The organism is Cohnella nanjingensis (assembly GCF_014212125.1).
Classification (GTDB): domain Bacteria; phylum Bacillota; class Bacilli; order Paenibacillales; family Paenibacillaceae; genus Cohnella; species Cohnella nanjingensis.
Map to the genome: position 1 here is coordinate 144,571 of NZ_JACJVP010000032.1, position 57,240 is coordinate 201,810.

A 57,240-nucleotide genomic window follows, 5' to 3' on the forward strand; every position below is an offset into this window, starting at 1 on the left:
CCGCGATCGACCATATCGCGCTTCAATTCTTCGGTTGCTACATAGTATTGGTCCGCGTCGGTGAGGAGCCAACGGTTGTGCAGGCTGAAGTCCGTTACGACCGTGAACAGCGGAATGTCGGCTTCCATCTTGGAGAGCTGATCGGAGACGCCGCCGAAGGGGAACGTGCTCAACACGGCTTGCGGCTGCTCTTCCTCGATGATTCGAACCAGCCGCCTCATCCCCAGAAACTTGAACCCTCTGGCCCATGCGCCGCGCCGATCCATATTTTTCGTCCGATCATAACTCCAGCCGTAGTAGTTAAAGCCATAGTTCGAGAAGGCGGAGCTGCGCGAATACAGATACCGCGAGATTCGATTCAGACCGGGATGCGCTTCCTGGAACAGGTCGATAATCTTGACGTTGTCGATGCCCTGCCGATAGAAAGATTGCTTGAGGGTCTCGGATACCTGGATGTGTCCGTTTCCGTAACCGGCGGTAAGGATGAGGATCTTGAATGGATGCTGCACCGTCATTCACCTTCTCAATATGATCTAGATATATAATATTTCGATCTAATTACGGCATATTTCCGCACCATGTCTCCGGCACGTCACTCTCTTCTCATTGTAATAAGTTGGGAGGGCGGGCATCATCGTCGGACGGCGGGTTCGGCACCCGCAAGAGGTCGGACCTTGCGCCCGACCCAAGTCGAGTCTGGCGCCTCCTTCACGCGTAGCACTTGGAAAGATCTAAGCGGGGGTGCGCGTGCGGAACCGTCATGAATAAACCGCGGCTGCGAAAGAGCCGTATGCCTGACGATCGACACTGTCGGGTAATACGCGGATTTTGCAAGTTGTCCGTTTCTTGTTATTGAACGCAGCCCCCATTGACAGAACAATTCCGCCAATCTAAGATGGGATATATGAAGTGTAACATGTTACAAACAAAAACGAGGGATCGATTCAGATGATCAAGTTCGCCCAAATCGAGAATATGCTGACGACGGATCGGGTGTACAAAGAACTGAAGAACGCCATTTTCAAGCGTACGCTGGCACCGGGCCAGAAGCTGGACATTTTCGAGCTGGCGGAACAATTCAACGTCAGCAGAACGCCGGTCAAGGAAGCGTTCAACCGTCTGCAACTGGAAGGCCTGATCGTCATCAAGCCGCGCAAAGGAACGTATGTGGCGGAAATCGACATCGACCGGATCATGGAAGTGTTCGACGCGCGGCTCCTCTTCGAGACGCGGTCGGCGAAGATCGGGGCGGCGCAAGGGACGCAGGAAGATTTTCGCGCGCTTCGGCAACTGATCCATGAAATGGACAAATTTTACGAGGCGAAGCCGTTCGATTCGATGAACTACAATGAATTGGACATCCAGTTTCATATTCAGATCGTGAAGATGGGCCGGAACCAAGTCATATTGGAGTTGTATAAAGGCCTTAACGCACACCGGGTCACGGAACGTGCCTTCTTCGACAGAGCTTCCGAAAAGGTAGAATCGAGTCACTATCAACATCTTGAAATCGTCGAGGCGTTCGAGAAGAGGGATGAGGCGCTTGCCGTGTCGCTGGTCGCCAATCATATCGAGAAAGGGAAAGAGGTGCTGAATCAATCTCAGAAATAAGGAAAGGATGCGCGCGCAACTTCATTTCAACAAATATAACATGTTACATGTCAGAACAAGGAGAAAGGATGGATACGAATGAAAATCAATGAAAAGGTATTCGCGGCCAAGACGATGCTTTCCGACACGACGCCGCTGCACACCTTCCTCGTCAAAGGAAAAGACTTTTCCGTATTGATCGATTCGGGCGTAGCGACTATGTTCGGCGATATCGTCGGCGTCGTGGAACAATCCAAATCGTCCGACATTCGTTTTCTCTTCAATACCCATCCGCACGCGGACCATATCGGAAGCAACAGGCAACTGAAAGAAAAGTACGGTCTTCTCGTTGCGGCGCCCGTCGGCTCCGAACGCTGGATCGAAGACATGGAATATCATTACGAGCAGTTCTGCCTGCCGTTCCCGGAAATTCTGCCTCATTCGGATGAAACCAAAAGGGACATTCTCGGACTGATGGACGGCGGATCGAAAGTCGATCTCTCGGTAACGGAAGGCATGACGGTCCGATTGGACGGCGAAACGCAGCTGACTACGCTTGCGTTATCGGGGCACATGATGTACGAGATCGGGTTCATCGAACACAGCACGAATACGCTCATCTTGGGAGATGCCATCACACTCTATGAAGGAGATTTGTTTCCCGGGCATTTCAGCCCGAAGCAATACCGCGCCACGGTCAAGAAACTTGGCGAGCTCAATCGCAAGCATCGATTCAACCAAGTGCTAACGGCTCATTTCGAACCGACGGATTCGGAAGGGCTGAACAAACATCTGCTTGGGGTTCATCATATGATCGATCAGGTCGATTGGACGATTCATCAAATTTTGTCGGAAGCTGCCGAACCGCTTTCGCTGGAACCGATCTGGAGGGCGGTATGCGAGCGGATGGGCCGCATTTTCGAATTCCGCGGGCTCGCCATGGTACACGGGCATTTAAGCGAAGCCGTTCAAGACGGAAGAATTTTGCAAGTCGACGGGTTATATACGGTTCGATAATTTTCCATGAGGAGGAAGGGGGTGCGCGCAATGGAGTTTCTCGCCGAAAAGCAAGTGGAACAATACGTCGCAAGAATTGGCGAGCTTGTTCAATCGAATAGGGTGTCCGTTCAACGTTTTAGCGGAGGGGTTTCCGGCTTGGTATGGAAAGTAACGGCCGGCGGAGAGAAATGGGTGCTTAAGCAAGCGCTCGGCAAGCTGGACGTGGCGGAAGACTGGTTCGCGGACGTCGGGCGGATCGAGCGGGAGCAGCAAGCGATGCGGTTCCTGGAACCGATGATGCCGGATGGAAGCGTGCCGCGGGTCGTGCATTCCGATGCGATCAACCATGTGTTTATGATGACATGCGCGCCGGAAGAGGCCACGTCTTGGAAGAAACGATTGATGGAAGGCGAATTTCAACCGGACGTCGCGCGCAACGCCGGACTGTTGCTCCGCGCGATGCACGAGAACAGCAGACGGCTCGCCGGCCAAGCGCAGCAAGAGGCGTTCGGCGACATGACTTATTTTCGCGAACTCAGGATCGATCCCTTCCACAGGCATCTCATCGGCAAATATCAAGAGTTGGGACCGGAGCTGGAAGCGCTGATCGGCGATCTCGAAGAGAACCGAAATTGTTTGGTCCATGGCGATTTCTCGCCGAAAAATATGCTGGTCGACGATAATCAGCGAGTTATTCTGCTCGATTACGAGGTTGCGCATTGGGGAAATCCGGTATTCGATCTCGCGTTTCTGCTTGCCCATCTTCTGCTTAAAGGCTGGGTGCTGGGGAAGCAGGCCGATGCGCTACGATTAATGGAACGATTTCTGGAGGCCTACGACTTCAACCAAGAAACGGATGCCCGCTTGATCGGACATACGGGAGCGTTGCTCCTCTCCAGAATCGACGGCAAATCTACGGTCGGCTATGTCAAGGAACAGAAGCTGAAGGAGCTTGTCAGACGGACGGCCATGGATTGGATTCGGCATCCTGCCGACGAGGCTGTAGCGAATTTAAGAGAGGCAATGAAAGGATGACGACGACCCGATGAGTACGATCGCGCGCGTTCAAGGACGCGAAATTTTGGATTCCAGAGGCAATCCGACGGTAGAAGTAGACGTGGAACTGTCGAGCGGCCATACCGGACGAATGATGGTGCCTTCCGGCGCATCGACCGGACGGTTCGAGGCTTGGGAGCTCCGAGACGGGGACATGAACCGGTATCGGGGCAAAGGCGTAAGCAAGGCGGTCGCGCATGTCAATTCGGAGCTCGCCGAAGCGATCGTCGGACAGAACGCGTTCGATCAGGAGCTTATCGATCGCATGATGATCTCCCTTGACGGAACCTCCAATAAATCGAGATTGGGCGCGAACGCCATTCTCGGCATATCGTTCGCCGTCGCTCGCGCGGCGGCGAACGCCGAGGAGAAGCCGCTGTACCGCTATTTGGCGAATCGTTATTTGACTGGCGGGGCTTCGCTGAATATTCCGCTTCCGATGGTAAACATCATTAGCGGAGGGCTTCACGCGGGGAAGAAGCTCGACGTGCAAGATTTCCTGGCTGTTCCGGTCGGTGCGGATACGTACCCGCGAGCGCTGGAGATGCTATCGTCGGTCTATTGGAAAACGCAAGAGATCATCAATGAACGCGGCTACGTGGGATGGCTTCTCGCTGACGAGGGAGGATTCGGCCCGTCGCTTCAATCCAACGAAGAGGCGCTCGAACTGCTCGTATCCGCCATTGAGCGCGCAGGGCTGCGTCCGGGCGAAGATATGGCGATCGCGCTGGATATCGCATCGAGTCATTTTTATGATCCGGGCAAAGACACGTACGAGCTGCAATCCGAAGGCCGAACGTTGCATGCGGGCGATATGATCGATGTGCTTGAACGCTGGTGCGGCCTATACCCGATCGTGTCCATCGAAGATGGCTTAGCGGAGGACGATTGGAATGGCTGGCGGGAACTCACGCTCCGACTTGGCGGCAAGCTGCAATTGGTCGGCGACGATCTGTTTACGACCAACCCGGATCGCATTCGCAAAGGCATTGATGGGAAGGCTGCCAATTCGGTGCTCGTTAAGATGAACCAGATCGGCACGCTGACGGAGACGGTCGAGGCCGTCAATCTCGCCAAATCGGCAGGATTCAGCACGGTCATCTCCGCCCGTTCCGGCGAAACGGAAGATGCGACGTTAGCCGATTTGGCGGTCGGCCTTGCGGGAGGGCAGATCAAGATCGGTTCTCTGGCGCGTTCGTCGAGATTATCGAAGTACAATCAACTATTGCGCATCGGAGAACAGCTTGGCGGCGCTTACATCGGCCGAGCGGCGCTAAGACGCTAATCAAATTGGGGATGGAGGAACAAACGATGAGATTGCTTCATAAAACCGCGCTTATTACCGGAGCAGGCTCCGGGATCGGCCGGGTAACGGCGCTGCGCTTCGCCTCGGAAGGGGCTCAGGTGATCGTGAACGATCTGAAGGCAGCCGACGGAGAAGAGACGGTCCGTTTGATTCGGGAGCAGGGCGGAGAAGCAACGTTCTTGCAAGCGGACGTGACGAAAGCAAGCGACGTAGAGCAGATGGTCGAGCGGGCGCTTCAAACCTACGGAGCTATCGACATTTTGTTCAACAACGCCGGCATTTCCGGAATCGGGGCGATTCACGAGCTGTCCGAGGAGCTGTGGGACCGCGTCGTGAACGTCAATATGAAAGGCGTCTTCCTGCCTTGCAAATACGTCGTTCCGCACATGATCGAGCGCGGGTCCGGCAACATCATCAATATGTCCTCGGCGATCGCCGAGATCGGGCTCATGAAGCGGGCGGTTTATGCCGCGACCAAGGGAGCGGTGTTGACGTTGACCAAGTGCATGCAGGTCGATTACGCCTCGCACAACATTAGGGTCAACGCGCTGCTGCCAGGAACGATTCTGACGCCGTTCGTGGAGAAATATTTGAAGGAGTCGTATGCCGATGCGGAAGAGGGATTGAACACGATCCGCAGACGCCAGCTGACGGGCGACCTCGGCAGACCGGAGGACGTGGCGAACGCCGCGCTGTTCCTCGCATCCGACGAGTCGAAATTCATGATGGGATCGCCTCTCTATATCGACGGGGGCTGTACGTTTGGCAAGATGGCATGACGGCAAGATGGCATGATGACGCGGACAATTCAGACGATCGGGAGATGAGGGGAATAAATGAAGCTGCTTGTCGTAAACAAAGACGGGAAATCCCGCGTCGGCATCAAGCTAGATGACGGGATCCGATTGGTGGATGCTTCGCTGCAGGATATTCTGAATCGCGGGCTTGACGGATTGGCCGGATTGGAACCGACCGGCGGCGAGTTGCTGAACGAGGAACGGCTCGAATATGCGCCATGCGTTCCGCCGGATCGCAAAGTGATCTGCGTCGGACTGAACTACCGCAATCATGCGAAGGAAGCGGGGCTGCCGGTTCCCTCCACCCCCGTATTATTCAATAAATTTTCGAACGCCTTGACGGGACATGGGCATAAGGTAAAGCTGCCGGATGTGACCTCGCAAGTCGACTATGAAGCGGAGCTGGGCATCGTCATCGGGAAGAGAGCGAAAGACGTCGCTCGCGAAGAGGCGCTCGACTACGTTTTCGGGTATTGCTGCATTAACGACTTGTCCGCCCGAGACTTGCAAAATCGCACGAGCCAATGGCTGCTCGGCAAAAGCTTGGACGGCTTCTGCCCGACCGGCCCTTATCTCGTTACGGCCGACGAGACCGGCAATCCGAACGAGCTAGGCATCCGTTGTTACGTGAACGGGGAGCTGCGCCAGAACTCGAATACGAAGGATATGATCTTCTACGTCGACGAGATCGTCAGCTATATTTCCCGCCATATCTCGTTGGAACCGGGCGACTTGATCTTGACGGGAACGCCGGAGGGCGTCATGTTCGGTTATCCTGACGATCAGAAAGATTGGTTGAAGCCGGGTGATACGGTGACGGTGGAAGTAGATAAGCTCGGACGATTAAGCAACGAACTCGTATAAGGAGGCGTAGCCGATGGATTTCCAAGGGAAAGTCGCGATCGTCACGGGAGGCTCCAAAGGGATCGGGTTCGGAGCCGCGCTCAGATTCGCTCAAGGCGGGGCGTCGGTCGTAGTCGTAGCGAGGGGAGCCGCTCAAGCTGCGGCCGAGCAGATTCGCCGGGAAACGGGGAACGACAGCGTAATCGGGATCGAGGCGGACGTATCCAATCGGGTACAGATACAATCCGTCGTTCGGAATACGGTAGATGCTTTCGGCGGTGTCGATATTCTGGTGAACAGCGCGGGCGTCCAACGATACGGAACCGTTGTCGATACCGAGGAAGACGTGTGGGACGAAGTGCTTGGCATTAACGTCAAGGGCATGTATTTGACTTCCAAGTACGCGATACCGGAAATGCGCAAGCGCGGAGGAGGCGCCATCGTGAATGTCTCCTCCGTGCAGGCTTACGTCGCTTTGGCAGGGTCGGCCGCTTACGTCACTTCGAAAGGCGCGATCAATTCGCTCACCCGGGCCATGGCGCTCGACCACGCCCCCGAGGGGATCCGGGTCAACAGCGTTTGCCCGGGGTCGATCGATACGCCGATGCTGCGCTGGGCCGCCGATCTGTTCAAGGGCGATCAGACGCAGGATGCCGTGATCGAATCTTGGGGGCGGATGCATCCGATCGGGCGCGTCGGCACGATGGAGGAAGTAGCCGAGCTGATCGCGTTCCTGTGCGGAGACAAGGCTGGATTCATTACGGGCGGGGACTACAAAATCGACGGCGGGCTGCTCGCGTCTGCTGCCGTCGTATTGCCGAAATAGAGGAGGGGGAAGCGCTAGATGAAAATCGTCGATATCAGGGCCACCACCATCACCGTTCCGCTCGAAGCGACTTTGCGGCATGCGGTTGGCGCGCATTGGGGACGTTTCGTGCGCACGATCATTGAGATCGAGACGGACGAAGGCATTATCGGGTACGGGGAAATGGGAGGCGGCGGGGAAAGCGCGGAGCTCGCTTTTGCAGGCCTGAAAAGCTATTTGCTCGGTCACGATCCGTTCTTATTGGAAGAGCTGCGCTTTAAAATTTGCAATCCGACGGCGAGCCTCTATAATAATCGGATGCAGCTTTTTGCGGCAATCGAGTTTGCCTGTCTGGACATCGTCGGACAGAAGTTAGGCGTTCCCGTTCATCAGCTCCTGGGCGGCAAAATAAGGGATCATGTTCCGTTCGCCAGCTATTTGTTTTTCCGCTCGCCGAACGAACCGGGCGGTCCGGGAGAAGTCAGAACGCCGGTACAATTGGTTCAGCACTGCGCCGATTTGAAGCGGGAGCACGGTTTTACGGTTCATAAGCTGAAAGGCGGCGTGTTCCATCCGGATTACGAGCTGGAATGCTACAAGGCGTTAGCGGCCGCATTCCCGAACGACAAGCTGCGGTATGATCCGAACGCCGCGCTGAACGTGGAGGAAGCCATCCGCTTCGGACAGGCCATCGAGAACTTGAACAACGATTATTTCGAAGACCCGACATGGGGATTAAACGGCATGCGCAGAGTCCGTTCGATGGTACGCATTCCTACGGCCACCAATACGGTCGTCGTCAATTTCGAGCAGCTTGCGGCGAATATTCTCGATCTGGCCGTGGACGTCATTCTGCTCGATACGACCTTCTGGGGCGGGATCAGATCTTGTATCAAGGCAGCCGGCGTATGCGAAACGTTCCAGCTTGGCGTCGCCGTTCACTCCTCGGGCGAGCTCGGCATTCAATTGGCGACGATGCTACACATGGGGGCGGTCGTCCCGAATTTGTCCCATGCGGCGGATGCGCACTACCATCACTTGCAAGACGATATTCTGGTCGGCGGCAAAATGAAATACGTGGGCGGCGCCATTCAAGTGCCCGACGGTCCGGGTCTAGGCATCAAGGTCGACCGCGAAAAAGTGCGCCAATATGCGGAGTTATATCGCGAGCTTGGCGGATACGCGTACGATAAGGACCCGCTGAGGCCGGGATGGTATCCGATCGTACCGAACGAGCGCTGGGCGGATCCTGCGCTAGTCTAAGTCAGGGGAGGAAGCGCAATGGCTCGATATCGGCCCCAACGGAATTACGGGTGCAGGGTTCACGATCAGATCAGCTATTTTGGCTTGAAGACGATCGTACTGGAAAATGATTTGGTGCGCATATCCGTATTAGCGGACAAAGGCACGGAAATATTCGAGTACTTGTATAAACCAAAGGATCTCGACTTCATGTGGCTGACCGAGAATGGCGTGCAAAATCCGAACGAATATTTGCCGACGTCGCCCGATCCGGTCGCAACGTTCGTCGATTACTATTCCGGCGGTTGGCAGGAAGCGTTCCCGAACGGCGGGCCGACGAGCGTATATCTTGGCGCGCAATTCGGACAGCACGGCGAAGTCGCCCATATGCCTTGGGATTACGAAATCGTTCAGGATACGGAGCAACTCGTTTCCGTTCGTTTTCGCGTCAGGACGAAAAAAGTTCCGTTCCGGTTGACCAAAACGCTAACGCTGGAACTAGGCTCCTCCTCGCTTCTGATCGAAGAGCAACTGGACAATTTGAGCGAAATCCCGCTGCGTTACATGTGGGGGCAGCACATTGCGTTCGGCAAACCTTTCTTGGAGCCGGGTTGCAGCATTATTGTGCCGGATAACGTGAAAGTGTTGACGGAAGCCGTCGAATCTCCCGTTTCTCCGCCGGGAAGAACTAAGCGGGGCATCACATACGATTGGCCGTTCGGCGTCTCGGCAACGGGGGAACAGGTTGATCTCTCCGTACTCCCGGAGAAGGGAACGCCGTCGGAGATGATGTATCTGACGGGCTTCGGCGATCAGGCGTGGTACAAGGTCGAAAACGGCTCTCTGGGTATGGGTATGAAAGTAGATTGGGACGGATCCGCTATGCCGTATTTGTGGTACTGGCAGGAATACGGGGCAACCGAAGGTTATCCTTGGTATGGCCGGCATTACAATATCGGATTGGAGCCGTTCTCCAGCTACCCTACGCTTGGGCTGGAAGAGGCGATTCGCAATGGTAGCGCAGGAGCGATAGGGGGCGAAGAGAGCAAGGTCTTCCGCATACGGACTACGCCATATGAATTGAAATAAACCTTAAAGAGCCCTCTTCGCATAAGAGGGCTCTTTAAGGAATTTAAAAGGTACTGGCTTTATTCGTATCCGGACACCAACGGGAAGTCCGGTAATATCGGATCAGGACATCGACCGCTTCCTCCGTCCGAAGATAGGTGAGCGCTTCCGCTGCATAAGCTCTGACGTAACGATCTTTGCTATGCAAAGCTTGCGCCAAAGAACGGACGACTTGTTTTGCGTCGCCTTCCTTGCCGGTACGCAGCAATGACAGTGCTGCCGTATAGCCGATCTTATTTATAATATAGCTTTGATTGCTCGCGTACGTGTCATTCGATTTCTGAGTTTCGGTCTCGCCGAGAAGAGATTGTTCCAATATTTTCGTTAAGGAAGGAACGACTTGTCCCGATGCATTTCCGATCATGCCCAATGCTTCGATCGCATTCCGGCGAACCCATTCGCTCTCGTCCTGCAAGCTTGCGATTAATGATGGGACCGCCTCTCCCGCGGAAGGTCCGATCATGCCGAGCACGAATGCCGCGAGCGCCCGCCGTTTTTCATCCTTATGCTCCAGAACCTTGAGCAACCCCGGTACGGCCTCCGCGCCGGCTCCCTGCAGCCCGTAAGCAGCCCGTTCCGCGACCAAAGTTGTCCCACTCGCGATATGACCGATCAATTGTTCGACTCCCTTGGGTCCCACATGACCAAGCGCATAGGCGGCGTTCAAGGCCGTCGTTTCCACCGAATCGTTCAGAAGAAGCCCTAACGCGGAAGCGCTGGCTGCCGCAACCTCTCCAAGCAGTCCCAGTTCGTCCGCAGCCCGCCCCCGAGCGTCCGCATCCTCGGTTGTAAGATCTTGCCGTGCTTGCGACAATCGGGCCGCGTCCGAAGGCGTGCCGCCGTGCCTTGCCGTACGCTCCCCCCGGAGCCAATCCCAAACGTCCTGCCATAGGTTCAGATGGACGGCAGGCGTCCCTTCCGGTACGATCATCTCCTTGCTTTGATGGTTCCAGCTCGGATATTCCGGCGCGCGAAGTCTGACGAACTGGAACTTCAGCATGTAGCGATCCAGATCGGTCACATTAAGCGTTGCTTTATGCCACAAGTCGAAATGGACCAGAACCATCGTTCCCGCCTTGCCTGTCGGCAACAGCGTCTCGCCCCGATCGCCGATAAATTTCTCATAATATTGCGTGCCCGGCATGATGGCGGTCGGTCCCAGCTCTTCCGTAATGTCGTGCGTGTAATAGAAAATCATCGCCCACCACGGCCGGTGGCTGCGCATGGAGGACCAGAAGCCGTCCTTGTGCCATTGCCCGCCGCCCGGCGTCTGGTTCTTCGGCTGGTTGTAATGACAGTGCCTGTGCGGATGCATGTAATAGTCGGGCCCTAGCACGCTCGTTAAGGCGCCTTTGACGACCGGCGTATCGAAAAACTGCTGAATGTCCGGCACCCGTGGCAAAATGTTGTTGCCGGGGTTGCCTTCTTCGTGAAAAACATGATAGATCTCGTTCATGACGCTCTGATGAAGCTGAAGCGGCAAATCGTTCCGAAGCACGAGATAGCCTTTGGCAATGAACTGCAACATTTGCTCATCCGTCAACAAGTATTTGCTATCCAGCATGTTTGATCTCCCCTTAAACGCGGATTTTATTCAACGAAATTGTATCAATCGGCGATTATTGTGTATTTACAGAAACGTCAATAATTTATACAATCGTCATGTAAATTGTTCGAAATTATGGCAAAGGAAGTGGTCGGGAACATGGATTTCGCCGGCTTTCATCCGTATGTGTATTATGCAACCCGGTATCCTTTTTCCAGAGGTCAGGCGAGCCGCAATCGGTTTTGCTACGCTTCCTCGCTTTATTTGATTAGCGAAGGAAAAGGCATCATTCACACATCCGGGCGTACTTATGAAACGCTTCCCGGCTCCCTCGTCTACATGCAGGCCGGACAGCCGCACGATTGGATTGCCGACAGCCACGATCCGATGGTCCATATTTGTTGTTACTTCGATTGGGCATACATGGACCGCCGGGCCGTCTTCACCCAGCCTAGTATCATCTGCTATGACAAAGCCCAGTTGCAGACGTCTTTGATCGGACCTGCATTTCCTCACTTCATCTCTGAGCATTCGAAAGTGGAAAAGAAGCGGATATGGATCGATATGTTCGAGAAGTTTTATACCGATAACGAGTATACAAACGAGCGGACGTTCGTTCGCAGCTTAAAGATCCAGAGCCGTTTTCAGCAGTTTATCGAGCTGTTTCTCGCTTTAGCCCTAAAAGAGGAGCATATCCCCGATCCCCGCATGAATAAGCTGCTTGAACGATTGGATCAGGATCTGGTGCAGGGCGATCTGCAGCCCCTGGCAACATATTATAATGAACTGCACGTAAGTCGAGGCTATTTCTTCGAGCTGTTCAAACAAGCTACCGGCTTGCCTCCCGTACAGTATATCAACCAATTTCGGATGAATCGCGCGAAGGACGATCTGCGCTTTACGAACCTCAGCGTCACGGAAATCGCAGATAAGCACGGATTCTCATCCGTGCATTATTTTTCGAAGCTTTTTCGCCAACTAAGCGGCAGATCGCCGCGGGAGTTCCGTGAAGAGAGCAATGGAGCCCTATGACTGAGGCTTGCATTCGGGTCTGAAAAAACGTAAAATAAACCTCACCTGATATTTCAGATTTTAGATAGGGTTCATTTGACGTGAAAGGAGGAACCGTATGTTCGATCTTGCGCACACCGAGCTTTCGGAGAAAGTCTATCAACTGCTGAAGAAGATGATTTTGAATCGGGAGTTTGTCGGTGGGCAAAGGCTGGATCTTCGCGATCTGGCGCTGAAAATGAATATTAGCCGCACGCCGCTCAACGAAGCGGTGAAAAGGCTCGTTCTTGAAGGGCTGATTGAAGTGAAGCCCAGATCCGGCACGTTCGTCTCGACTCTGGATGTTGTCGCCATTAAGGAAGCGACCGAGATCAGGCGAATGATCGAACAGTGGTGCGTCATTCATTTAAAGCCGCCAAAATCGGAGCAACTTGCGGTTACGCTGGAAGGCATACTTGAACTTGCGCAAGCTTCGTTAGCTGCGGATACGTTCGACTATCAAAGCTTCCTCGAGTTGGACGTCCGTTTTCACATTGAAATCGTCAGAAGCGGCGGCAACCCCCGCATGTTGGAGCAGTACAAGTCGTTGAACAACTTTTTTCATGCGGCGAGAGTTTTTTTCTTTCAAAATTCCGATCGGTCCGTTGCGGGACATCATGAGCATCAAGACATCGTTGCGTCGATCAAGCGTTATGATTTGCAGGAGGCTTCCCGTAAGCTCGAGGAACATATACTGAAAAGCGAATCGATTATGACCGATTATTTGCAAAGTATCGGCGGGGTGCTTTAACGAGCATCTTTATTTTTGCCGCAACAGAAATTTCAGATTATAGATATTAGATTTCGGCATGGGTGAAACCATGATCATAAAGGAGATTGCTCACATGACACAAGCTCACCAAATTGCAGGGTTCGAGTTCGATTTTTTGGAGAAAAATCTGTACTCGGCGGTTATTGCCGACATTTTGGACGATCTTGGGTACCGCCAGCAAACGTTCGGAGCGGGGATTCGCCTGATCGATCCGAGCCTGAAAATCAGCGGCCGCGCCTTTACGGCCCAGGCGGCCAAAGTATTCGATATTCCGGCGGAACCCTACAAGCTTCAGATGAAAGCGATCGATTCCGTATCGTCAGGCGAAGTATTCGTCGTCTCTACGGGAGCTCCGGACGAGGCCGCGTTTTGGGGAGAATTGATCGCGACCGCATGCCGGGCGCGCGGCGGACGGGGAGCGATCGTCGACGGCCTAAGCCGAGATACGGCGAAAATCATGGAGATGAAGTTTCCGCTGGCGACAAGAGGGCAAGTTCCGACGGATTCCAAAGGGCGCATTAATTTGATCGCGTACCAACAACCGATCGAGATCGATGGCGTTCGTATTCGTCCCGGCGATTATGTATTCGCGGATATCGACGGCATCGCCGTCGTTCCTCGGGTGATCGAAGACGAGACGATCCGGAAAGCGATGGAAAAGGTAAGCGGCGAGAACGTCGTCAGAGAAGCGCTTCAGAACGGGATGCTGTGTACGGAAGCTTTCAAAACGTTCGGTATTCTTTGACATTCCACACGGCTAAAGCCGTGGGATTCTTAGCTAGCTGGTGCGTCCGCAGTCCGTTTCCGGTTTGGACAACTGCTAAGTTCGGGGCTGTGCCAACAGCCCATCCTAGGACGGTGCATATAGCATCCTAGGCTGACAGACTGTTACCGTCTGCCACAGGTTGTCGCATGATATTGATGGCTCCAACCCGATCACGGTGCGCATGAAACCCGCATGAACACCTGTACGTTCGGTCAACCGCTTTGTTTCGCTTTCCGCATATAGGGCAAGTTTGCGAGGTATAGGCAGGATTTACTTCTATAATCCGAATACCTGCTAATGCCGCTTTGTATGCGATAAATATTTGCAATTGATAGAACGACCAGTTGTGCAGGTTTTTGGCGTTTTTACGACTTGTTCTTGTCGTCTGGCGAATGTTCGTAAGTTTCTCGACCTTGATGACGGATACTTGTTGTTCTTTCGCCATGTTCACGATCTGCCGGCTGATCTTGTGGTTTTGGTCTTTCATGTAGCGGTGTTCCTTGTTTTGTTGCTTGCGGATGGCTGACAGTTTCTTCAGTTTCCCCAGCTTCCTTCGACGCGAACTGTATTTGCGGCGGATGTACTTATTTTGTCTGCCGCTCCCGACAAACTTGGTTTTACCTGTAGATGTGACCACGACTGCCGGCACTTTCAATCCCAGATCAACACCCATTGTTGAATCGCCGATAGCTTGTCCGGTTTGTATTTCGACGGAAACCTGAACGTACCATTTGCCCGATTTCTCTACGACCTTCAAAAGCCCGCGTTTTCCGCTTGCCAGAAGGTGATTCTCGCGTTCGGACATACGGGATGCGACCCTGAGCCGCTGTACTTTCCCATCCATCAAGACCGGGAATGCGACTGAGTTGCTGTTAATCGAATAATTTTGATTGTTCACGTAGTAGGCTCTACGCCTTAAGATCGGACAGTTCCCTTGCTTATTCGTTTTCTTATGGATGCTTCTTGCATCGCGAATGACTTGATTCCGTATCGCTGAAGGCAGGTTAGCCCTAATGTCTTTTGATGTTAGCTTGGGGAAAATTCCGGCACGTTCTGCTTGCATGGTGAGTCGGTTTACGGCGTCGATATAAGCTGTCCCATGTTTGCGCAACAATGCGGGCTCGACGGGAAATATGCGAATCTGAAACCGTTACGATTTGCATCTATTCGCCTCCCTCAGGAACATTATACCAAACAAGTGTTCGTACCAATAGAGTTGTGACAAAAAGACTTCGTTGATCGCTGAACGAAACGAGAACAGCAAAGATGTAGGACAGTTAAGCTGTCTAGCCTTGTCCAAAGCCGATTCATCCCATGCTTGAAGGCAAGGGCTTCTCGGTTTATCTGTAAGCACCCTACTACGAAAAGGGGAACGGCCAATTGAAGCTCGGACTCGGACTATATCGCGATAGATTAACGAAGGATAATTTCAGATTCGCCAAACAAGCCGGGTGCACGCATATCGTCGCTCATCTGGTCGATTATTATAACGGCATCGACGGCTTGCCATCGACCGACAAGGACCGGAATATGGGCGTCGCGAAGCCCAATGACGAGATTTGGTCTTACGAAAGCCTAGTCGTTTTAAAGAAAGCGATGAACGAAGAAGGCCTGGCATTCGAGGCTATCGAAAATTTCAGCCCGGCGGATTGGCACGACGTGCTGATGGACGGCCCGAAAAGAAACGAGCAGATAGAGCATCTCAAGACGATCATCCGCAACGTGGGCAAAGCGGGGATCCCCATCATCGGTTACAATTTCAGCATTGCCGGCGTATGGGGGCACGTGAACCGTCCGGTCGCCCGTGGAGGCGCCGTCACGGCGACGTTTAACCTTCAGGAAGGACCGGAAGAAACGCCGATCCCTTATGGTCAGATTTGGAACATGACCTATGATTTTAATCCGCCGCAAGGGTTTATTCCTCCTATTTCATCCGAGGAACTGTGGGAAAGGCTGGAACGATTTCTGAAGGAAATCGTTCCGGTAGCGGAGGAAGCCGGCGTCAAGCTGGCGGCCCATCCCGACGATCCGCCGATGCCGACGGTTCGCGGATACGGCCGGCTCGTGAATCAACCGCAGCTGTATCAGAAGCTGCTCGATATCGTTCCCAGCTCCAGCAACGCATTGGAGTTTTGCTTGGGCACGCTTCAGGAGATGACGGACGGCGACATCTACGACACGATCGATCAATACAGCAGACAAAACGCGGTCGGGTACGTGCATTTCCGCAACGTGAAGGGTAAAGTGCCTCGCTATCAAGAGGTATTCGTGGATGAAGGCGACATCGACATGATCCGGGCGCTGCGGGTGTTCAAGAAGAACGGATTCGACGGCGTGTTTATCCCGGACCATACGCCGCAGATGACGTGCAAAGCGCCTTGGCATGCGGGGATGGCTTACGCGCTCGGCTATATGAAAGCTGCGCTGGCGATCGTGAATCAAGAGCAGTAAAACTAGGCGCGGAGGGATTGTATGTTTCCGGACTTAAAAGGAAAAGTAGCGGTCATTACCGGCGCTTCGCAAGGGATCGGGCGCGGGATCGCGATTCGATTCGGGCAAGAGCGGATGAAAGTCGTCGTCAACTATCACAGTAACGAAGAGATGGCCGAGATGACCGTGAAGGAAGTTCAGGCTGCCGGGGGAGAAGCGGTCGCCGTCAAGGCCGACGTAGGCATCGAAAAGGAAATCATCGCCCTCATGAATACGGCGGTCGAAGCCTTCGGCGGCTTGGATGTTCTGGTGAATAACGCCGGCATTCAAACGACGACGCCTTCCCATGAGCTGACCTTGGACGATTGGCACAAAGTGATGGACGTTAATTTGACCGGCGCTTTCGTCGGCTGCCGCGAGACGATCAAATATATGCTGGAGCATGACATTAAGGGCAGCATCTTGAACATTTCGAGCGTTCATCAGAAAATACCGAAGCCTTTTCATGCGCATTATGCGTCCAGCAAAGGCGGATTAAGGATGCTGACCGAGACGTTGGCGCTGGAATACGCCCCGCGAGGCATCCGCGTCAATACGATCGCTCCCGGAGCGATCGTGACGCCGATGAACGAACATATTTTGTCCGATCCGCGACAGAGCCAAGACGTGCTTTCGCTGATTCCGATGAATCGAATCGGCGAGCCCGAGCACATCGCTTCCGCAGCGGCGTGGCTGACTTCGGAAGAAGCCGGCTACGTAACGGGCGTAACCCTTTTTGTAGACGGCGGAATGACGCTATATCCGATTTTCCTCAAAGGGTGAGCAGGTATGAGGCTTCAAAAAAACAATAATAATACAACAAATATAAAGGCGCTCTCGTGTTCGAACGGAATGTTCCTACCTATAATTAAGCTAACAAACATTGCATACGCGACATCAACCCTTTCCAATGTTTGTCCAATGATGAAAGCTTCTAGCCGATGTATGATGGGGGGGCGGAAATTGCAACGCGGAGGTTCCATTTTCAAACCAAAATGTAAGCGGTAACATGAAGAGAGCTTCGCCATCTAACAAGAGGGGTGCATTTCCATGAAACAAGTCAAAAAAGGCGTTGTTTTCGCGCTTATTGCGGCAGTGACATTATCTTTGGCAGCCTGCGGCAATTCCAAATCGAATTCCGAACCGAATAAGCCGTCGTCCAGCGCGGCGTCGAACGCTCCGAATAACAATTCGAATCTTGTCGTTGCCGGCGTCGTGTTCCAAGAAGACCAATTCATGAAGCTGCTATCCCTTGGTTACCAGGATGCCGCCAAAGCCGCCGGCGTCAAAATATTGACGGGCAACACGGCCAACGACCAAGCGAAAGAAGCCGAACTGATCAATACGTATGTCTCGCAAAAAGTGAATGGCATCGCCATATCGCCGCTGAACGAAGAGTCTTCCATCGCCGTATTGAAGAAAGCGGACGAAGCAGGCGTGAAAGTCGCGATCACGAATACCGCGCTGACGAATGCGCCGTTTGCCGTTGGCGGCTATACGTCGGACAACAAAAACATCGGTCAAACCACGGGCAAAGAAGCCGCGCAATATATTCAAGAAAAGCTTGGCGGCAAGGCAAAAATCGCCATTCTCCAATTTAAATCGCTGCTTCCCGAACAAAGCGCCGACCGAGTAAACGGATTCCTGGAAGAAGTGAAAAAAGTCAACCCGGACGTTGAAATCGTAGCGGATCAAGATGCCTGGATTCAAGACAAAGCCGTTGCCGTGACAGGAGATATTCTCACGGCTCACCCGGAAGTGAATCTGATCTATTCAGCCAACGAAGGCGGCACGATCGGCGCAACGATGGCCGCAAAAAATGCCGGAAAAGCAGGCAAAGTGGTTGTTTTCGGCACGGATGCAAGCGACCAACTGGTTTCCATGCTGAAGGACGGCGATAACGTTCTTCAGGCGATTACCGGACAAGATCCTTACGATATCGGATATAAAGCAATGGAACTGCTGATTAAAGGCCTGAAAGGCGAAGATATTAGCGCAAGCAAAGGTAAAACGATCATCGTAGACGGCATCCTGCTCAGCCGTTCCAACCCGGATGGCATTGCCAAATTCGAGGCTGATCTTAAAGCGAAAATGGGCAAGTAACATTGCCGTATCTCCATGAATGAACGGGTTGTCCGGATCGCCGGTCTCTGACAGGGTATCTTGGATTCGGGCAACCTGACATTGACATTATATAGAAAACTGCGAGGGAGAGCCCATGAGCGTATTGGAGACGAACGGCATATCGAAGTTTTATCCCGGCACGGTAGCCTTAAATCGAGTTTCCGTTTCGTTCGAGAGCGGGAAAGTGCATGCGCTCCTTGGAAAGAACGGTTCGGGAAAATCGACTTTGCTCAAAATTTTTTCAGGCGCGGTCGAGCCTTCGCAAGGAGAAGTGATTTTGGACGGCGTACCCTTGAAGTTTCATGATCCGAGCGATGCGCTGACGAAGGGGATTGCAACGGTTTATCAAGAACTGAGCCTTGTGCCCGGCTTGACCGTCGCAGAGAACATTTTTCTTGGTCGAATGCCGACGAAAGGCATGTTCGTGGATTGGAAAAAGACTTACGAGATGGCGGATAAGTTATTAAAAGAGCTTGGCGTAGACATTTCGGCAGATCGAATGGTGTCCGACTTGAGCGTCGGACAAGCGCAAATGATTGAAATCGTGAAGGCGATGAGCTATAACCCGTCGGTGCTCCAACTGGACGAACCGACGTCCGCGTTAGCGAAAAACGAAATCGATTCCTTGTTTAAGATGATCCGGAAGTTAAAAGAGAAAAACGTCATCATTATCTACGTGACGCACCGGCTGCATGAGCTGTGGGAAATCGCGGATACGTGCACAGTATTGCGCGAAGGACACTATATCGGAAAATCATCGATGCAGGAATTGAAACGCAAGGAACTGATCGGCATGATGTTCGGCGAAGTAGAACTCCAAACGCGACCTACGGATTTGACGATAATGAACGAGGTTGTTCTTGAAATAAAAGGGTTAACGCGTAAAAACAAATTCCAGGATGTCTCCTTTCAACTCCGAAAAGGCGAAATCGTCGGAATCGCGGGGATGCTGGGTTCGGGCCGCACGGAGCTGCTGAAATCGATTTTCGGCGCGGATTCCTTCGACAGCGGAGAAATCTATTGCCATGGCAAACGTATGAAGTCTCCGACCCCCGAAAAAATGAAAAAAGCCGGACTTGCTTATACGCCGGAAGATCGAAAGCATGAAGGGCTGATTCAAATCGCTTCGATCAAGGATAATTTGTGCACGGCAAGTTTGAATTCCTTGGCGAAAGGTCCGTTTATTCGCAAAGAAGTCGAGTCCGAGTTCGTTCGAAGGCAAGTGGACGACCTGCAAATCAAGGTGGCGGACGTGACGCATCAAGTATCCTCTTTATCCGGAGGGAACCAGCAGAAGGTCGTTGTCGGCAATTGGTTAAACACGAAGCCAAGCATTATGTTTTTCGACGAACCGACGCGCGGGATCGACGTTAACGCCAAGCAGCAAATTTTCCAGATCATATGGGAGCAGTCGCGTAAAGGCATTTCCAGCATCATGGTTTCATCGGAGCTCGAGGAACTGCTTGAAGTATGTCATCGCATTCTTATTTTAAGAAACGGCCGAATCGCCGGGGAATACGTTCCCGAAGACCTCACGATCGAAGAACTGTATGCGCTTAGCATGGGGGGAGAAGCATCTTGAAATCTAGCATCGCGAATACAAAAGACAATTTGCCTCTTTTCTCTTCGGCAACGAAGAAAATGAGCAAACACGCCTTGGAAATCGTTCTGTTGCTCATTATCATTGTCATGACATTTGTGTCGAACGGCTTTCTTACGACGGACAATCTGCTGAACATTCTTAGGAACATGGCTTTGCAAGGCTGCATCGCCTTTGGCATGACGATGGTCATCATCGCGGGCGAGATCGATCTTTCCATCGGTTCGACGGTTGCCTTAACGGGGGTCATCGTCGGTCTGACTTCCGGCAAGCTTGCCGAGTCTGGCATCATGTCGTTGGATGTTGCCGTTATCGTAGGGATTCTGGTCTCGTTTATCATCGCCGGGCTGATCGGAATGTTCAATGGATGGCTGCTAACGAAATACAAGGTTCCTTCGTTTATTATTACGTTAGCGGTAATGAATATCGTATACGGCATTGCGGCGGTCATTTCCAAGGGATTCCCGGTTACGACATTGCCTTCGTGGTACAATGTACTGGGCGCGGGACAAATTTATAAGATCCCGGTTCCCGCTATCATTTTGCTTGCGGTCTTTGCCCTTATTTTCGTCGTGATGAATTATACCAAGTTCGGCCGTTCCGTTTACGCGGTCGGCGGCAACCCGGAATCCGCACGCTTATCCGGCATTAACGTGAAGAAAGTCAAGATCGTTTGCATGATGGCCGTTCAGCTTTGCGCTGCGCTAAGCGGCGTACTCGTTTCCTCCCAGGTGATGTCCGGCTCCTTCAATTTCGGCAAAGGCTGGGAAATGATCGTCATCTCCTCGGTCATTATCGGGGGAACGAGCTTGTTCGGAGGGGTCGGCAAAGTATGGGGCACCTTTGTCGGTCTTATCTTTCTAGGCGTACTCATAAACGCCATGACGCTGCTCAACGTGAACGAATACATCCAGTATATCGTGCGCGGGTGCTTGATTCTGGCTGCCGTATTGGTGACGACGATTCAACTCATGAGAAGGCGAAGCTGAACCGTTCCATGCGGACGAATGATCCCTTTTCCCTATGATTATAGGGTAAAGGGATTGTTCCATCTCCAGAGGAAGGAATGAGGGGCATCTTTCGAAATATCGGTTTCCGGTTCAAGATGTTCGGCAGCATATTGATCGTAATCCTCGTTCCTTTGATTATCGTAAGCGTCTTGCTTTACAAAAGATCCGAGCATTCCATTACGGAACAAACTTCCAAGGTCGTCATCAGCAGTATCGGGTTTGCCGTTCAAAATATCGATTCCGCGTTGGACAACGTTACCGGAATGAGCAAGCTCATCTTATCGGACAGCCGTCTGCGCTCGCTTGCGGAACAAGAAACGCAACTGGCGCCGGAGAAGAAAAACGAAAAGTACGCAGGGCTTCTCGATCTCCTCGGCTTTATCATTATACGGATCAAAACGATGAACATCATGGAAGGCATCGATTCCTTCGATCTCTATTTGACTCATCAGAATGCGCTCATCGATTCGAAGTCGACTTATTATGAAAACGTGGATACGAATAACGTTGATTTCGTCAAATACGCCCGACAAACGGACGGCGTTGAACGTTGGTTCGTCTCGACGCCCGTCGATTACTATACGTTAAACCGAATCAAGTCCCGTTTGGAATCCGATAAACAGATCACGTACAACAAGGTATTAAAAGACGGGAACGACCGAACGATTGCCGTATTGGCCGCAAACGTAAACGTATCGTACATTAGCGACTATTACCGGAAAATCCAAAGAGGCGTTCCCGGGGATTTCGTTGTTCTGGATGAAGACGCGAACGTCGTGGCGTACTCGGACAAAAGCGTTTTGGGAGCGAAAACCGATCTCAACTCCCGGATTAACGAGCAAATTCGTCGATTAGGACGAGACAGCGGAAGTTTTTTTATTGATGGCCGAAAGCAATTTGTCGTGTATTCCATTTCCCAATATACGCAGTGGAGATACGTCGTTGTAATACCCGCGTCCGAAATTTTGGGGAAAGTGTTCGAATTGAGACAGTTTCTCCTTGTGCTGGTCTCGATCACGGCGTTATTAATATTCGGAGTCACTTACTTCATGTCTCATCTGTTTTACAAACCGTTGCTGAAGCTTGTGAAGGCCATGCAAAAGATCGAAAACCGGAATTTGGATTTCCGGATTAACGACAACCGCAAAGACGAGTTCAGACGCGTGTACCAAGGATTCAACGACATGGCCGGCGAGCTGAGGGTGCTCGTCAAGGACTTGGCGAACGAGAAAATCTTAAAGCAGGAAGCGGAAATCAAGCTGCTGCAGGCGCAAATCAATCCGCATTTTTTGTACAATACGCTCGATTCCATCTACAGCATCGCGAAAATCAATAAAGTCGAAGAAATATCGCAAATGGTAGCCGCTTTATCCAAGTTTTTCAGAATCAGCCTGAGCGGCGGCAGAGAGATGGTGACGTTAAAAGAAGCGGTGAGCTTGGTCGTCAATTATCTAACGATTTTAAATATTCGTTATCGAGGGGAAATCAGCTTCCGCATCGACTTGCCCGATGAGCTTGCAGACTGCCCGGTACCTAAATTGCTCCTTCAACCGATCGTTGAGAACGCTGTCTACCACGGCATCGAAAAAAAGAAGGGACAGGGACATATCTCCGTTACGGCTTCTTCCGATCAAGGACGTTTGCGCCTGATCGTCGAAGACAACGGCATCGGCATGAGCGCGGACAAGTTAAAAGAACTGAGGGAATCTATCGAATCGGGATCGAAGGACGGGGCAACCAGTTTTGCGTTGAGAAATATATACCGGCAAATTCGGCTGAAATACGGGACGGATTACGGCATCGAGATCGAGAGCGCGTATGGCAAAGGAACGAAAGCGACCGTAGAAATCCCGATTCTACCTAAAGAGGTGTTGTCCGAATGACTTCGATGATCGTCGTCGACGATGAAGTGTGGATTCGAGAGAGACTGATCCATACGGTTGATTGGAAGGATCTCGGGATTGGCGAGATTCACGAAGCGAGCTGCGGCGAAGAAGCGCTCGAGAAGGCGCTTCTGTTCGAGCCCGATCTGATGTTGACGGATATCCGCATGCCCAATATGGGAGGACTCGAATTAATTCAAAACTTAAGAGATCAAGGGCTTCACACGAAAGCGATCATTATCAGCGGCTACAGCGATTTCGAATACGCCAAAAAAGCGGTTTCGCTCGGGGCGTTCGACTACATTCTGAAACCGGTGGAGGACGATGATTTGCTTCAAGTCGTCGGAAAATGTCTGGAGCAGATTCAGATCGAAAAGAAAAAGGAAGAGCTCCTGCAAAAGGCGGATACGCAAGTCAACAAAAGGCTGCCCTTGCTGAAAGAAATGTTGTATGTCGACTTGATCAACGGCAAGGTTCAAGACGAACAACAATTTCGCGGAACGTTAATCGACTTTCAGATCGGCAATACGAACCTTAACCATGTTTGCGTTATCTTTCAAATTCAGTCGCCCGACAAATCGTTAGATGCTTGGAACACCGAATTCGTGCAATTCGTCGTACGCAATTTAGCCAGAGACCATCTTCAACCATTCAGCGACAACGATATCGTGTTAACGCATTCCGGAGAGACGGTAGCTATCGTCTCGTCGATCCAAGACAGGGAAGCGATTCGTCGGCATATTGACTCCGTAAGGAGAGAGATCGATCGATTCGTTCACAAAATTTCCGGCTGTTCGATCGATGTGGGGATCGGGGAATCATGTACCGACATCCGGGATATTTCCAGATCATATCGGAATGCCAAGCATTCGTTGCTGCTAAGCGGTTTTCCGGCCGCGGATAACATCACTGCCGCGAAGAAGCCGGTGAGATTGGAGGCCTATAAACATTACGACATTGAAGCGCTTGTCAATTTGGTGAAATTGGGCGATAAGGAAGCGGCGTTAGCCAATTTGGAGCGGTTCGTGGCGGCCAATCCGCTCATCGATCCGACTGAATTGAAGTTTATTTTCATTCATATCATCAACGCGATCACGAGAACGGCAATCGAAGGCAAACATTCCATCGAAGATTTTTCAAGGTTCAGCCTGCAATTTTTCGAATTGCTGCAGCGAGCGCAATGCTTGCGGGAGATCCGGCAGTTGCTTGAAGAAGCGCTATTGATCATCATTGCTTACATGGAAAGGACGCAACAGAAGAAAACGCGAAAAGTGATCGAAAACATCGTGCGATATATGGAGGCTCACTATAACGAACCGATTAATTTGAATGTCATTTCCAAAAAATTCTTTATGAATGCTTCGTATTTAAGCAAAATCTTCAAAGAGGAAATGAACGTTCCGTTCAGCAGATATCTCATGGAATATCGGGTGAGCAAGGCGGCCGAACTTATGAGAGACCCGACGATAAAGATTTATGAAATCGCGAGCATCGTCGGCTATGACGATATCCCTTATTTCACGAAAACGTTCAAGTCGATCAAGGGCGTCACTCCAGTGCAGTACCGGGAAAAGCTAGCAGCTGACAGTAAATAACGATCGAACAACGCCATATGAATCGGAATAAATGAATATGGAACAGCCCTCTTCGCAAGAAGAGGGCTAATCTTATTTGCGCCGCCATTCGATTATGCTTTTACAGCCCCGAGAGTGAGCCCTTTGACGAAATATTTTTGCAGCAGGGGATATGCCAATATGATTGGCCCGATGGAAAGGATACAAGTGGCCGAAACGGACTGACGTTCGACGTCGTCGTATTCCCTAACCATTTGAATCTGGTTCCGCTGCTGTCGGAGAAGTTTCCTAATCTTCGTATCGTTATCGATCATCTGGCCAAACCGCCGTTCGGATCGGACGGTTGGGAGGAATGGGCACGGCAGTTAAAGCAAGCGGCGGAAAATCCGAACGTGTTCGCCAAATTGTCCGGTTTGAACACGGCTGCCGGCAACGGCTGGTCCGCAGAGGTGCTGCGGCCGTGCATCGCCTATGCGATGGACGTCTTTGGCGCGGAACGGTTAATGTTCGGGAGCGATTGGCCGGTGGCCATATTGAACGGCAGTTATGACGAAGTATGGGAAGAAACCCATCTGGCCTTGTCGGAATTTGCCGCATCGGAAAGAGCCGCCGTTTTTGGAGGCACGGCAGCCCGGTTTTATCGGATTCCTTAGATATACACCGAATACCTACGGCCAGGCAGAGAACCTGGCCTTTTTTTTGGCTTGCCTATTAATCTATTGATTTCGTTATTGCCGCCCATCGTCGTTTTAGATAAACAATCGGTTTCTGAGCTAAAGATCGCGCCGACCTGGTATTCTATACTTATAAATAACGCCGGTCCGGGAGACGTCCCGGCAGGCGAGATGGCGCTGTCCGATGCGTTTCCCGTCGCCCATCTGCGCACCGCGGACCGGATCGAGCTGACGCGCCCCCAACCCAATACTATGCCCCGAATATCCGTACGCGTCGGGATGGCGAAGATACGGGCGGAGCGTAAAAGGAGAGATAGTCGATGAACAACAAGCAAATCGTATTCGAGGCGCCATGGCGGGTCGAGGTGCGGGAGACGCCGATTGCGACGGGCGGACTCGGCGCGCATGAGGTGTTGGTAAAGAAGAAGTATACGCTGATCAGCCCGGGAACCGAACTGGCGTGCCTGTCGGGGCGGGAAGGGTGGTTCGGCATGCCGGGCGTGCCCGGCTACGCAGCCGTGAGCGAGATCGTCGAAGTCGGCAGCGGGGTGAAGGACTTCAGCGCCGGCGACCTGGTCTTCCATTACGGCGACCACTCGGCCTATCAGGTCGTCCCGGCGAACGGCGTGTTCCTGCGCGCGCCGCAGAACGTGCCGCCTACGTGGATCCCGTTCGCGCGGATGGCGACGGTCGCGTTCACTTCGATTCGGGTGTCGAACATCGAGCTGGGCGACGCCGTCGTCGTGACCGGGCTGGGTCTCATCGGCAATATGGCGTCTCAGCTGGCCAAGCTGCAGGGCGCGTCCGTGTACGGCATCGATCTGTCGCAGCGTCGTCTGCAGTTGGCCGAGGAGACCGGGATCGACGCGGCGCTGCATCCGGATCGCGCAGACGTCCGCGAAGCGATCCTGCAGCGGACGAACGGCGAAGGCGCGTCCGCGCTGATCGAAGCGACGGGCGTGCCGAAGGCTGCCGTCGACAACTTGCCGCTCCTCGCGAAGTACGGCGAGCTGATCCTGCTCGGCAGTCCGCGCGGGGAATATCAGACCAACGTGACGGAACTGCTCAATTACGTTCATCTGATCAACTATGGCAGCATCTCCATCCGGGGAGCGCACGAATGGCGCTTCCCGGTCGCGCGGGACCCGTTCGTCAAGCACTCGCTCGTGCGGAATTCGCAGATCGTCTTCGACTTGATGGCAAATCGGCAGCTGAAGATCGAGCCGCTGATCAGCCACGTGCTCCGGCCGGAGCAGGCGGCGGAGGCGTATGAGGGCTTAAGGAACGATAAAGAGCGTTACGCCGGCGTCCTGTTCGACTGGGCCTAAGCGGGAGGGACGCTTCGGTACGGATGCGGCGAAGAGAAGACTGCTCCGATTCATAGCGCTTCGGCCCGTGCGTCCCATTCGCCGAAGCGCGCCGCCGCAGGCAGCGTGAAGGCGAACGTCACGCCGTCGCGCTCGTTCGTCGCCTCGCAGCGGCTGCCGTGAAGCTCGAGAATTTGCTTCACGATGGCGAGCCCGATCCCGGTCCCCCCGCTGGACCGGTTGCGCGCCTTGTCGATCCGGTAGAATTGAACCCAGATCCGCGACAACTCCTCCGCCGGAATGGGATCTCCCTCATTATGGACGGACAATCGCCATCCGTCGCCTTCCACCGCGGCCGCGATCGTGACCGTCCCGCCGGCCGGCGCATGCCGGACGGCGTTCGTCACCAGATTCGTCAACACTTGTCCGATTCGGGACCGATCCGCCATCGCGGGGACGGTCCCGTCTGCCGTCGCGGGCAAATCCAGCGCGACCCGAATCTCCCTCCCGGCTCCGAGCGCTTGCGCGCGGCCGGCAGACTCCCGGAGCAGCTCCGCGGCGTCGAACGGCTCCCGATTCAGGCTGTATTGGCCGGCTTCGAGATGGGACAGATCCAGCATGTCGCCGACGATCGCCGACATGCGGCGGGTCTCGTCGAGGATCACCTCCGCGTACTTCTCCCGCTTGGCCCCCGATCCGATGTTGTCCTGCAAGCCTTCCGCATAACCCCCGATCAGGCTGAGCGGCGTCTTGAGCTCGTGCGACACCCCGGTCACGAAGTCGCGGCGCATCCGCTCCAGCGCTTTTTCCTTCTCGATATCTTCCCGCAGCTTGTCGTTGGCCGTCTGGAGCTTCTCGAGCGCCTGCTGCAGGTTGTCCGCCAGGAAATCGAACGTCTGCGCCAGCTTGCCGATCTCGTCCTTGCGCCGCCAGCGGATGCGAGCGGAAAAGTCGAGCGACGCGAGCCGGCCGGCGCGCTCGTTCAAGGAGCGAAGCGGCTTGGTGAGGATGCCGGCATAGAGGAAGGCGAGCAGCGTCACCAGTACGATGGAGATGCCGAACGCGTACCACGAGAAATCGCGGATGACGCTCGCGGCTCCGATGACCGGCTGCAGCGAAGAGGTGGCGAACAGCACGGTTCCGTTGCCCTTGCCGTCTGCATGGATCGGCGCAACCGCGATCAGCTGATCGCCCCCGAACTTCTCCGGTCCGACGCCCTTCGTCCGGTACACCAGCGTCTTGCCCTGCGTCAGCACCCGGTCCGTGGCCTGCGGGTCGTTCCGCCATTCTCGCAGCGCCAGCGTGAACTTCCTCGTTTGCTCGTCGAGTCCCGGGCTGGGCAAATTCAGCAAGGCATCAAGCGGCGAACCGGGCAGCAGGGCGTCGTCGGATGCGCCCGACTCCTGCGCCCCCCTTTGAATCATGGTCATGCCCTCGTTAAACGTCACCAGAGAGATGGACGCGTAATAATCGTTCTCGAATCGGGAGAAGTAGGGAGGGAACCCAGACGGGGGAAACGATGTTACTTCGCTCGCGTACCGGTCTTTGATAAGATTCATCTGCGTCGTAATATCCTTGATCTGCCGGCGTTCGTAGAAGGAGGAGAAGCTGCCCGCAAGCGCCGATAGCAGTCCGCCTATCAGCAGCATCACGGCGAGAAAGGTAATGGCGAACAGCCGGAAGGCGATCGAGTGTCTCCATGCCGTCATGACGCCACCTTCATCCGGTAACCGTTGCCTCGCAGCGTAACGATCCATTCCGCCCGGTCCCCCAGCTTCTGGCGCAGCCGCTTCACATGGGTATCGACCGTCCGGACGTCCCCCTCGTAGTCATAGCCCCAAACGGCGTCCAGCAGCATCTCGCGGCTCAGCACCCGGTTGCGGTTGCGGACGAAGTAGAGCAAGAGATCGAACTCCTTGGGCGACAGCGCAATAGGAGCCCCCTCCAGGAACGTTTCCCTCGCCGTGACGTTCAACACGAGGCCTTCGACGGCCACCGCTTCGGAATCGTCCTCGGCCGCCCCCTCCTTTTTGACGGGTTCCGCCCGTTTCAGCAAAGCTTTGATCTTGGCCGCCAGCACTTTCGGACTGAACGGCTTGGTCATATAGTCGTCGGCGCCGAGGTCGTAACCGAGCAGCTTGTCGTCCTCTTCCGACTTGGCCGTCAGGAAGACGATCGGCACGTTCGACTCGGCCCGGATCGCTTCGCACACATCGTACCCGTCCAGACCGGGCATCAGAATATCGAGCAGGACGAGCTGCGGCCCCTGCAGGCGGAACGTCTCCAGAGCCTTGTCGCCCCGGTCGCACTCGCACCACGCCAGACCCTCCGCTTCCAGATAGTCGGCGATCAACTCCCGGATGCGCCGTTCATCCTCGACAATCAGCACTTTCGGCTGCATGCTCGCTCATCCTTTCCCGTTTTCCGTTCCCCTGCCCTTGGCCCTCTTATTTTAAGTCAGCCCCGGAGGCTTTGTCACGCCGCAGGCTGTCACACGGTTGTCACACAACGCGGCTATGATGGGTTCGAATTCAAGAGCGGACGCGCTGCGGCGCATCCTCGGAAGGAGGCACCCATCTGAAGCGGCCGAGTCTGCAAAGCCGGCGGGACGCGCCGTTCGTGCTGCTGTTCCTGGCGCCGAGCCTGGCGGGATTTCTTCTTTTCTTCATCCTCCCGTTCGGCGCCGTCATCTATTACTCGCTCATCGACAATCCCGTGAGCGGCCATTTTGTCGGTCTCGACAACTACCGGACATTAGAGGCCAGCGGCTCGTTCCGCAAAGCGTTCGTCAATTCCCTGGCCTTTGCCGGCTTTGGCGTCCCTCTGCTCTACGCGGCATCGCTGGGGCTGGCTCTGCTGCTGAGAGGGAAGCTGCCGCTGCGGCAGTCGTTCAGGACGATGTTCCTGATGCCGCTGGTCGTTCCCGTCGCCTCCGTTATCCTAGTCTGGCAGACGCTGTTTCATTGGAAAGGCGCGATCAACGGCTTCTTCCTCCATTGGGGATTCGATCCCGTCGACTGGATGAACACCCGGTGGGCGCTCGCCGTCATGCTGATCGTATTCGTGTGGAAAAACGTCGGCTACAACCTGATTATTTTCCTCGCGGGTCTGTCCAACATCCCGGCGGAGCAGTACGAATCGGCGTCCATCGACGGCGCGGGAGCGGTCCGGCGGTTTCTGCACATCACCTGGCCGGGGCTCGCCCCGACTTCCTTCTTCGTGATCGTCATGAGCATCGTCCAGTCGTTCAAGGTATTCCGCGAGACGTACCTGGTGGCGGGCGCTTACCCGAACGACGCCATCTACACGCTCCAGCACTTCATGAACAACATGTTCCAGTCGTTGGACTATCCGAAGCTGACGGCGGCGGCCGTCCTGCTGTCGATCGTGATCGGGGTCACGGTGTACGTCCTGTTCCGGTTGGAACGCCGGTCCAGGGAGGCGCTGTCATGAGGGATGCGCTGCGCCGGATGTCGACGCTCCTGAAATGGCTGCTGCTGGCCGTGTTCGCGCTGATGATCTTATTCCCCGTCGTCCTGACGGTCAGCAATTCGTTCATGGCCGAGCAGGAGATCGGCCGGCATTACGACGCGCTCGGCGCCGACTCGACCGCCGCCCGGGATCATGCCGCGATTCGGCTCATCCCGGAGCGCGCGACGCTGTCCCAATACAACGAGATCTTGCTTAAGCGGCCGAAATTTCTGCTGCATTTCTGGAATTCGGCGAAGCTGACGCTCCCCATCATCGTCGGTCAGGCCGTTGTCGGCACCTTAGCCGGATACGCGTTCGCCAAGCTGGTTTTCCCCGGGAGAGACAAGCTCTTCTTCGTCTACCTGCTCACGATGCTCATGCCCTTTCAGGTGACGCTCGTGCCGAATTATCTCGTGGCGCAGCAGTTGGGCCTCCTGAAGAGCTACGGAGCGATCGTGCTGCCCGGCATTTTCGCTTCCTTTGGCGTATTCCTGATGCGGCAGTTCATGAGCGGCATCCCGAACGGCTATCTGGAAGCGGCCAAGATCGACGGCGCAGGCCACTTGCGGGCATTCCTGCACATCGTCTTGCCGCTCGTCAAGCCAGGCATCGCCGCCCTCGTCCTCCTGTCGTTCGTGGACAACTGGAATATGGTCGAGCAGCCGCTCCTCTTCCTGACCGAACCGATCCGCCAGCCGTTGTCCGTCTACTTGGCCTTTATCGCCGAAGGGGCGCGCGGGGTCGCGTTCGCCGCATCCGTGCTGTATATGACGCCGATGGTGCTCATCTTCCTCTATGGCGAAGAGCATCTCGTGGAGGGGATTCAGATGTCGGGCATCAAAGGCTAACCGGAAGAAGGAGGTGACATTCGCACATGCAACGACGCAAAAAAGCGCTGCGCTGGATGATCGGCTTGTTTTTCGCCATCCTGCTCGTCTTGACGTTTCTGTCCAGTACGATTCAAGGCTTGTCGCTGCCCAAGGTGTCCGTAGACAAGCCCAAGACGGGCGGACTCGAGCTCACCGTATCGGGCGAAGGGTTCCTCCAGCCGGCCTATACCGCTCAGCTCTACGCGAAGGGGGATTGGACGGTCGTCAAGATCCTCAAAAACAAAAACGACCGTGTGAAGCGCGGCGATCCGCTCCTCACGTTCGATACGTCTTCGACCCAACGAACGCTGGAGGACGAACAGGCCCGCTACGATCAGCAAGAGCTGCAGTTGGCCAAGCTGGCGGATCAACTGAAGACGATGCTGTGGAATGACGATACGGCCGGGATCGACAACCAGAAGCGCGATATCGAAGCGAAGCGATTGGATCTGCAGATGCAGAAGCGCAAGATCGACGATCTGAAGCAGCAGATCGCGGATGGCGGTACGCTGACCTCGCCGGTGGATGGCGTCGTAACGGCGATTAACGCCTCCGAAGGCGTCGCGGCCGGCCGCGGCCAGCCGGTCGTCGAGATCGCCGCCGACAGCTCCGGCTACCAGTTCTCCGTCGTGGCGGATCGCAACGACGCATCCGCGCTTCGCATCGGCGACAAGGTCAGCATACAGCTCGAGGAAACGCCGCGAAGGAACATCGAAGGGAAGATCTCCGCGATCGAGGACGCGGCGGCGGACGCCAGGGGCGCCGGCGCCGAGAGCGGGGCGGAGGAGACCAACAAGAAAATCACGTTCGACGTGAAGGAGGCCAAGCTGCAGCCGGGCCTGAAAGCCTCCGTCAGCATCACGAGTACGAGTCATTCCTTCGGCATGCAAATCCCGAAGTCGGCGCTTCATCAGGACAATAGCGGTTATTACGTCTTCACGGTGAAGGAAAAAGACGGACCGCTCGGCTCCGCCTACTACGTCAGCAAAACCTATCTCCGGATTCAAGACGAGAACAAAGATACGGTCGTGACGGACGGGATGATGCCCAACGAGCAGTTCGTCACGGCATCCAGCGAGCCGCTCGGCGACGGAGACCGCGTACGGTATTGACTTCATTCATCGAATATAAGGGAGGACGACGAAATGAAAAAGCAAGCGAACGGATGGAAGACGGGGGCGCTGATCCTGCTGTGCGCAGCCATGACGGCCTGCGCGGGCGGCAAGGACAAGGGCGGAGCTGGCGGGACGCCTGCCGCCGTAGGCAGCGAGACCGAGAAGTCGAACGGCAAGACGGTCGTGACCATGAGCGTCCTGACCAAGGACCGCTATCTGGCGGAAGCGGAGCAAAAATTCGAAGCGGCGCATCCCGACATCGACATCGTCTTCGACGAGCTTGTGCCGATGGACACGAGCGAAGTCGGCGGCAAAATGGTCATGCGGCAAGGCGGTGGGGCGGAATCGGAAAAGGAGAAGCAAGACGCGGAGAAGTATGCGAATAACGTCAACACGGCCATCATGTCGGGCAACGCGGCGGACATCATCTCCGTCGAAAATCTTCCTTTCGACAAGTACGCGGAGAAAGGGCTGTTGGCGGATTGGAACGCGCTGGCCGGAAAAGACGGCAGCTTCCGCAAGTCCGATTATTACGAGAATATTTTCAAAGGGCTGTCGCAAGGGGACCAGTGGTACGGCATTCCGACCTCGTTCACCCTGGACGTCATGCACGGGAACGCCGAGCTGCTGAAGCAGCATCAATTGGACGATAAGACCTGGACATGGGACCAGTTCGTCGATCTGCTCTCCAAGACGAAAACCGACGGTAAATTTGGCTTGGCCGCCATACCGCCCGAATCGCTGCTCGGGTACCTCGTCGGATCGGTATACGGACAATTGGTGAAGAACGACGGCAAGTCCTGGACATTCGATGTCGCCGCGTTCGAAGCGTACATGGAGAAAATCAAGAAGCTGTACGACACCGGTCTGGCGACGTCGGAGATGATGGGGCCGGACACGGCGAACTTTAATCAAATGAACATGAATTCTCCGATGGATGTCGTGCTGATGCCGCAGATGGGCGGCAAATCGCAGGCGATGCTTCGCCCGCCGGGGATCGGACAGGACGAGGGCATTCCGTTCAAGTCGGGTCGGGTGCTCAGTCTGAACGCCAAATCGAAAGTGCAGGACGCGGCCTGGTCTTTCGTTAAATTCCTGCTCTCCGAAGAGATGCAATCCTCGATGTCTCTGATGCAATTCCCCGTCAACCAGGCTGCGCTCAAAAACAAGCTGGTCGAGACGAAGAACATGCTGGAAGGCAAAGGCGGAGGGGGAAAAAAGGGGGGGATTCAAATCAAAAACAAGGACGGCACCACGCTCCAGCCGAAGCTGAGCGATGAAGATATTATGCGCGTGGTGAACCTGATGCCGTCCGTAAGCAAATATAGCAATCAGAATCCGAAAGTGCTGGCCATGATCGCCGAAGAATCCGCCGCTTACTTCTCCGGCAGCAAGTCGGCCGACGCGGTGGCCAAATCGCTCGCGAGCCGGATCGGCACTTATCTGAACGAATAGTTTGCTCGGCGAAGGGGCGACGAGCGCGGGGGCGAGCCTTGCGCGATCGCGCAAAAGAAATGCGCGGCCGGTCGCGGAATCCGCGGCCCACTACGGATTCGCCGACGCGAGGGGTTTGGTAGGATAGGGTTGCAACTCATTCCTTCCTGCGATAAAGGAGACACCTATGCGCAAGTTTCCCTTTCCCTCCGGCCGGACGTTCCGCAAGCTGCTCGTCGGCGGGTTGACCGCAGCCTTGCTCCTCCCGACCGCCGCCTCCGCTTCCGAGTACGCGCCGCCGCTGGCCGGGCCTTCCGATCCGCAGGAGGTCTATCCGTTGGCCGACTTCGTCAAGGACAATATTCCTACGATCATTCGCAAGCCGGGAGCGGCGTACCGGTACGACAATTGCGCTTACAACCTGCTCGGCTGCGTGGTGCAGAACGTAACAGGACAGCCGTTCGAGAAGGTCGTCCGGGATCGGATCTTCGCGCCGCTCGGCATGAAGAACAGCTACTTTGTCCTTACGCCCGACGTGCAGCGGCGGCTGGCCACCCCGTATGACGGCGACGGCCAGCCGCTGGCGCAGTACGCCACCTTCCCGAACGATTCGTCGGACGGCCTGGCCATGAGCCAGCGTACGGTCGAGTACCATCTGACGTCGATCAACCAGAAGCTGGGGGTCAAGACGTGGATCGGCGCGGTCGCCAGAGGCTACGAGCTAGGCTTGCTCGGCACCGTGTGCCCGGGGGAAACGTAAGGCCCGAGCCAGGCGCTACGACTTCGGTGAGGAGACGACGCTCCTCACGACAAAGGCGTCGCCCGCACGGTTGGGGAGCGACGGGATGGCCACGATCTTGCCGTTCCGAAGCATATAGCCTCTATCGGAGAACTTAAGCTTCGGAATTTTGCCGTTCAACCGGCATTGGGTGATGACGATCGGGCGGAATCGCACTAAGGAGGTCAGCGTGCCGTTCACCAGTGGGGCTTCAACGATCCATTCCGCCGTAGATTGCGGTCCGTTATAGGACTGCACGGTCTGGAACGTCCATTTCTGCGTCGCGTTCCGAAGCCGAATGGACCAACGGGTGCCGCTCAGCTTCGCGATGACCGCCTGCATGCGGTCGCCTGCGTGCACCGGCAGCGGAATGACGGTCTCCGCCGCCGGGAGGATCTCCCACCAAGCTTCGTAACGGGCTTGGCCGTTCACATAGTCATGCGACGTCCCGGTCTGAATCAAGCTGGTGTTGTTGAAGCCGTCGATCCCGATCCAAGCGGAAGAAAAAGCGGATCTGGCCGTAGATTGCACAGCCGGTACGGTCCAGCTCGCAGAGATGCGCTTCATGGTGCCTTTGCCGCCGGAGATGGCGTATCCCGCCCAGTTGGCGGAGGACCAGCCGAATCCGCTGTGCAAGGCTGCATTCACCTTGCGGATCATGCGCGAACGTTGACGTCGGACGTGTCGAATCATAGGAATCTACCACCGCCTGTCAACTGGGATGCTACTAGTCCATGCAGTTGGGGCAGGAGAGGCTTGGACGAATGATAGAAGGGAAAGGCCGGATTTTGGAGCGCGCCGCGGATTCAGTCCGCGCTAGCCGAGAGCCCGCGTATCTTTTGAACGCCTTCATTCGTGTATGAAGAGACGCTTCATGCAGGGTGGGCTAATCGCATGTACGAATTATTGAAGGATAAGACCTATCTCGCCTATTGGCTGGCTGTCGTCATCGCGATGACGGGCGATGCCATCGCCCGAATCTCCGTCATCTATCTTCTCTCCCGGATGACGGACAATCCGCTCTACATTGCGCTCGTCATCTTCGCGCAGCTGTTGCCTTCCGCCCTGCTGGGCATCTTCCTCGGGCCGTTCACCGAACGTTATCCCAAACGGACGATCATGATCTCCGCCGATCTGAGCCGGATGGCGATCCTGCTCGTCATGATCTTCTTCGTCGACGCGCCTTGGATCCTACTGACGCTCGTTCTGCTCAGCGGCCTCGCCAGAGCCGTCTTCGAACCGGCACGCATCGCGTCCGTCCCCCGCATCGTCGGCGGACACAGTCTACCGGCGGCGATCGCCTTGTTCCAGAGTACCGTCCAGACCGTCAACATCGTCGGTCCGATGCTGGCCGGCCTCTTGCTGGTCATCGACCATCCGCCCCTGATCTTCTCGATCAGCGCGGCGGCTTACGCATGCTCGGCGCTGTTGTTCAACCGGATCGGGGTGCTGAGAGAGGAACAGAGCCAGGTTCGTCCGAACCCGGGAATGTCCGATACGTATCTAGCCTCCTTGCGCGAAGGCATCCGGGAGACGATGGCGCTCGCGTCCATCCGGTATCTGATCTTCATGATGATCCCCGTGATGATCATACTGGGCTTGTTCACGACCAACTACAACGCGCTGCTGCTGCAGACGTTCCATGCGGAGGCGCTCCAGTTCGGCATGCTCGAGGCGGCGTTCGCGGCCGGCGCGATCGGCGGGGCGCTGATCGGCCCGAGACTCATGAAGCGCCGTCTGCGGCCCGGACTGCTGCTCCAGACATCGACCGCTCTCCTCGGCCTCTCGCTGCTGCTCGTGATCCCGATGAGCATATGGTGCGAGACGGCGGGCATGTTCCCCGTCTACGTCTGGTGCATCCTCGCCGGATTGTCCCAGGGACTCTATCAGGTACCGCTCAGCTCCAGCTTCATGATGAAGCTGCCTCAGCGTCTGCTAGGCCGCGGAGCATCCCTGTTCAACGCTTTGATTCATCTTTGCATGGTCGTCGGCGTCCTCGCGGGCGGTTGGCTGGCCGGCCTGGCGGGCGTAGCGGCCGTGATGGGCTATGCCGGCGCGTTGCTGCTGGTCGTCGCGGTCTTCGCGCGATCGGCGAAGGGCTTCCGAGAGCTTCAAGAGGAGCTCCCCGAGCGAAAGGAGCCGTAAACCTACTCGTCCTCTCGGATCGGCATCGGCGATTGCAGATATCTCCATAGCTGGTAGAATGGTGATATTTGGAATGGGAGAGGCGTGATGACGTTGCAGACCTATACGCGAGGGCAACTGGCGAAGCTGGCGAACGTGAACGGCGAGACGCTGCGATATTACGAGAAACAAGGTCTGCTCCCGCCGCCCGCACGTTCCGAGTCCGGTTATCGCTTGTACGCGGATGCGGATCTGGCGAGATTGGCGTTTATTAAGAACGCGCAGTCCTGCGGCTTCACTTTGCGGGAGATCAAGAAGGCGTTGACCCGCTCCGAGCGCATGGGGCTTGGGATCGACGATTTCCTCTTGGCGATCGCGCAGAAGCGGGACCGCATCCGCCGGCAGATCGCCGAGAAGCAGGAGACGCTGGCGAGGCTGGACCGACTCGAAGCGCAACTATGCCAGACGGACAAGTCCCCGCAGATTCGGGATACGCTTCGCGAGCTCCATATGGATACGTAGGACTTGACCTTGTACCTTGCTACAGGCTGTAGGATGGCGATAGACCAAGCAGAGGCAGGGGATCCTTATGGACAAGAAGACAAGCGCGGAGACGCTCTTGGCGATCAAGAACCATCTCCGGCAAAGGAGCAGTTACGAGAGCCAATCGGTCGAGGAGCTGCGGCAGGGAATGGAAGAAGCGGCGAATCGGTTGCCCCGGCAAGAAGACATTCGAATCCGGGAAGCATCGATCGGCGCCTTGGGCGGGGAGTGGATCATCCCGGATCTGTCCGGGGACATCCCGTCGGATCAGGTCATTCTGTACTTCCACGGCGGCGGATTCGTCGCCGGCAGCTGCGCGACTTATCGCGATCTCGTCTCTCGAATCGCGACAGCCGCAGGAATCCCGGCGCTCATCGTCGCCTATCGTTTGGCGCCGGAACATCCGTATCCCGCCGCGAACGAAGACTGCCTGTTCGCCTACCGCTGGCTACTCGCGAACGGATACGACGCCGGCCGGATCGTGCTCGGCGGCGACTCCGTCGGCGCCAGCCTCGCGCTCATGACCTTGCTCTCGCTGCGCGATGGAGGAGAGCCGCTCCCGGCAGGCGCTTTTCTGATATCGCCGCATACCGACCTCGTCCATCTGGACGGCGCGTCCTACGAGAGCCGGTCGGCGCTGGACCCGACCGGGAGCCGGGAGGGAAGCGGCAGGATCCTGCGGGACTATCTGGGCCCTCGCTATCGCGAGGCGGCAGATCTTCCGCTGCTCTCGCCGCTCCGCATGAATCTGGATCGGCTGCCGCCGCTCTTTCTCCAGGTCGGAGATCAGGAGGTACTATTGAGCGACGCGGAGCGGTTCGCCGATCGCGCTAGAGAAGCCGGCGTCCAGGTCGAGCTGGAAGTATGGGAAGACCTGTGGAGCGTCTTCCACTACTTGGCGTACATGCTGCCCGAGGCAAGGTCGGCGATCGCGAATCTGGGCGCCTTTGCGCGCAGCCGGCTCGGCGAGCGGGACCTTGAACGCTCACGGCCATGACCTGACGGCAGCAGATTACGCTTCGCGGGCGCGGTTTTTCCAGGAGGACGACTTCGATCTAAGGTTGCTTGAAGATCAGCAGATCGGCTTGGCGTATTACCATTGCGCGGCGGCGGATGCCTTCGCGGCAACCGCATCATGAAGCCGATTCGCGCGTCGAAGGGAATCATGCTCTTCATCTCTAGGACCTTCCATGGGGAAGGTCTTGTATTATTTTCTTGACGGCCTTCTGAATAGTGAGTATACTCACAAAAGAAAACAATATGTGAGTATACTCAATATATGTATACTCTCAAAGCGGGCGCTGGAAAAGCGATAAGGAGGCCATCCCGATGACAACGACGTTATTCGTCAAAGCCAACAACCGGCCGAGTGCCGACTCGGTCAGCGTACGGCTGTACGAGGCATTCAAGTCGAGCTACCTGGAGGCGCACCCGGATGAGGACGTAACGGAACTGGACTTGTATCAGGAGCATCTGCCGTATATGGATTCCGATCTGATCAGCGGCAGCTTCAAGGCCGGCAGGGGGATGCCGCTCACGCCGGAAGAGCAGGCGATGGTGGACGTCGCCGATCGGTACCTCGACCCATTCCTGGCCGCCGACAAAGTCGTCATCGGATTCCCGCTCTGGAACAGAACCGTCCCCGCCGTCCTGCACACGTATATCGATTACTTGAATCGAGCCGGACGGACGTTCAAGTACACGCCTCAAGGCCTTGTCGGATTGGCTGCAGGCAAGCGCGTCGTTCTGATCAATGCCCGAGGAGGAGACTATTCGGAAGAGCCGATGGCTTCTGCCGAGATGGCCGTCAACTTCGTCCTGAGCAATCTCCGGTTTTACGGTATAGCGGACATCACGACCGTGATCGTGGAGGGCCATCATCGCTATCCAGATCGCAGTGAACGGATCATCGCGGACGGCATCGAGCGGGCGATCGAAGCGGCAGAGGCCTTCTAGGCGCAGCCAATCAAAGCGGTTCCCGCACGCAACTAGACGAGACCCCGAGCCATGACGGCTAGGGGTCTCGTCGCGTCGTGAGAAGGCATGTCCTCGCGGCTCATAGCATGCCGATCAAGCATCCGCGAAGCCGGTCTATGGATGATAATGACGGTCACCGGTCCGGGAACCGGCCTTCATCGATTCATCCGGGACAGGATACGCGTAAGCTTGCCGATCGCGTAGTCGAAGTCGGCGAGATCCTCCTCGCCGAGGCGGCCGAGCTGCGCGCTGAGCACTTGGTGGAAGGACGCCCACCGCTAGTGGACGGGCTGCTCGCCCTGCTCCGTCAAGCGCAACCGGAAGGATCGCTTGTCGTCCGGGTCCGGGACCTTGACGACAAGCTGCAGCGCCTCCAGCTTGGCGATCAACGGCGTCAACTGCTGCTTGGAGATCTGAATCCGCATCGCCAACGGCGTCATGGCGATGCCGTCCCGCTGATGGTACAGCTCTTCGAGGATATGATACTGCAAGTGCGTCAAGTCCGAGCGCTTCGGCAGCTTGGCGGGTTTGCCGAGCTTGGCGAAGAGCAGGGGAAGGAGCTGAATATAGCCGGCGGCGATCCGATCGGTCTGGCCCGGAGGCAAGAAGCTGACGTCTACCGCGACGGATCGGGAGGAGCTGTCGATGCACATGGCGCATCCGAAGCTGAACCGCAAGGGGATCAACTACGATGTCGGCACCTATACCCGCGGGAGACACTCGCCGTCGTCCCGAGAGACGTTCGATCCGGAGACCGTTCGGCGGGAGATGGAGATCTTGAAGAATGATCTTCATTGCACGGCCGTCCGCATCTCGGGCCAAGACGTCGCGCGGCTCGCGACGGCGGCCGAATTCGCGCTGCAGCAAGGGCTGGAGGTCTGGTTCTCCCCCTCCCCGGTCGATGCGGACGAGCAGGAGACGCTGCGCTACTTGACCGATTGCGCCAAGGCCGCGGAGCGGTTGCGGTTGGTCGATCCCTCGGTCGTGTTCGTGGCAGGCTGCGAGTTGACTTTCTTTATGAAGGGGCTGGTGGACGGAGAGACGGCCTTCGACCGCATCGGGACGTTCATGAAGCCTTGGCGTTTGCTGAAGAGCACGATTCGCAGGGGGTCCTTCCAGAAGCGCTTGAATGCCTTTCTGGCGGAGGCCGCCGACGCGATCAGAGGACATTTCCACGGTCAACTGACGTATGCCTCCGGGGCGTGGGAACAGGTGAATTGGGCGACGTTCGATCTCGTCTCGGTCGATAATTATCGCGACGCGCACAACCGGAAGACCTACCGCGAGAAGCTGAGGGCGTACTTCCGATTCGGCAAGCCGGTCGTCATCACCGAATTCGGCTGCTGCACCTACCGCGGCGCGGAAGACAAGGGCGGCATCGGGTGGACGATCGTCGACCGGAGCTTGACACCCCCGCAGCTGAAAGGCGAATATATACGGGACGAGCGCGTACAGGCCGACTACTTGACGGAACTGATCGACCTCTTCGCGGAGAAGAAGGCGGATGGCGCGTTCTGGTTCACATTTGTCATGCCGACCTATCCCGCGCATGAAGAGGACCGCTATAATCTGGACACGGCCAGCTACGGCGTCGTCCGGGCGCTGGCGGATCGGCCCGGTACCGTCTACGGCGGCATGCCTTGGGAGCCTAAGCTCGCGTTCGCGGCTTTGGCCGAATCTTATCGCTCGCATTAACCTCGGGAATCGGCTTCGGGAAAGGAGCGGGTAACTTTGCGCAGGTATCGGCCTCTTCAACCTCCCGTCTTGCAGAACGGTCTGCAGGATGCGTCGTATCAATACCGGGAGTTCGCGCCCCATCCGCTGCTGGCGCCTTATGTGGCTTGCTATTGGACGATCGACGCCCAGGCTTCCGGCGAAGGCAGGCTGCACCGGATCCTGCCGGACGGATGCATCGACTTGATCTTGGACCGGCGCGCGTCTTCCTTTTCTCAGGGAGCGATTGCCGCAGGCTTGATGACCGGCTACGAGACGATCCGCCTTCTGTCGGATTACGCCATGTTCGGCATCCGCTTCTACTCGGACCATGCGAGGCGGCTGTTCGGATATCCCGTCTCGGCTTGGACCGGATACCACGTGCGGCTGGATGAGATTTGGGGGAGCGAAGCGCGCTTCCTCGCGGAAGAGGCGTTGTCCGCTCCGACCGTGCCCGAGACGATCGCGGGGGTGGAGCGCCGGCTGCTGCGCATGCTGCATCGGACCGATGCGCCTGGAGATACCCTGTTCCAGACGGGCATGCAATATTTGTACGCGAGCCGGGGGACGATCTCCGTACGCGCGCTGGCGGAGCAGCTCGGCTACTCGGAGAAGCACCTCCGCAGAACCTTCCAGCAGGAGCTCGGCATGAGCCCGAAGGAGCTCTCCGGCATTATCCGGTTCCAGAGCCTGCTGGGAGAGCTGCATCGGGGACAGCCGTCCCGCCTCGCAGATCTGGCGGTCCAGTACGGCTACTACGATCAATCGCATTTGAACCGTCATTTTCAACGTTACTACGGATTAGCGCCGACGCAGATCTTTTTGTGAAGTTGTCCGTTTTTTCCTATTCGGCAGAGCCGTTCTAAGGCGATCATAGAGGAGAAGCGACATCGATTCGAAAAACGGAAAGGTGGAACACCGCATGAAGCCTCGAATAACGGTACTGACATTGGGCGTAGACGATCTGGAGAGATCGCTCGCCTTTTACCGCGACGGATTGGGCCTGCCGACGGAAGGGATCATCGGCCGGGAATTCGAGCATGGGGCGGTGGCCTTCTTCGATCTGCAGGCCGGGTTGAAGCTCGCCATCTGGCGCCGTGCGGATCTCGTCCACGAGACGAAGGTGCCGCCGTCGGCCCCCAGCTCCAGCGAGTTCACGATCGGTCACAATGTCGGTAGCAAGGAAGAGGTCGATCAGGTCATGGAGCAGGCGCGCAGGGCGGGGGCCGTCATCACGGATCCCGCGCATGACGCCTTCTGGGGCGGTTATTCCGGGCACTTCCTGGACCCGGACGGCCATCTGTGGGAAGTCGTCTGGAATCCCGCCTGGACGTTCGAGGATTAGCGCAGGGATACGGGCCGAACGGCCTTCCGGTCGGCTGCGCGCTCCAGCCGCCGGCTCCAGAGGAGCGCGAGCGGACCGACCAGCGTGACCAAGATCTCGTCCAGGGGAGCGACGTCAACCCCCATCGCTCTCCTCCGCGATCCCGTCCATCCTAGTGCCCATTTCGGGAACCATAAACAGAAGCGGCGGCGGGTACATTCCCGTCACCGCTTCTGTTTATGGGTCTGGCGCATTCACTTGCCGGGGTAAGGATCGATCGTCCGGATCGCGCCGTCCTCGTCGTAGCGCAGCTCGGCGAACTTCACGCAGCGTTTGTTGTCCGCGCCGCCCGACAGCGAGCTGTCGTGGTAGAACAGATACCACTTGTCGCGGAATCGGACGATCGAATGATGCGTCGTCCAACCGATGACGGGGGTCAGGATCGTGCCTTTGAAGGTAAAGGGTCCCAGCGGCGATTCGCTGACGGCGTACACGATCTTATGCGTCGTCCCCGTGGAGTAGGAGAGATAGTAGAGGCCGTTGTACCGGTGCATCCACGGACCTTCGAAGTACCGGCGGTCCTCGTCGCCGGCCAGGATCGGCTTCCCGTCCTCATCGAGGATGGAGATCTCCCGGGCAGCCTCCTTGAACGAGAGCATATCGTCGCTTAATTCGGCGACCCTCGGTCCCAGCGCGGGCTCGGTCGCGGCAGGTCCCTCGGCGTCCGGCCGGAAGGCGCCGCCCTGCCATTTCTCCAGCTGTCCGCCCCACAAGCCTCCGAAGTAGAGATAAGTCCGGTCGTCCCCGTCGACGAACGCGGCCGGATCGATACTGAAGCTGCCTGGAATGTAGGATGGTTGAGGCGAGAACGGCCCGGCGGGCGACTTCCCGGCCGCGACTCCGATGCGGAAGACGCCGTCTTGATCCCGCGCGGGGAAAAACAAATAGTAGGTATCGTTCTTGAAAGCGGCGTCTGGCGCCCACAACTGCTGCTTGGCCCATGGGATATCCCGGAGGTGAAGCGCTTCGCCGTGATCCGTCACGGCGGACAGCGACTCGTCCAGGGACAGCACATGATAATCTTCCATGTCGTATTGATCCCCGTTATCGTTCGATTCCCGCGCATGATCGAGATCGTGCGAAGGATAGATGTAGATCTTTCCCTCGAATACATGCGCGGACGGGTCCGCCGTGTACATATGGGTGACGAGAGGTTCGTGGGGCTTGGCCGGGCGTGTCATCTTTGGTTCCTCCTTGAGGGTCATCTTGACAGTGCTGTTCTCTCATCTTATCAAACGCATCCGGGCTTCGAACCCTCAAATAGTATGGTTCGTAGCCAACAAACGATAGAACAAACGCGCGCGGGGGCAGTTTGTCGTTCGCGGAACGTTTCGAATTCCCGTTCGCGGCCTGCATTACTGCGACGGTTTGCGGACGGATGCCGATGTTTGACGGGTGACCATTAGGTAAATTAAAGTAAAATGACATTCAAAACGAGAACCGACTCGCGCCCCCACTGTTCAAACGGCATTTTATCGCGTAAGGTTCAAGGAAAGAGAGGCGTAGCGTCCATGATGACAAAGACGGATATCCGGGCTTATCTGAATCGCCTCGGCGTAGCGGAAATTCAGCCGCCGACGCTCGCTTACTTAGCTGAACTCCATCAAGCGCACGTGCGGACGATTCCTTGGGAGACCGTCGATATTTTCGCCGGAAAGCCGGCTCCCATCGACGTCGAACAATCCGTCCGACTCATGATCGAGGGCCGGAGCGGATATTGCTTCCACCTCAACGGCGCCTTCAGCACGCTGCTTCGCGCCTTGGGCTACAAGGTCTCCTGGCACCGCGGCGGCGTGCAGCCGCTCGGGGAAGCGCCGCGCGTGAACGGCTTCCATATCGGGGTGACGGTCGAATTGGCGAACGAAGCGGGCGAAGCCGAGACCTGGATCGTCGACGCGGGCCTGGGGGATATGCCCCTGGCGCCGTTGCCCCTGCGGGCGGGCATCTACGAGCAAGGACCGTTAATCTACCGGGTGGCGGCGTCGGAGGTTGCGAAGGGGGGCTGGCGCTTGGAGCACCAGGTGCCCTCATCCTACGTCGGCGTGGACTATGCGCCCGAGGTCGTAACGGGCATGGAGACGTTCGAGCCGCAGCACGAACAGTACGTCCGTTCGCCCAGCTCTCCCTGGATTCAGCTGTTCCTCGTCCGGCACAGGCATGCGGAAGGCAGCAACGAGCTGCGCGGATGCATATGGAGCAGGCGGGATCGAGACGGCTTGACCAAGACGGAGCTGCAGACGAGATCGCAATGGTTCGAGGTGCTGGGGGACGTCTTCCATGAGCCGCTCGTTCGCTACGACAGACAGGAACGCGACGAGATCTGGCGGAAGGTCAGCCGGCTGCACGAGGAATGGAAGCGAGCGAAGGCGGCTACGCACGGGTGACCGGGCAAGGGCCAAGCATCGGACATCGCCGACGGGGAGGAATGAACGGATGAGAATCGTATTGGCTCCCGATTCGTTCAAAGGAACGCTAAGCGCCGCGCAGGTATGCGCCGTCATGGCGCGCGGCATCGGGGAGGAGCTGCCGGACGCCGCGTTCGATGCGGTCCCGATGGCGGACGGCGGAGAGGGAACGCTGGACGCGATCGTGAACGCGACGGCGGGGGAGCGGGCGGAGATCGTCGCCAGCGGCCCGTTCGGCTCGCCGGGCCCGGCATCGCTGGGCGTCATCCGGCAGGACGGGGAGCGCTGGGCGGTCATCGAAGCGGCCGCGCTGTTCGGCCTGCCGCTCTTGCGGCAGGAAGAGCGCAACCCGCTGCATACGACTTCGCGGGGACTGGGAGACGCGATCCGCGCGGCGCTCGATCTGGGGATCCGGCGCATGGTCGTCGGACTGGGCGGGAGCGCGACCAACGACGGCGGCATGGGCATGCTCTCCGCGCTGGGAGCGCGCTTCGTGAACGGTCAGGGCGAGGAACTGCGCGGGTTCGGCCGCGACCTGGCGGCCGTTGCCCGGATCGACTACGCCCAGCTGGATCCGCGGCTCGCGGACTGCACGCTGATCGCCGCCACCGATGTCGCCAACCCGCTGCTCGGTCCGCAGGGCGCCACCCGGGTGTACGGTCCCCAGAAGGGGGCGGACCCGGACGCGGTGGAGCGGCTGGAAGCCGGGATGGCGAGGTACGCCGACTTAACGGAGCGGGCGGCCAGGGTCCGCTATGCGGAAGCGCCTGGAGCGGGAGCGGCGGGCGGGCTGGGCGCCGCGCTCCTGGCGGTCGGGGCGCGGGTGGAGCCGGGCGCCCGCGTGGTGGGCCGAATGTGCCGGCTGGAGGAGCGGATCCGGCAAGCGGACCTCGTCGTGACGGGCGAGGGGAGCAGCGACGGGCAGACGCTCTACGGCAAGCTCCCTCTCCATGTCGCCAAGACCGCGCAGGCCGCGGGCAAGCGAACGTTCCTCCTCTCCGGGAGTCTCGGCGACCGATGGGAGGATCTGCTCCATTATTTTGCGGGATGTCTGTCGACGATAACGCGTCCGGCAGCCTTGGAAGACTGTCTGCCGCACGCGGAACGCCATCTGCATCTGGCGTCGCGCAATCTGGGCCGCCTGATCGCCGCCGGTCGCCCCTGACACGCCTCGCGCGCCGCTTCGTTCGCGGAGCGCGAGACCCAAAGCCATAGAGCAAGCCGCAGCCGAATGATCCGCATTCGGCTGCGGCTTTTTTTGGGTCGGATCTCGCGGCCGAATGCGCCGAGGTACAGTCGGTTCTCGGCATCTAGGAGGGTGCGATCCAGAAGCTGCAAGGGTCAAAGAGCGGTCCGGTTTCCTCAAACGAATATCAATCAATCGACATGCAGACTGCATCCAAAATGGAATAATCCGGATAAATAGAACGATTTGATGTTCGGAGGCGCCGGATCTCACATATTGATGCATATCGCCTCGATCCGCTAGAAGACGGCTACCAGGTGGTATAATGGGAGCACCATGACGCAAAGGGGAAGCACATCATGCGGGACTGGCTGGCAGCCCTCATTCCACACAAGCTCAAATACCGTCTGTTCGCCGTCTTCGTCCTCGTCATCCTGCTGCCCTTCAGCATCTTGAACATTTATAACTATCGGAAGATCGAATCGCTCGTGCAGAAGAAGATCAGCGAGCAGAGCCACGAGCAGCTCGACAACCTGCATCGCTCGCTGGAGGACCAGCTCGGCATCGCGTTCAAGACGCTGATCTTCCTGGAGCAGGATTCGGACGTCCGGCAGATTCTGCAGCACCCGGAGCGGCGTTCCGTCTTGGACAACAAAACGCTCATGGAGGACAAGTTCAAGGGGCTCAACAACAGCTTCTTCCTCTACAATCCATCCGTCTACTTCACCTTGCTGGACGACAGCGGGCACGTCTATACGTCGTATCAGCCGAGGTTTCCGCTGAACTACGACCGGATTGCGTCCGATCCGTCCTTCGTCTCGCTGCGGAAGACCCAATCCTCCTACCTGTGGGTGTCGGACGACGAGAACTACGTTTCCCGCGACATCACCAAGAGTCCGACGCTGCTGTCGCTCTACGCCGAGCTGCGCGACCGCAACAACCGCCCATACGGCACGGCGAGGATCAGCATCGACTTCTCGTTCTGGTTCCAGTCCGTCCTGCAGAAGTCGGCCAGCGATCAAGCCTACTTCATCATGACGCGTAAGGGCGAGCGGATCGCCGGCTCCGTGCCGGATGCCGACCTGTCGCCGGAAGCCGTCTCGCAAGTGACCGCGCTTCCGCAGAACGGCTATTGGACGGACAAGAAGGGCGACGAGCTCGTCAACTTCAGCTATCTCTCTTCCCTCGACTGGTATATGATTAATCGCATTCCGCTCCACGTCCTGTTCAACGAGATCGAGAGCTTGAAGCAGCAGTACTTCGTCACCTTCTATATCATCACGGGGCTGTTCGTCGCCGTCGCCTTCATGATCGCGTACACGTTCACGAGACCGCTCTCCCACATGCAGCGCAAGATGAAGGAAGCCGTGCGCAAGGACCTTCGCATCCGACTGCCGGAGAAGCATTACAAGGGCGAGATTCTGGAGCTGACGCGGACCTTCAACACGATGATGGTCGATATGAACGAATTGATTCAACGGCTGAAGGCCGAGGAGCGGCAGAAGGACGCCGTTCATTTCCAGATGCTGCTCGCCCAGATGAACCCGCACTTCCTGCTCAATACGCTCAACACGATGAAGTGGATCGGGCTGCGAAGCCGGAACGAGGAGATCGTCGAGATCTGCCTCTCGCTCGGCAAGCTGCTGGAGACGAGTCTCAATTCGGACGTGGACCTCATCCATCTCCGGGACGAGATCGCGCTGACGAAGGCGTTCGTCTACATTCAGCAGGCGAGGTACGGCAACCGCTTCGAGGTCGAGTTCAGCTATGAGGAGGACATCCAGTATGCGCTCGTGCCGAAGCTGAGCCTGCAGCCGCTCGTGGACAACGCGATCCGGCACGGAATCGGCAACATGGCGGAAGATGGCCTCATTCGCATCCGGATGGGCCGAAGCGCGTCGTCGCCGGATCAATTGACGCTGGAGGTCGAGGACAACGGCGTCGGCATCGCGTCTGCGCGGCTGAACCAGGAGGCGGGACGGAAGCGCCCCGGCATCGGGCTCGCGAACGTCCGGGAGCGGCTCCGGCTGCTTTTCAAGGAAAAAGGGGAGCTCGAGACGGTTCCGCTGGCGCAGGGGACGCTGTTCCGGATGCATCTGCCGCTCTTGCTGTCCGAGCCGTACGAGAGCAGCCGTCAATCGATATCCTGAATCGGGCAAGAGCAAGGAGGCGCATGCGCATGTGGAAGGTGCTGCTGGTGGAGGACGAGACGTTCGTCCGCGAATCGGTCAAAGAGATTATCCGGTGGGAGGACATGGGCTTCACGCTGGCCGGAGAAGCGGGCAACGGAGCGGAGGCGCTCGAGCTAATCCGGCGGGATCCGCCCGATCTGGTCCTGTGCGATATCGTCATGCCGCAGATGGACGGCCTGGCGCTGCTGAAAGAGACGCGCAAGGCCGGGATCGCGTCCAAGTTCGTCATGCTGACCTGCATCGGCGACTTCGAATCGATGCGGCAGGCGATGGAGTTCGGCGCGTCCAACTATATCCTGAAGCTCTCGATGAGCGTGAAGGACCTGCGGGAGACGCTGACCAAGATCAGCCTGGAGCTATCCGCAGCGTCCGCCTCGTCCGGCGCTTCCGCTTCATCCGGCATTACGTCCCCGGCTCCCGCCCCCGCGCAGGAGCCCTCGGCTCGGCGGACGAGCGCCCTGCCGAACGGCACGACGCATCCCGAGGTGATCAAGATCATCGCCTATATCGAACAAAACTACGATCAAGACATTACGCTGAAGTCGCTGTCCCGCTACGTGATGATGGGGGAGAATTACGTCAGCGCCCTGTTCAAGAAGAAGACGGGCGAGACGCTGATCCACTACCTGCACCGCATCCGGGTGGAGAAGGCGATCGAATACTTGAAGCGGACCGACCTGCCGGTGAACCGGATCGGCCAGCAAGTCGGCTTCATGAACGACAACTACTTCATCAAGATCTTCAAGCGGCTGACGGGCACGACGCCGAGCCAGTACCGGCTGACGAGATAGAACGATTTGGTCCCTGAACGGACGGCGCGGCGGCCGGGAATTGCACATTTCTGTTCCATGTTATCCATGATTCTGTTCCTATCTGATCCTCCCTGCGTCTTGCTATCCTGAAGTTGCGACAACATTCGAAGGTCATTCAGGGAGGTCGTCTCTTGTGAGAAAAAAAGGCTGGTTCGCGGGAATGGCAGCGCTTGCGCTCGTCGCGGGCACGTTGGCGGGATGTTCGGGGAAAGGCAATAACGGCGGCGAAGCCGGCGGTAGCGGCGGAGCGAAGTCGCCGTCCGCGAGCGCATCGGCAAACGCGTCCGGGAAAGCCGGCGAGCCGGTGAAGCTGAAGATGTGGGGAGGCGTCCCGCCGGAGGCGGGCCCGCAAGCGGTCGTCGACGCGTGGAACAAGGATCATCCGGACGTCCAGGTCGAGTACGTCCGGTACGTGAACGACGACGAGGGCAATCTGAAGCTCGACACGGCGATGATGACCGGGCAGGACGTCGACCTGTTCGTCAACTACTCGATGTCCCAAACGGCGAAGCGGAAGGAGTCCGGTTTTACGCTCGACCTAAGCGCCTTCACCGACTACGATGTCGACGCCAAGATGGGTCCGGACGCGGCAGGTTGGAAGATCGACGGCAAGTACTATGGAATTCCGACGACGAAGAGCTCGTTCTTCGTCGCGCTCAACAAGGATAAGCTGGATGCGGCGAATCTGCCGGTGCCGAAGGATTGGACCTGGGACGAGCTGCGCGAATATGCCAAGAAGCTGAAAGCCGGCGACGGCTACGGCTTCATCCAACATACCGAGCCGTTCGTCGATCCGATCGACTCGGTGCTGTCTCAGGATGGCTATACGAAGGCCGACGGCACGTCGAATCTGGACGATCCGCTCGTCCGCAAATGGCTCGAGACGCTGAACGGCATGATGAAGGAAGACAAGACGACGCCGCCGCTCGGCGAGCAGCTGACGTCGAAGATGCCGGTCGAACAGATTTTCCTGAGCGGCGAGGCGCCGATGCTCAATATCGGGGCGTGGCTGCTCCGCAGCTCGAACAACTTTACGGACTACCCCCGCGACTTCAAGATCGCGTTCGCGCCGGTGCCGCGGCTGGCGGGCAGCGCGGACAAGTACGTCACGCGCGGCGGGATCGGCGACTACATCTCGATCAACGCCAAATCGAAGCATACGGATGCGGCTTGGTCGTTCCTGAAGTGGTACGCGGACGGCGGCATGGCGCCGTTGGCCGCGGGCGGCAGGCTCCCGGCCTCGAAGGACGCCGATCAGGAAGCCGCGCTGAAGAGTTTGCTCGGGGACAAAGCCGATACGTACGACCGCGACTCGCTCATGTACGTCATGTTCGACAACAAGACGCCGACGTACGTCCGCTCCGTGCCGCAGGAGGTCATGGACCTGCGCTCGCAGGAGTACGAGAAGTACTTCCTCGGCTCGCAGACGATGGATCAGACGATCTCCGCCATGGTGTCGAGGCACAATGAGTTTCTGAAGACCGCCAAGTAACCGATAGAACGATTTGATGCGATCCGCGAAGAGGCCGCCCCGCCGGGGCGGCCTCTTTTTTGCATGGTTTTGTGGGATAAAGACGATGGATTTGTTCCTTATGACTTGCCCGCCCGGTTGATAGACTGGACGTATCCCCCGAAGAAGCGAGGCATGAAGCGCATGAACAACCATTGGATGAGAAGGCAGCGGCTGCTGGGTTACGTGTTCGTCGGCCCGAGCATGATCGGCGTGCTGCTGTTCTTCCTGATCCCGGCGATCTACTCGTTCGCCCTGATGTTTACGAACTACAAATTCATGAATCCGAAGGCGGGGTTCGTGGGATTCGATAACATCGCCCGTCTGCTCCGAGATCCGCTCTTCTACCTTTCGCTGAAGAATACGGTCATCTTCCTCCTGGCGGTTCCGGTCTCGATCGCGCTAGGCTTCGTCGTCGCCGTCATCCTGAATCGGCGTCTCTACCTGAAGCGGCTGCTGCGCGGCCTGTACTTCATGCCGTATATCACAAGCGGCGTCGCCGTCGCTTTCGTCTGGATGCTGCTGTTCCATCCGAAGCAAGGACCGATCAACGGTTTTCTGAGGAGCGTCGGCATCGCGCATCCGCCGGGCTGGCTGTCCACGACGACCAGCTCGATGTACGCTATCGACATCATCTGGGTCTGGTTCCTGCTCGGGTACAACATGATCATCTATCTCGCCGCGCTGCAAGAGGTGTCCCCGGAGCTGCTGGAGGCCGCCAAGATCGACGGGGCGAAAGGATGGCAGACGCTTCGCAAGATCATCTGGCCGCTGGTCAGCCCGACCACCTTCCTGTTGCTCGTCACCGGCTTGATCATGACGATCAAGACGTTCGGCATCATTCAGGCGATTACGCAGGGAGGACCCGGCAACAGCACGACGATCCTCTCGCTCTATGTCTACCAGAACGCGTTCCGGTATTACGACATGGGGTACGCGGCGACGATCTCCTGGGCGCTGTTCGCCATCATCCTGGTCATTACCCTTCTGCAATGGCTGGGTCAGAAAAAGTGGGTTCACTACTAAAATAAAGAAAGGGGTCCCTTCATGGAGATCCATCGCCGCCTATCCCGCGACGTCCCGAAGCGGCTAGCCGCGACGATCGTCATGCTCGCACTCGCGATCGTCATGGTCATTCCGTTCCTCTGGATGATCAGCACGTCCCTGAAGACGCCGGCCGAAGTATTCGAGTACCCGATCCGCTGGTTCCCCGCGCACCCGACCTGGGCGCACCATCTAAAGGTGTGGACGGGGCCGAAGAGCTTCGGAACTTACTACCTGAATTCGCTCAAGATCTCGATCATCGGCATGGTCGGCGCCACCTTCCTGTCGGCGTTCGCCGCGTACGGCTTCGCACGCATTGCATTCAAGGGCCGCAACGCGCTGTTCCTCATCTATTTGTCGATGATGATGGTGCCGCCGCAGGTGCTGTTCGTGCCGAAGTTTATTCTTTTCGAGTGGGCGGGCATCTACAACACGCACCTCGCGCTCATCCTGCCGGGGCTGTTCACGATCTTCGGGGTGTTCATGCTGCGCCAGTTCTTCCTGACGATCCCGCACGAGATTTCCGAGTCGGCGTTCATCGACGGCGCGGGGCACTTCCGGATCTTCTTCCGGCTCGTCCTGCCGCTGGCCAAACCGGCGCTCGCGACGCTGGCGATCATCGACTTCTCCTGGCAATGGAACGACTACGAGAACGCGCTCGTGTTCCTGATCGACGAACGCCTCTATACCGTCCCGCTCGGTCTGCAGAACTTCATTCTCGAGAATACGGTCGACTACAACGGCATGATGGCCGCCGCGTCGGCCGGCATCCTGCCGATGATCGCGGTCTTCGCGATCGGACAGCGCTATATCATTCAAGGCTTAACCAATTCCGCGGTCAAAGGGTAGGAGGAGACGAAGATGAGAACGTAAACGATCCAGTCGGTCATCACCCAGCAGCGAAGTCCGGGTGTGGGTGTTGATCGAGAGCCGCAGAGGGTGAAGGACTAGGCATGAAAGAGGGGGTGTTGGACGCCCTCTTTGGCGGACTGCGGGTGAGACTCCCTCTTGCATGGTGGCCTTGCGTCGCCTAACGCAAAAAAACAGCCTGAGCGATTCCCGCTCAGGTTGTTTTTGCGCGAGCAGATCCACCGCCCGTAATCACACCAACGGCGTCATGCCCCGCTCGACCCACGTCTCGTAGGTCGGCCCATACAGGCCGGGCACGCGCAAGCCGGCTTGGCTCATCAGGACGGTCATCTGGCCGCGATGATGGGCCTGGTGCATGAGGGTGAAGCGCAGGGTAGCGCCATTCTGCCATTCCTGGCCGAACAAGACTTGGCTCTTGGCCAAATCTTCGTCCTGCCACTGCGTCTGCACGGCGTGGACCAGCCGCTCCCCGATCCGGCGATATTCGTCCGCGATGGCTGCCGCGCTTCGCTGGATCGCTTCGTCCTCCGACGGGCCTTCGAACGCCAGGCCGCATTGGGCCATGAATTGGGGGGACTTGACCAAGTGCCAAGCCAATTGTCCGAGCGTCCTCCGATCCTCCCGGATCGATTGGCTCAACGAAGCGTCCGTCAAAGCGTTCATGACTTCCAGCGTCATGCGACATTCCTGATTCCATTCCGAGACAAAGCCGTCGATGGTTGTGAACATGATCGATTCCTCCGTATACGGTAGTGGGTTTAGACTTCTTCCATAGTATAAGGGACAACTACTGACAATTACGATCAGTCAATTTTAAAAAAACTTTATCAAATCTGAAAGCAACGATGATATCGGTTTCGATTGCGTTGACATTATAATGTTTTATTGACCCGATGGACGCGGCGTGCTATGTTAAGTTCATAACGTTATAATCTTTTCGTCTTCTTATCATGGTATGATTGTGCAACCCCCATCGGTGCGCATGCGTGCACCCTTCGATGGGTGCGCCAGAGCTAAAGAAGAAGGTGAATAGGTTGGCTGAACGAATCGTGCTGCAGAACGTGAAGCGCGTGAACGAGGAAGCGATCGACCTCGCCATTGATGACGGCGTCATCGCCGAGATCGCCGGCGCGGGGAGCCTGGGCGGCGACCGGGTTATCGATCTCGCCGGCTGTTACGTGTCGAGCGGCTGGATCGATCTCCACGTCCACGCGTTCCCCGCGTTCGATCCCTATGGCGACGAGATCGACGAGATCGGCGTCAAGCAAGGCGTGACGACGATCGTCGACGCCGGCAGCTGCGGCGCGGACCGGATCGCGGAGCTCGCAGCGAGCCGCGCGCAGGCCCGCACGCGGCTATTCGCGCTGCTCAACGTCTCCCGGATCGGCCTGGCGAGGATCGACGAGCTGTCCGATCTGGTCTGGATCGACCGGGCGCAGGCGATGAGCGCCATCCGTGCGCTGCCGGACTTTATCGTCGGCTTGAAGGCCCGGATCAGCAGCAGCGTCGTCCGCGAGAGCGGGCTGGAGCCGCTGCGGATCGCGCGGCAATTCGCGCAGGTTGCCTCCCTGCCGTTGATGGTGCACGTCGGATCGAAGCCGCCGCGCACCGAGGAGATCCTTCCGCTGCTCGCGGAGGGAGACGTAGTCACGCACTACTTGAACGGCAAGTCGAACAAGCTGTTCGACGATGCCGGACGGCCGCTGCCGGAATTGATGGCAGCGCGCGCCAGAGGCGTCCGCCTGGACGTCGGGCACGGCACGGCCAGCTTCTCGTTCCGCGTGGCCGAAGCGGCCAAGGCGAACGGCGTGCATTTCGATACGATCAGCTCGGATCTGTATCGCGGGAACCGATTGAACGGTCCCGTCTACAGCCTGGCCCGTGTCATGTCCAAGTTTCTGTACCTCGGCTATCCGTTGAAAGAAGTCGTCGCCGGCGTGACGAGCCGGGCGGCCGCATGGCTGAACATGCCCGAGCTGGGACGCATTCAAGTCGGAGACCGCGCCAATCTCACGCTGTTCGAGGTTCGCCGCGAGCCGGTCGCGCTGGTCGATTCCGAAGGGGACGAACGTATCGGTCATCTTCATCTTGCAGCCAAAGGGGTTATCGCGAATGGGCGATTCATGGAATGCTAAATACGGATTAAAACGGGTCATCAACGCGAGCGGACGCATGAGCATCCTCGGCGTGTCGACGCCGAGCGACACGGTCATGGAAGCGATGAAGCAAGGCGGGCAGCGGTACGCGGAGATCGCCGACCTGGTGGACAAGGCGGGCGACTATATCGCGGGCATCCTCGGATCCGAGGCGGCGGTCGTCGTCAACTCCGCTTCGAGCGGCATCGCGCTCTCCGTCGCGGGCATCGTGACGCAGGGCAGCCGCCGGCTCAGCGAGCGGCTGCATCAAGAGCACATCGCGAAGAACGAGATTGTCATCCTAAAGGGACACAACGTCCAATACGGCGCGCCTGTCGAGACGATGGTCTACCTGGGCGGAGGCAAGCTCGTCGAGGTCGGCTATGCCAACGAAGGCAAGGCCGAGCATATCGCGGACGCGATCGGCGAACGCACGGCCGCGATCCTGTACGTGAAGAGCCACCATGCCGTTCAGAAGAACATGATCTCCGTCGAGGAAGCGTGGGAAGTCGCCCAGCGTCACGGCGTGCCCCTCATCGTGGACGCGGCTGCGGAGGAGGATCTGCAGAAGTACGTGAAGTGCTCGGATCTCGCGATCTACAGCGGCTCCAAGGCGATCGAAGGCCCGACCTCCGGCATCGTCGGCGGCAAGCGCCGGTATGTAGAATGGGTCAAGGTTCAGTTGCACGGCATCGGCCGCAGCATGAAGGTGGGCAAGGAGACGACGTTCGGCCTCCTTCAGGCGCTGGACGAATACAGCGTCAAGACCGATCGCAGCGAAGAAGAGAAGGCGGCGATCCAATCCTCGCTGCTGCCGCTGAACGACATTCCCGGCGTCAAGGTATCGATCGTGCAGGACGAAGCCGGCCGCGCGATCTTCCGCGGGCGCGTGCAGATCGATCCGGCGCTGTCGGGCACGACGGCCAAGGACGTCGCGAAGGGGCTGCAGGACGGCGAGATCGCCGTCTATACGCGAGACTACGGCGTCCGGCAAGGCTACTTCGACATCGATCCCCGCCCGCTGCAGGGCGACGACATCACGGTGATCGCGGAGCGGATCCGCGCATTGACAGGAGGCAACTAACATGTCCAACATCGCCAATCGATGGTACAAAGGGCGCGCCGCGCTGAACGTGCTGGCGAACAGCGTCGAGAACGCCAAAGAAGTATTCGAGGCGGCGGAAGGCCACGTGCTGGTCGGCGTCCTCTCGAAGGATTATCCGACCGCCGAGGCTGCCGCCCTTGCTATGCGTCGCTACGGCGAAGCGATCGACGAAGCCGTCTCCATCGGCCTTGGCGCCGGGGACAACCGCCAAGCCGCGGTCGTCGCGGAGATCGCGAAGCGCTATCCCGGCAGCCACATCAACCAGGTGTTCCCGGCCGTCGGCGCGACGCGCGCGAATCTGGGCGGCCAAGACAGTTGGATCAACAGCCTGGTATCCCCGACCGGCCAAGCCGGCTACGTGAACATCTCGACCGGTCCGGTCAGCGCGGCGCAGGCGGAGCGCGCGATCGTACCCGTCGAAGCGGCCATCGCGCTCGTCCGCGACATGGGCGGCAATGCCTTGAAGTACTTCCCGATGAACGGTCTCGCCTGCGAGGACGAGCTTCGTGCGGTCGCGAAGGCTTGCGGCGAAGCCGGGTTCGCCCTGGAGCCGACCGGCGGCATCGACAAGGATAACTTCGAAGCGATCCTCCGCATCGCGCTCGAAGCGAACGTGCCCCAAGTGATCCCGCATGTCTACTCTTCCATCATCGACAAAGCGACGGGCAAGACGAACGTCGAGGACGTGCGCGAATTGCTGGAGACGATGAAGAAGCTGGTCGACCGTCATGCCTAAGCGAATCGCAGCCTTCGGCGAAGTGATGATGCGCCTTCAGGTGCCGGGCTACGAACTGCTGACCCAAGCGAGCAGCTTGAACTATTCCTTCTCCGGCACGGGCGTCAACGTCAGCGCCGCGCTCGCCCGCCTCGGGCACGAAGGCTATCTGATCACCCGCCTGCCGGAGAATGCGCTGGGGGACGCCGCGGCATCCTATCTACGGAAGCTGGGCATCCTGCCCAACTTCCTCCGCCGGGGCGGGAAGTACATGGGCCTGTATTTCCTCGAGAACGGGTTCGGCGCCCGTCCGGGTAGGGTCACCTATACCAATCGGCTGGAGAGCAGCTTCAATACGGCGCCGGCGGACGCCTACGACTACGAGGAGCTCGCGAAGGGGATCGACATCGTCCACTTCTGCGGCATCTCGCTCGCCATGAACGACGCGGTGCGGCGGCATATGAAGGCGCTGGCCCGGGCGGTCAAAGCCCAAGGCGGCACCGTCGTCTTCGATTGCAACTATCGTCCCGCCCACTGGGGCGAAGGCGGCTATGCGTTGGCCAAGCCGCAATACGAGGAGATGCTGGGTCTGGCGGACATCGTCATGATGAACGAGCAGGACGCGATGCTGACGCTGGGCATGCCGACGACCGAGACCGATCGACTGGCGCAGCTGGCCGAGCTGATCCCCGCCGTCGCGCGCCGGTACGGCATCGCCGTCGTCGCGGGCACGCACCGCGCCATTAACGGCGACAATACGCATTCGCTGCAGGGCTATCTGTACAAGGACGAAGCCTTCGCCTTCTCCGACAAGCTCACGTTCGCCGTCTACGACCGGATCGGCGCCGGCGACGCCTATACGAGCGGCATCGTCCACGGGGAGCTGCAAGGCTTCGCGCCCGAACGCACGGCGGGCTTCGCGGCGGCCGCCGCGATGCTCGCGCATACGATCGCAGGGGATACGCCGATGTCGTCCGAGCGGGACATCCTCCGCGCGATGACGGATGCGACCGGCGACGTCGAAAGGTAGGAGGCGCCCATGAAGCTGTCCCGCAACCAAAAACCGCTGTATCTGCAGATCATGAACATCCTGAAGGACCGCATCCTCCACGGCGTCTACCCGGTAGGGACGAACATCCCCTCGGAGCCGCAGCTCGAACAGGAATTCCAGGTCAGCAAGATCACGGTCCGCAACGCGATCAAGGAGCTGACCCGGGAAGGCTACCTGGAGACGGGCAGCGGCAAAGGGACGAAGGTCATCCGCAATACGTCGTCCTCCAAGCTGTCCAAGCTGAAGCGATTCACGGAAGTGCTCGT

At 57.3% G+C, this 57,240-nt stretch carries 56 protein-coding genes and 1 pseudogene (2 of these 57 cut by a window edge); 45 read left to right on the forward strand and 12 right to left on the reverse strand.

Features of this window, described 5'->3' with window-relative positions; all coding sequences use genetic code 11:
- Positions 1-509, reverse strand: partial view of an MGDG synthase family glycosyltransferase gene (locus tag H7C19_RS20365; protein WP_185670884.1) — the start only. The gene continues 646 nt to the left of window position 1, outside the view; 509 of the gene's 1,155 nt are visible here — the first part of the coding sequence; it begins with the start codon at positions 507-509; its stop codon lies beyond the left edge, outside the window.
- Positions 510-948: 439 nt separating this feature from the next.
- On the opposite strand from H7C19_RS20365, the gene H7C19_RS20370 reads away from it, so the two are divergent.
- The 9 genes from H7C19_RS20370 to H7C19_RS20410 all read left to right on the forward strand — a co-directional run bounded on the left by H7C19_RS20370 (position 949) and on the right by H7C19_RS20410 (position 9,727).
- Positions 949-1,611, forward strand: a complete 663-nt coding sequence (locus tag H7C19_RS20370) for a GntR family transcriptional regulator (protein ID WP_185670885.1) — start codon at positions 949-951, stop codon at positions 1,609-1,611.
- Between the two features lie 78 nt (positions 1,612-1,689).
- On the forward strand, positions 1,690-2,607 hold the full coding sequence (locus tag H7C19_RS20375; RefSeq protein ID WP_185670886.1) for an MBL fold metallo-hydrolase: 918 nt from the start codon (positions 1,690-1,692) through the stop codon (positions 2,605-2,607).
- A 30-nt stretch (positions 2,608-2,637) separates the two neighbouring features.
- Positions 2,638-3,624, forward strand: coding sequence for a phosphotransferase family protein (locus tag H7C19_RS20380; protein WP_281384916.1), 987 nt, complete (start codon positions 2,638-2,640; stop codon positions 3,622-3,624).
- 10 nt (positions 3,625-3,634) lie between these two features.
- The gene (gene eno / locus H7C19_RS20385) at positions 3,635-4,930 is read left to right on the forward strand and encodes a phosphopyruvate hydratase (protein WP_185670888.1); all 1,296 of its coding nucleotides are present in this window, start codon (positions 3,635-3,637) and stop codon (positions 4,928-4,930) included.
- 26 nt (positions 4,931-4,956) lie between these two features.
- The gene (locus tag H7C19_RS20390) at positions 4,957-5,730 is read left to right on the forward strand and encodes an SDR family NAD(P)-dependent oxidoreductase (protein WP_185670889.1); all 774 of its coding nucleotides are present in this window, start codon (positions 4,957-4,959) and stop codon (positions 5,728-5,730) included.
- A gap of 57 nt (positions 5,731-5,787) precedes the next feature.
- Positions 5,788-6,612, forward strand: coding sequence for a fumarylacetoacetate hydrolase family protein (locus H7C19_RS20395; protein ID WP_185670890.1), 825 nt, complete (start codon positions 5,788-5,790; stop codon positions 6,610-6,612).
- 13 nt (positions 6,613-6,625) lie between these two features.
- Positions 6,626-7,417: an SDR family NAD(P)-dependent oxidoreductase gene (locus H7C19_RS20400; RefSeq protein ID WP_185670891.1), complete on the forward strand. Its 792-nt coding sequence runs from the start codon at positions 6,626-6,628 to the stop codon at positions 7,415-7,417.
- Positions 7,418-7,435: 18 nt separating this feature from the next.
- Positions 7,436-8,659, forward strand: coding sequence for an enolase C-terminal domain-like protein (locus H7C19_RS20405; RefSeq protein WP_185670892.1), 1,224 nt, complete (start codon positions 7,436-7,438; stop codon positions 8,657-8,659).
- 18 nt (positions 8,660-8,677) lie between these two features.
- Entirely contained in the window at positions 8,678-9,727 is a 1,050-nt protein-coding gene (locus tag H7C19_RS20410) for a DUF4432 family protein (protein ID WP_185670893.1), read from the forward strand.
- 43 nt (positions 9,728-9,770) lie between these two features.
- Here H7C19_RS20410 and H7C19_RS20415 read toward each other — a convergent pair whose 3' ends face one another.
- Positions 9,771-11,330, reverse strand: a complete 1,560-nt coding sequence (locus tag H7C19_RS20415) for a HEAT repeat domain-containing protein (RefSeq protein ID WP_185670894.1) — start codon at positions 11,328-11,330, stop codon at positions 9,771-9,773.
- Between the two features lie 117 nt (positions 11,331-11,447).
- Between H7C19_RS20415 and H7C19_RS20420 the strand changes: the two genes are divergently transcribed.
- The 3 genes from H7C19_RS20420 (at position 11,448) to H7C19_RS20430 (ending at position 13,879) form a co-directional block, all read left to right on the forward strand.
- A complete protein-coding gene (locus H7C19_RS20420) occupies positions 11,448-12,344 on the forward strand; it encodes an AraC family transcriptional regulator (RefSeq protein WP_246469624.1) in 897 nt (298 codons plus the stop codon).
- Between the two features lie 97 nt (positions 12,345-12,441).
- Positions 12,442-13,113: a GntR family transcriptional regulator gene (locus tag H7C19_RS20425; protein ID WP_185670896.1), complete on the forward strand. Its 672-nt coding sequence runs from the start codon at positions 12,442-12,444 to the stop codon at positions 13,111-13,113.
- Positions 13,114-13,207: 94 nt separating this feature from the next.
- Positions 13,208-13,879 carry an RraA family protein gene (locus H7C19_RS20430; protein WP_185670897.1) on the forward strand — a complete coding sequence of 224 codons (672 nt, stop codon included), beginning with the start codon at positions 13,208-13,210 and terminating at the stop codon, positions 13,877-13,879.
- Positions 13,880-14,006: 127 nt separating this feature from the next.
- On the opposite strand, the gene H7C19_RS20435 is transcribed toward H7C19_RS20430, so the two are convergent.
- On the reverse strand, positions 14,007-14,963 hold the full coding sequence (locus H7C19_RS20435) for an RNA-guided endonuclease InsQ/TnpB family protein (RefSeq protein WP_246469625.1): 957 nt from the start codon (positions 14,961-14,963) through the stop codon (positions 14,007-14,009).
- Positions 14,964-15,280: 317 nt separating this feature from the next.
- Here H7C19_RS20435 and H7C19_RS20440 point away from each other — a divergent pair, with 317 nt between their 5' ends.
- From H7C19_RS20440 to H7C19_RS20460, 5 genes are all read left to right on the forward strand, one after another.
- The gene (locus H7C19_RS20440; protein WP_185670898.1) at positions 15,281-16,351 is read left to right on the forward strand and encodes a mannonate dehydratase; all 1,071 of its coding nucleotides are present in this window, start codon (positions 15,281-15,283) and stop codon (positions 16,349-16,351) included.
- A gap of 21 nt (positions 16,352-16,372) precedes the next feature.
- Positions 16,373-17,152, forward strand: a complete 780-nt coding sequence (locus tag H7C19_RS20445) for a glucose 1-dehydrogenase (protein ID WP_185670899.1) — start codon at positions 16,373-16,375, stop codon at positions 17,150-17,152.
- Between the two features lie 267 nt (positions 17,153-17,419).
- A complete protein-coding gene (locus tag H7C19_RS20450) occupies positions 17,420-18,472 on the forward strand; it encodes a substrate-binding domain-containing protein (RefSeq protein WP_185670900.1) in 1,053 nt (350 codons plus the stop codon).
- A gap of 115 nt (positions 18,473-18,587) precedes the next feature.
- Positions 18,588-20,075 (forward strand): sugar ABC transporter ATP-binding protein, encoded by a 1,488-nt coding sequence (locus H7C19_RS20455; protein WP_185670901.1) that lies wholly within the window; start codon positions 18,588-18,590, stop codon positions 20,073-20,075.
- A gap of 89 nt (positions 20,076-20,164) precedes the next feature.
- Positions 20,165-21,082: an ABC transporter permease gene (locus tag H7C19_RS20460; protein ID WP_221469367.1), complete on the forward strand. Its 918-nt coding sequence runs from the start codon at positions 20,165-20,167 to the stop codon at positions 21,080-21,082.
- Between the two features lie 38 nt (positions 21,083-21,120).
- On the opposite strand, the gene H7C19_RS34395 is transcribed toward H7C19_RS20460, so the two are convergent.
- Entirely contained in the window at positions 21,121-21,333 is a 213-nt protein-coding gene (locus H7C19_RS34395) for a hypothetical protein (RefSeq protein WP_221469382.1), read from the reverse strand.
- 33 nt (positions 21,334-21,366) lie between these two features.
- Here H7C19_RS34395 and H7C19_RS20465 point away from each other — a divergent pair, with 33 nt between their 5' ends.
- The gene (locus H7C19_RS20465) at positions 21,367-22,986 is read left to right on the forward strand and encodes a cache domain-containing sensor histidine kinase (RefSeq protein ID WP_313731868.1); all 1,620 of its coding nucleotides are present in this window, start codon (positions 21,367-21,369) and stop codon (positions 22,984-22,986) included.
- Positions 22,983-24,581: a response regulator gene (locus H7C19_RS20470; protein ID WP_185670904.1), complete on the forward strand. Its 1,599-nt coding sequence runs from the start codon at positions 22,983-22,985 to the stop codon at positions 24,579-24,581. Before H7C19_RS20465 ends, H7C19_RS20470 begins: the two co-directional genes overlap by 4 nt.
- 92 nt (positions 24,582-24,673) lie before the next feature.
- On the opposite strand, the pseudogene H7C19_RS34915 reads toward H7C19_RS20470, so the two are convergent.
- Positions 24,674-24,772, reverse strand: a pseudogene (locus tag H7C19_RS34915) (carbohydrate ABC transporter permease); the annotation flags it as partial.
- Between the two features lie 42 nt (positions 24,773-24,814).
- On the opposite strand from H7C19_RS34915, the gene H7C19_RS20475 reads away from it, so the two are divergent.
- On the forward strand, positions 24,815-25,213 hold the full coding sequence (locus tag H7C19_RS20475) for an amidohydrolase family protein (protein WP_246469626.1): 399 nt from the start codon (positions 24,815-24,817) through the stop codon (positions 25,211-25,213).
- 341 nt (positions 25,214-25,554) lie between these two features.
- Positions 25,555-26,562, forward strand: a complete 1,008-nt coding sequence (locus H7C19_RS20480) for a zinc-dependent alcohol dehydrogenase (RefSeq protein WP_185670905.1) — start codon at positions 25,555-25,557, stop codon at positions 26,560-26,562.
- A 50-nt stretch (positions 26,563-26,612) separates the two neighbouring features.
- On the opposite strand, the gene H7C19_RS20485 is transcribed toward H7C19_RS20480, so the two are convergent.
- Entirely contained in the window at positions 26,613-28,250 is a 1,638-nt protein-coding gene (locus tag H7C19_RS20485) for a sensor histidine kinase (RefSeq protein ID WP_185670906.1), read from the reverse strand.
- Positions 28,247-28,942, reverse strand: coding sequence for a response regulator transcription factor (locus tag H7C19_RS20490; protein WP_185670907.1), 696 nt, complete (start codon positions 28,940-28,942; stop codon positions 28,247-28,249). The genes H7C19_RS20485 and H7C19_RS20490 overlap by 4 nt, the downstream gene beginning before the upstream one ends.
- 218 nt (positions 28,943-29,160) lie before the next feature.
- Here H7C19_RS20490 and H7C19_RS20495 point away from each other — a divergent pair, with 218 nt between their 5' ends.
- The 5 genes from H7C19_RS20495 (at position 29,161) to H7C19_RS20515 (ending at position 34,190) form a co-directional block, all read left to right on the forward strand.
- Positions 29,161-29,994, forward strand: a complete 834-nt coding sequence (locus H7C19_RS20495; protein ID WP_313731871.1) for a carbohydrate ABC transporter permease — start codon at positions 29,161-29,163, stop codon at positions 29,992-29,994.
- Positions 29,991-30,860 (forward strand): carbohydrate ABC transporter permease, encoded by an 870-nt coding sequence (locus H7C19_RS20500; protein ID WP_246469627.1) that lies wholly within the window; start codon positions 29,991-29,993, stop codon positions 30,858-30,860. The genes H7C19_RS20495 and H7C19_RS20500 overlap by 4 nt, the downstream gene beginning before the upstream one ends.
- Before the next feature lie 26 nt (positions 30,861-30,886).
- Positions 30,887-31,993 (forward strand): efflux RND transporter periplasmic adaptor subunit, encoded by a 1,107-nt coding sequence (locus tag H7C19_RS20505; RefSeq protein WP_185670908.1) that lies wholly within the window; start codon positions 30,887-30,889, stop codon positions 31,991-31,993.
- Between the two features lie 33 nt (positions 31,994-32,026).
- Complete coding sequence (locus tag H7C19_RS20510) at positions 32,027-33,451, forward strand: ABC transporter substrate-binding protein (RefSeq protein ID WP_185670909.1); 1,425 nt, start codon at positions 32,027-32,029, stop codon at positions 33,449-33,451.
- 166 nt (positions 33,452-33,617) lie between these two features.
- Positions 33,618-34,190 (forward strand): serine hydrolase domain-containing protein, encoded by a 573-nt coding sequence (locus H7C19_RS20515; protein ID WP_185670910.1) that lies wholly within the window; start codon positions 33,618-33,620, stop codon positions 34,188-34,190.
- Positions 34,191-34,205: 15 nt separating this feature from the next.
- On the opposite strand, the gene H7C19_RS20520 is transcribed toward H7C19_RS20515, so the two are convergent.
- Entirely contained in the window at positions 34,206-34,856 is a 651-nt protein-coding gene (locus H7C19_RS20520) for a G1 family glutamic endopeptidase (RefSeq protein WP_221469370.1), read from the reverse strand.
- Between the two features lie 246 nt (positions 34,857-35,102).
- Here H7C19_RS20520 and H7C19_RS20525 point away from each other — a divergent pair, with 246 nt between their 5' ends.
- From H7C19_RS20525 to H7C19_RS20540, 4 genes are all read left to right on the forward strand, one after another.
- The gene (locus H7C19_RS20525; RefSeq protein ID WP_185670912.1) at positions 35,103-36,353 is read left to right on the forward strand and encodes an MFS transporter; all 1,251 of its coding nucleotides are present in this window, start codon (positions 35,103-35,105) and stop codon (positions 36,351-36,353) included.
- A gap of 87 nt (positions 36,354-36,440) precedes the next feature.
- Positions 36,441-36,854, forward strand: coding sequence for a MerR family transcriptional regulator (locus tag H7C19_RS20530; protein ID WP_185670913.1), 414 nt, complete (start codon positions 36,441-36,443; stop codon positions 36,852-36,854).
- Between the two features lie 67 nt (positions 36,855-36,921).
- Positions 36,922-37,872: an alpha/beta hydrolase gene (locus H7C19_RS20535; protein ID WP_185670914.1), complete on the forward strand. Its 951-nt coding sequence runs from the start codon at positions 36,922-36,924 to the stop codon at positions 37,870-37,872.
- 332 nt (positions 37,873-38,204) lie between these two features.
- Positions 38,205-38,831: an FMN-dependent NADH-azoreductase gene (locus H7C19_RS20540; RefSeq protein ID WP_185670915.1), complete on the forward strand. Its 627-nt coding sequence runs from the start codon at positions 38,205-38,207 to the stop codon at positions 38,829-38,831.
- Positions 38,832-39,130: 299 nt separating this feature from the next.
- On the opposite strand, the gene H7C19_RS20545 is transcribed toward H7C19_RS20540, so the two are convergent.
- On the reverse strand, positions 39,131-39,505 hold the full coding sequence (locus tag H7C19_RS20545) for a MarR family transcriptional regulator (RefSeq protein WP_246469628.1): 375 nt from the start codon (positions 39,503-39,505) through the stop codon (positions 39,131-39,133).
- On the opposite strand from H7C19_RS20545, the gene H7C19_RS20550 reads away from it, so the two are divergent.
- From H7C19_RS20550 to H7C19_RS20560, 3 genes are all read left to right on the forward strand, one after another.
- On the forward strand, positions 39,498-40,547 hold the full coding sequence (locus H7C19_RS20550) for a glycoside hydrolase family 113 protein (RefSeq protein WP_221469371.1): 1,050 nt from the start codon (positions 39,498-39,500) through the stop codon (positions 40,545-40,547). The two genes, H7C19_RS20545 and H7C19_RS20550, sit on opposite strands and share 8 nt — an antisense overlap.
- Before the next feature lie 36 nt (positions 40,548-40,583).
- Positions 40,584-41,393 carry a helix-turn-helix transcriptional regulator gene (locus tag H7C19_RS20555; RefSeq protein ID WP_185670916.1) on the forward strand — a complete coding sequence of 270 codons (810 nt, stop codon included), beginning with the start codon at positions 40,584-40,586 and terminating at the stop codon, positions 41,391-41,393.
- Between the two features lie 94 nt (positions 41,394-41,487).
- On the forward strand, positions 41,488-41,910 hold the full coding sequence (locus H7C19_RS20560) for a VOC family protein (RefSeq protein ID WP_185670917.1): 423 nt from the start codon (positions 41,488-41,490) through the stop codon (positions 41,908-41,910).
- Here H7C19_RS20560 and H7C19_RS35305 read toward each other — a convergent pair.
- Positions 41,907-42,035: a hypothetical protein gene (locus H7C19_RS35305; RefSeq protein WP_281384911.1), complete on the reverse strand. Its 129-nt coding sequence runs from the start codon at positions 42,033-42,035 to the stop codon at positions 41,907-41,909. The genes H7C19_RS20560 and H7C19_RS35305 overlap by 4 nt on opposite strands.
- Positions 42,036-42,143: 108 nt before the next feature.
- Positions 42,144-43,130 carry a glycoside hydrolase family 43 protein gene (locus H7C19_RS20565; protein WP_185670918.1) on the reverse strand — a complete coding sequence of 329 codons (987 nt, stop codon included), beginning with the start codon at positions 43,128-43,130 and terminating at the stop codon, positions 42,144-42,146.
- Positions 43,131-43,460: 330 nt separating this feature from the next.
- On the opposite strand from H7C19_RS20565, the gene H7C19_RS20570 reads away from it, so the two are divergent.
- From H7C19_RS20570 to H7C19_RS20600, 7 genes are all read left to right on the forward strand, one after another.
- Positions 43,461-44,333: an arylamine N-acetyltransferase family protein gene (locus H7C19_RS20570; protein ID WP_185670919.1), complete on the forward strand. Its 873-nt coding sequence runs from the start codon at positions 43,461-43,463 to the stop codon at positions 44,331-44,333.
- Positions 44,334-44,382: 49 nt separating this feature from the next.
- Positions 44,383-45,519 (forward strand): glycerate kinase, encoded by a 1,137-nt coding sequence (locus H7C19_RS20575; protein WP_185670920.1) that lies wholly within the window; start codon positions 44,383-44,385, stop codon positions 45,517-45,519.
- A 380-nt stretch (positions 45,520-45,899) separates the two neighbouring features.
- Positions 45,900-47,690: a sensor histidine kinase gene (locus tag H7C19_RS20580; protein WP_185670921.1), complete on the forward strand. Its 1,791-nt coding sequence runs from the start codon at positions 45,900-45,902 to the stop codon at positions 47,688-47,690.
- Between the two features lie 29 nt (positions 47,691-47,719).
- On the forward strand, positions 47,720-48,523 hold the full coding sequence (locus H7C19_RS20585; RefSeq protein ID WP_185670922.1) for a response regulator: 804 nt from the start codon (positions 47,720-47,722) through the stop codon (positions 48,521-48,523).
- Between the two features lie 154 nt (positions 48,524-48,677).
- Positions 48,678-50,036 carry an ABC transporter substrate-binding protein gene (locus tag H7C19_RS20590; RefSeq protein ID WP_313731875.1) on the forward strand — a complete coding sequence of 453 codons (1,359 nt, stop codon included), beginning with the start codon at positions 48,678-48,680 and terminating at the stop codon, positions 50,034-50,036.
- Positions 50,037-50,153: 117 nt separating this feature from the next.
- Positions 50,154-51,080, forward strand: coding sequence for a carbohydrate ABC transporter permease (locus H7C19_RS20595; protein ID WP_313731876.1), 927 nt, complete (start codon positions 50,154-50,156; stop codon positions 51,078-51,080).
- A gap of 81 nt (positions 51,081-51,161) precedes the next feature.
- Positions 51,162-51,947, forward strand: a complete 786-nt coding sequence (locus H7C19_RS20600) for a carbohydrate ABC transporter permease (RefSeq protein ID WP_376775390.1) — start codon at positions 51,162-51,164, stop codon at positions 51,945-51,947.
- A gap of 252 nt (positions 51,948-52,199) precedes the next feature.
- Here the strand turns inward: H7C19_RS20600 and H7C19_RS20605 are convergent, their stop codons facing one another.
- Positions 52,200-52,697, reverse strand: coding sequence for a DinB family protein (locus H7C19_RS20605; RefSeq protein WP_185670925.1), 498 nt, complete (start codon positions 52,695-52,697; stop codon positions 52,200-52,202).
- A gap of 305 nt (positions 52,698-53,002) precedes the next feature.
- Between H7C19_RS20605 and H7C19_RS20610 the strand changes: the two genes are divergently transcribed.
- The 5 genes in view from H7C19_RS20610 to H7C19_RS20630 are tightly spaced (at most 9 nt apart) and all read left to right on the forward strand, a layout consistent with a single transcriptional unit that may run on beyond the window.
- The gene (locus H7C19_RS20610) at positions 53,003-54,103 is read left to right on the forward strand and encodes an amidohydrolase/deacetylase family metallohydrolase (protein ID WP_185670926.1); all 1,101 of its coding nucleotides are present in this window, start codon (positions 53,003-53,005) and stop codon (positions 54,101-54,103) included.
- Positions 54,081-55,187, forward strand: a complete 1,107-nt coding sequence (locus tag H7C19_RS20615) for a DgaE family pyridoxal phosphate-dependent ammonia lyase (RefSeq protein WP_185670927.1) — start codon at positions 54,081-54,083, stop codon at positions 55,185-55,187. The genes H7C19_RS20610 and H7C19_RS20615 overlap by 23 nt, the downstream gene beginning before the upstream one ends.
- Before the next feature lies 1 nt (position 55,188).
- Positions 55,189-55,944 (forward strand): 2-dehydro-3-deoxy-phosphogluconate aldolase, encoded by a 756-nt coding sequence (gene dagF / locus H7C19_RS20620; protein ID WP_185670928.1) that lies wholly within the window; start codon positions 55,189-55,191, stop codon positions 55,942-55,944.
- Complete coding sequence (locus H7C19_RS20625) at positions 55,937-56,953, forward strand: sugar kinase (protein ID WP_185670929.1); 1,017 nt, start codon at positions 55,937-55,939, stop codon at positions 56,951-56,953. Before dagF ends, H7C19_RS20625 begins: the two co-directional genes overlap by 8 nt.
- A gap of 9 nt (positions 56,954-56,962) precedes the next feature.
- Positions 56,963-57,240: the beginning of a GntR family transcriptional regulator gene (locus tag H7C19_RS20630; protein ID WP_185670930.1), read on the forward strand. It continues 436 nt past the right edge of the window; only the first 278 of its 714 coding nucleotides appear in the window; the start codon lies at positions 56,963-56,965; its stop codon lies off the right edge, out of view.

Excerpts from the sequence above, each read along its gene's own strand:
- H7C19_RS20370 (WP_185670885.1), top strand. The coding sequence starts at position 949 with ATGATCAAGTTCGCCCAAATCGAGAATATGCTGACGACGGATCGGGTG.
- H7C19_RS20375 (WP_185670886.1), top strand. The coding sequence starts at position 1,690 with ATGAAAATCAATGAAAAGGTATTCGCGGCCAAGACGATGCTTTCCGAC.
- H7C19_RS20380 (WP_281384916.1), top strand. The coding sequence starts at position 2,638 with ATGGAGTTTCTCGCCGAAAAGCAAGTGGAACAATACGTCGCAAGAATT.
- eno (WP_185670888.1), top strand. The coding sequence starts at position 3,635 with ATGAGTACGATCGCGCGCGTTCAAGGACGCGAAATTTTGGATTCCAGA.
- H7C19_RS20390 (WP_185670889.1), top strand. The coding sequence starts at position 4,957 with ATGAGATTGCTTCATAAAACCGCGCTTATTACCGGAGCAGGCTCCGGG.
- H7C19_RS20395 (WP_185670890.1), top strand. The coding sequence starts at position 5,788 with ATGAAGCTGCTTGTCGTAAACAAAGACGGGAAATCCCGCGTCGGCATC.
- H7C19_RS20400 (WP_185670891.1), top strand. The coding sequence starts at position 6,626 with ATGGATTTCCAAGGGAAAGTCGCGATCGTCACGGGAGGCTCCAAAGGG.
- H7C19_RS20405 (WP_185670892.1), top strand. The coding sequence starts at position 7,436 with ATGAAAATCGTCGATATCAGGGCCACCACCATCACCGTTCCGCTCGAA.
- H7C19_RS20410 (WP_185670893.1), top strand. The coding sequence starts at position 8,678 with ATGGCTCGATATCGGCCCCAACGGAATTACGGGTGCAGGGTTCACGAT.
- H7C19_RS20415 (WP_185670894.1), bottom strand. The coding sequence starts at position 11,330 with ATGCTGGATAGCAAATACTTGTTGACGGATGAGCAAATGTTGCAGTTC.
- H7C19_RS20420 (WP_246469624.1), top strand. The coding sequence starts at position 11,448 with ATGGCAAAGGAAGTGGTCGGGAACATGGATTTCGCCGGCTTTCATCCG.
- H7C19_RS20425 (WP_185670896.1), top strand. The coding sequence starts at position 12,442 with ATGTTCGATCTTGCGCACACCGAGCTTTCGGAGAAAGTCTATCAACTG.
- H7C19_RS20430 (WP_185670897.1), top strand. The coding sequence starts at position 13,208 with ATGACACAAGCTCACCAAATTGCAGGGTTCGAGTTCGATTTTTTGGAG.
- H7C19_RS20435 (WP_246469625.1), bottom strand. The coding sequence starts at position 14,963 with ATGCAAGCAGAACGTGCCGGAATTTTCCCCAAGCTAACATCAAAAGAC.
- H7C19_RS20445 (WP_185670899.1), top strand. The coding sequence starts at position 16,373 with ATGTTTCCGGACTTAAAAGGAAAAGTAGCGGTCATTACCGGCGCTTCG.
- H7C19_RS20450 (WP_185670900.1), top strand. The coding sequence starts at position 17,420 with ATGAAACAAGTCAAAAAAGGCGTTGTTTTCGCGCTTATTGCGGCAGTG.
- H7C19_RS20455 (WP_185670901.1), top strand. The coding sequence starts at position 18,588 with ATGAGCGTATTGGAGACGAACGGCATATCGAAGTTTTATCCCGGCACG.
- H7C19_RS20465 (WP_313731868.1), top strand. The coding sequence starts at position 21,367 with ATGAGCAAGCTCATCTTATCGGACAGCCGTCTGCGCTCGCTTGCGGAA.
- H7C19_RS20470 (WP_185670904.1), top strand. The coding sequence starts at position 22,983 with ATGACTTCGATGATCGTCGTCGACGATGAAGTGTGGATTCGAGAGAGA.
- H7C19_RS20480 (WP_185670905.1), top strand. The coding sequence starts at position 25,555 with ATGAACAACAAGCAAATCGTATTCGAGGCGCCATGGCGGGTCGAGGTG.
- H7C19_RS20485 (WP_185670906.1), bottom strand. The coding sequence starts at position 28,250 with ATGACGGCATGGAGACACTCGATCGCCTTCCGGCTGTTCGCCATTACC.
- H7C19_RS20490 (WP_185670907.1), bottom strand. The coding sequence starts at position 28,942 with ATGCAGCCGAAAGTGCTGATTGTCGAGGATGAACGGCGCATCCGGGAG.
- H7C19_RS20500 (WP_246469627.1), top strand. The coding sequence starts at position 29,991 with ATGAGGGATGCGCTGCGCCGGATGTCGACGCTCCTGAAATGGCTGCTG.
- H7C19_RS20505 (WP_185670908.1), top strand. The coding sequence starts at position 30,887 with ATGCAACGACGCAAAAAAGCGCTGCGCTGGATGATCGGCTTGTTTTTC.
- H7C19_RS20510 (WP_185670909.1), top strand. The coding sequence starts at position 32,027 with ATGAAAAAGCAAGCGAACGGATGGAAGACGGGGGCGCTGATCCTGCTG.
- H7C19_RS20515 (WP_185670910.1), top strand. The coding sequence starts at position 33,618 with ATGCGCAAGTTTCCCTTTCCCTCCGGCCGGACGTTCCGCAAGCTGCTC.
- H7C19_RS20525 (WP_185670912.1), top strand. The coding sequence starts at position 35,103 with ATGTACGAATTATTGAAGGATAAGACCTATCTCGCCTATTGGCTGGCT.
- H7C19_RS20530 (WP_185670913.1), top strand. The coding sequence starts at position 36,441 with ATGACGTTGCAGACCTATACGCGAGGGCAACTGGCGAAGCTGGCGAAC.
- H7C19_RS20535 (WP_185670914.1), top strand. The coding sequence starts at position 36,922 with ATGGACAAGAAGACAAGCGCGGAGACGCTCTTGGCGATCAAGAACCAT.
- H7C19_RS20540 (WP_185670915.1), top strand. The coding sequence starts at position 38,205 with ATGACAACGACGTTATTCGTCAAAGCCAACAACCGGCCGAGTGCCGAC.
- H7C19_RS20550 (WP_221469371.1), top strand. The coding sequence starts at position 39,498 with ATGCACATGGCGCATCCGAAGCTGAACCGCAAGGGGATCAACTACGAT.
- H7C19_RS20545 (WP_246469628.1), bottom strand. The coding sequence starts at position 39,505 with ATGTGCATCGACAGCTCCTCCCGATCCGTCGCGGTAGACGTCAGCTTC.
- H7C19_RS20560 (WP_185670917.1), top strand. The coding sequence starts at position 41,488 with ATGAAGCCTCGAATAACGGTACTGACATTGGGCGTAGACGATCTGGAG.
- H7C19_RS35305 (WP_281384911.1), bottom strand. The coding sequence starts at position 42,035 with ATGGGGGTTGACGTCGCTCCCCTGGACGAGATCTTGGTCACGCTGGTC.
- H7C19_RS20565 (WP_185670918.1), bottom strand. The coding sequence starts at position 43,130 with ATGACACGCCCGGCCAAGCCCCACGAACCTCTCGTCACCCATATGTAC.
- H7C19_RS20570 (WP_185670919.1), top strand. The coding sequence starts at position 43,461 with ATGATGACAAAGACGGATATCCGGGCTTATCTGAATCGCCTCGGCGTA.
- H7C19_RS20575 (WP_185670920.1), top strand. The coding sequence starts at position 44,383 with ATGAGAATCGTATTGGCTCCCGATTCGTTCAAAGGAACGCTAAGCGCC.
- H7C19_RS20580 (WP_185670921.1), top strand. The coding sequence starts at position 45,900 with ATGCGGGACTGGCTGGCAGCCCTCATTCCACACAAGCTCAAATACCGT.
- H7C19_RS20585 (WP_185670922.1), top strand. The coding sequence starts at position 47,720 with ATGTGGAAGGTGCTGCTGGTGGAGGACGAGACGTTCGTCCGCGAATCG.
- H7C19_RS20600 (WP_376775390.1), top strand. The coding sequence starts at position 51,162 with ATGCTCGCACTCGCGATCGTCATGGTCATTCCGTTCCTCTGGATGATC.
- H7C19_RS20605 (WP_185670925.1), bottom strand. The coding sequence starts at position 52,697 with ATGTTCACAACCATCGACGGCTTTGTCTCGGAATGGAATCAGGAATGT.
- H7C19_RS20615 (WP_185670927.1), top strand. The coding sequence starts at position 54,081 with ATGGGCGATTCATGGAATGCTAAATACGGATTAAAACGGGTCATCAAC.
- dagF (WP_185670928.1), top strand. The coding sequence starts at position 55,189 with ATGTCCAACATCGCCAATCGATGGTACAAAGGGCGCGCCGCGCTGAAC.
- H7C19_RS20625 (WP_185670929.1), top strand. The coding sequence starts at position 55,937 with ATGCCTAAGCGAATCGCAGCCTTCGGCGAAGTGATGATGCGCCTTCAG.